This window comes from Paenibacillus sp. FSL R10-2734 (assembly GCF_037963865.1).
Taxonomy (GTDB): domain Bacteria; phylum Bacillota; class Bacilli; order Paenibacillales; family Paenibacillaceae; genus Paenibacillus_AQ.
In genome coordinates, this window is record NZ_CP150170.1 from 807,401 (window position 1) to 865,071 (window position 57,671).

Consider the following 57,671-nt stretch of genomic DNA (forward strand, 5'->3'; position numbering starts at 1 on the left):
CGGCAAAAGGGTTAGTACCCTTAGGTAGTATTGAACTGAAATTAAATGTGTACGTAGGAATTCCAGCTGCATAAGGAGCAAGTTCATATTGTTGGTAGAAGATTACAATACCGCTCTCAGAAACGAAGAAGTTTGGTTTTTCTGTTAGTCCACCAGGTGCATCCGGAAAAGCTAGCTCCTTGGTGCTTTCCTTCAACATTTTATCTAGTTTTTGTTTGTAGTTTGGTTCTGCCTTAAGCAGGTCTTTCAGTTCTATTTGCTTACCATCCTTCAGCGAGAAGGTATGTCCCTCGCGCACAGTGCCGCCGTGTGCTCCACCGGTATACTCGTATTGATCAGTCACAATACTAAGCACACCTTCTCGGTTAAAGGAGACAACATAAGTTTGAGAGAAGTCATATTTATTCTCTACAGTGCCATCTCTACGGCTAGCTTGCTCTTCGCTATTTGAGACGAACTGTTCAGCCTGTTTCTTGAAGGTAGCATTAATCTTAGTTTGAACTTCCTCTGTTAGCCCGCTAATTTTTGGATACTGTACTTTAATACTAGCATTCTTGTTGCTCTTGTCTAAGATTTCAGAGGTGATTTTGATGTCATTCATCACTTTTTTACTTAGATCAAGCGATTTCAGTGTAGGATTATATACGCCTTGCACTCCTAAATAATCAGATAACAGTTTAAACGGAACATACAAGCGGTTGTTAATCATCTTCACTTCATGATTTCCGGTCATGCTATAAATGTAATATCCGTTCAAATCTGTGCTGACGCCATAGTCAGAGACCTCCATGTTCAGTTTCATCGAGTCGCTGCCTACACTGTAAGTCTTTGTGGTTGAATTATAATTAATGGCAAGGCCTAAAGCGTCCCGTAGCACGGTTAAAGGAATCATGGTGTTGCCGTCTACTATTTTCGCTTGCTGCGTTAAGGTTTGACCTTTATATTTAAGCACCACAGAGGGTTGTTGTACGGCTTGTTTAACCGTTTTGGTTCCGGTAGTTGCGGCTTGAACAGAATTTGCTCCGATGAGGCCCGAACCTCCAAGTAATACTCCAGTAGCTAATATAGCAGATGTCCATTTCATAGTTTTATTCATGATTATATTTCTCCTTCCCAATAATGGGCTTGTATGTAGTTTGATGTGTTTTTTTTCTCTATCACTCTTACGATTATACATAAGCTACTAATAGATTTGGTTACATCTGGGGTTACAGTGTTGTTGCATTAAGTGGGAAAAAACATAAAGTTTTTAACGATTTTTTAACCTGCGGGTGTATTCTTCTTAACCGTTATCAAATGCTGTGAATCAATAGTTGGTTCTCAAAGTAATTACGGTAAGCTCGGGACGACAATTAAACCGTATAGGCATACGGGTCACTCCAATCCCACGTGTAGTATAGACCTGAAGCCGACTATTCGGGAGCTGGTATAATCCATTTGAATATTTACTGCCGTGAGGCGGGGTATACAAAGCACCTACAAGTGGGAGTCGCACTTGCCCTCCGTGACTATGGCCTGACAATTGCAGATCTATGGGGAGCTCACGATATTCATCGGCAAAATCAGGCTCATGAGCAAGAAGTATGGTACACGCCTCATCAGGGATATGAAGCAGAGCCTGATTAATATCTGCTTTGCCGACCCATGGATCATCTACTCCAGCTAGATAAAGCTCCTCCGCCTCTTTTTTTAAGACAACATGCTCATTATGAAGTACGTGAAAGCCAGATTTCGCTAACCCCTTCGTTACAGCCTTTCGAGTGCCAAAAGCGTCATGGTTACCTAACACAGCGTATTGTCCAAAGGGTGCCCGCAGCTGTGAAAACAAGGCTATAGCGTCAGAAATATACTCGGCAGAATGATCTAATAGATCCCCGGTGAAGCAAATCAGATCTGGATTAACATGTTGAATTTGCTGCACTAACTCCGTCAAGGCTTCAGACCTCGAATACACTCCTAAATGTAAATCACTGAAATGAACGATACGAAATCTATCGAATGTCGGAGGGAGTAGAGGCAGTGTTATATCTATATGTTTAATTTCAAGCCAGTAGGGCTCAACCCAGTGTGAATAGATGCCGGAAGCACCAGCTGTTCCAAGCAGCCCCAGCGTCACTTGAGCACTTTTTTTCAGAAATTGGCGTCTGCTAATAGGTTTAGTATTCATGAACCAATCCTACAGTAGGATTGTTACTCTAATATGACAATATTCATTATGTAACCCTTTGTGTCGATAAACTTACATATACATTTTATTTATGGGAGATGAAACGATGAGTATTATCGATGCCTTAGTCCTCGCAGCACCTTACTTCAAAAAAATTCACTCGCAAGATATTATGATCGGTATTACGGACAGGGAAATCTTCCAGTATTATTCTCCAAGTGATGCCATTGATTTTGGACTGGTCAAAGGAAGTCCGATCCCACCTGAAGACCTAACGCTTTCAAATGGGTTGAAAGGCGAGGTTAGTTTTAACCGGATTCCAGCAGAAATTTATGGATCTCCTGTGATTTCAACATGTGTGCCTATATATGGAATAGACAACGAAGTGGTAGGGGTATTTGCAATTGCCTACACACTGGAGAACGAGAATAAGCTTGAGGTCTTCACCGACGAGATTAATGGGATAAGCAGCCACTTAATGGACATGGTTCAGAGTGTAGCTGCACAATCTGAAGAATTATCGGCCACCTCTCAGCAAATATTAGATAATACACGTAGAGCGGTAACGGAGTCTCAAGAAGTGAATAAGGTTACTGGCTTCATTCGTGAGATTTCTGAGCAGACGAACCTGCTTGGACTAAATGCGGCCATCGAAGCTGCACGTGTAGGTGAACAGGGGGCGGGTTTTGGCGTTGTGGCTAAAGAAGTGCGTAAACTCTCTGTCAACACCAAAGAAGCGACCCATCATATTGAAAAATCGCTGAGCGATGTTCAAAAGTCCATTAAACAGATGGAGCTAGAAATTGAAGCGATCTCCGCTTCTTCACACGCACAAGCAGAACTGGTCACCGAATTCAGCGGGGTGATTGAACGCTTGAATAAAGCCAGCAAAGAAATGACTACTTTTATGCAATCCATTATTCAATAAGATGTAATGCATAAAGTTACTTAACCTAAACCATGCTAGAAGGGAACAGGCGCATTTCAGAAGGGAGCGAATTTCATTTATGAAACAGCCCGATTCCAGTCTGCAAGCGAATGACAATGTAACTCAAGCCAAAAATTCTTTGGGTAAGCTTCATTTCTCTGTCTCACAGGCACTTAGTCATCCAACAGAACAGACTTTGGCACAGGCTGAGAACCGTCTGGCGCATACCGAACAGGCGATTCTGCAAGCTCGGGATTCATTAGGCCCCCAAGGTGTGGAGTTGGCTGAAGAACTGCTGGCTGAGGATAAGAGTAGACTTGCCTCATTGAATCAGCAAGGGAAACGTTCTGAACGCTAAATGTTCCTGCTACAACCCGTGAAGCTTAGTCGCTTCACGGGTTGTTCTCGTGTGCTATTCCCTTAAGGATGTGGCTTAGGAGTGTGGATGGTATACTGGATTGAAGGCTCTAGCAAGAGCTTGGATGGGAGATAAACGATATGAATGGTAAGGACATCGAAGAGTTAACCCGGCAGGCGGAAGCTTTTATTCGACAGTGTTACGCTGAACTAGATAAGACTGAAGCTGAGATGGATCATCGCATCCAAGCCGTACATGAAGAAATCAATCAATCAGGGAGTTACACACATACAACGGAAGAACTGGCTCATGGGGCAAGAATGGCTTGGCGTCACAATAGCCGCTGCATTGGCCGTCTTTTTTGGCAGTCCATTGAGCTTATTGATGAACGCCAAGCAGAGACTGAGGAGCAAGTCGCTGAAGCTTTGCTGCGACACCTGGAGAAGGCGAACAACGGAGGCCGTATTCGTCCACTCATCACCGTCTTTCGCAGCGGGGAAGAGCCATCTCGGAGGATTCGGATTTGGAATCATCAATTGATCCGTTACGCTGGATACCCTGGCGATGCTGAACGCGAACGCGCTGGTGATCCGGCATCGGATGAATTTACGAAAGTGTGCCTGCAACTAGGCTGGCAGGGAACAGGGGGTAATTATGATGTGTTGCCACTGGTGATCAGTATTGGCAGCGGGCAGCCTCACCTATTTCCTATTCCCCATCACCTCATTCAGGAGGTGCCATTAACGCATCCTGAGATTGAAACCTTTGCTGAGCTTCAGCTCCGTTGGTATTCGGTGCCGATCATTTCAGATATGCAGCTGGAAATCGGGGGGATATTATACACGGCGGCTCCTTTTAATGGTTGGTATATGGAGACTGAGATTGGCTCGCGTAACTTTGGGGATACCGGACGATACAACGCTCTGCCAGCTGTAGCTGATCTGATGGGGCTTGATCGCTCCAGCAACACAACCCTATGGAAAGATCGGGCGCTTCTTGAGCTGAACCGTGCAGTGCTGCATTCCTTTAAGCAAGCAGGAGTCAGTATTGTTGATCATCATACGGCAGCCGATCAATTTGTGCGATTCCAGGAGCAGGAGCAAGGACATGGGCGTCAGGTTTCGGGACGCTGGTCATGGCTAATCCCCCCTATGTCGCCCTCGTCTACACCTATTTGGCATGACCATACGTTGAAAGAATATGATTACAGCCCTCGTTTCCTTTATCAACGATCACCTGCTGCCACCTGTCCTTTTCACTAGCAACCGAAGGCAATATAGGATCGCCAAGAATGATATACCGATGTGCTGCAGATTCAATTCTGGAGCCGTATTGCGAACGATTCAGCTTAAAAAGCGCCAAGTTTCCCTACTAAGGAAACTGGCGCTTTTTAGGCTTTTAAATGATCTAGAAAAATCTGTTTTAGAAGCTCAAGCTGATCGTCGGAGTCTAAATCCGATTCCAGCAGGAGAATATTCTTCTTCATCGTTAGTTTTCTGGAAAAGAGAGCAAAGCTGTTCATGAGCGTGATTAAGGTCTCTTTCACGGGAAGACCTGCACGAATAGAGCCGTCTTCTATCCCATTTTGAATGATTCTGGAGTATTCATGCCAAATCTTACGGTTGAGTGCATTGAAATTCAGAACATCCTCAACAGGCTCACTTGAGTGTGAGGCGTAGCTTTCGAAATTCACCATAAAGATAATGCTTAAATTATTCTGATCCTGAATAAAGAAATCAAATAATTTCTCAATCTTTTCAATACAGGTAAGCGGCAAGTCAGCTACGTATTTGAAATAATCGAGCATCGGTTCGAGCATTCGGGTGGCCACGGCCACGATAAGCTTTTCTTTTCTAGGAAAATATCGAAATAGCGTCGCAATCCCGATATTTGCTTCAGTTGCGACATCTTGCATCGTCGACTTCTCAATACCTTTTTGCGAAAATATTCGTTCTGCTGATTCGAGAATCGTACATAATCGTTGCTGTTTACCATCGGATCGTTCTTTTTCATAGCGTGCTTTAGGATTCATGAGGGATAGACCCTTCCATTTTTTGATTAGGTTCTTTAATTATTAGTATTATATCCACCGTTTATTGGATTAAGCAAGGAGTGGTTGTAGTTATTTCGTAAAAATGATATGATAAATATCACGGTGATAGTGTGACTATCATCACTCGATTTATTATATCACAATACGATTATAGAGGAGACTTAAATATGAATCGTCTAACTAATAAAGTAGCAATTATTACAGGTGCAGGCAGTGGCATGGGACGTGAAGAAGCCCTTTTGTTGTCCAAAGAGGGCGCTACAGTTGTAGCAACGGATATTAACGAAGCTGCAGTACAAGCGGTTGTGAAGGAAATCGAAGCCAATGGTGGACAAGCAGCAGCTTATGCACATAATGTAGCTTCCGAAGAAGACTGGATCAAGGTCGTAGAAGATGTAATTAGCAAGTTTGGGAAAATCGACATTCTGGTAAATAATGCAGGGATCTCGTTCCCAGTTCAATTGCTCGAATCTACTGTTGATCAATGGAACAAAGTAATGAACATTAACGTGAGCAGCGTATTCCTCGGCATGAAGCATGTTGTTCCTCAAATGAAGAACAATAAAGGTGGTTCCATCGTTAATATTTCATCCATCGCAGGCTTGACTGGCAGCAGCGGTGCGGGTGCTTATACAGCTTCTAAAGGTGCAGTTCGTATGCTAAGTAAAGCGGCTGCTGTAGACTTTGGTAAAGATAACATTCGCGTGAACTCTGTTCACCCAGGATTTATCGAAACACCAATGAGCGCTGAATTCGTAAATGACGAAAGAATGCACAGCTTCTTTATGTCTCAGACTGCCTTGCCACGTGTTGGACGTGCTGCTGAAGTAGCGGAAGCTGTTCTGTTCTTGGCTTCTGACGAAGCTTCTTACATTACAGGTGTTGAGCTACCTGTTGATGGCGGAGTCGTAGCTAAATAATCAATTTCTAAATAGGCAACACTAAGAAAGCCGTCTCATGCGTAGATTCTATCTACACGTGGGGCGGCTTTTTTGCGTTCTAGGCGTCTCGTTAAGCACTCAAGTAACGCTTGATATACAAAATTAATAGTAATAGATACACTGAAATCATCATAAACGAGGAGGAGATTTCAGTGTTCGATATGTTAAAGGTAGGCAAGAATATCGCTGATTTAAGAAAGCAGACAGGGATGACTCAGATGGGGCTTGCCGATCAACTAGGCATTAGTTATCAGGCGGTTAGTAATTGGGAACGAGGAGAGTCTATGCCGGATGTTTCTAAGCTTCCCCAGCTGGCCGAAATTTTTAATGTGAGCATTGATGCAATCCTTGAAAAGAGCAAATCGACACAGATAGTAGTAAACGTACTCGAAAATACGACAGAACAATTTTTAAAGCAAAATAAGCTTTCAGTAGCCGAAATTTCCGAGGTTGCGCCCATTCTTCTTACGGAACATGTGGACGGGGTATTTGAACATGTGAAGCATCCAGTATCGATACAAGAGCTGCTATCCATCGCTCCATTTATCAGTGAAGAAGTACTGGATGAGTGCGCAAAAGTTGCCTTTGAGCGAGAAGGAATTAATGCGCTGTTGTCTATTGCTCCGTTTATAAGCGATGAGATGCTGGATGAGTGTGCAAGAAGTATCTTTGAACGAGAAGGCATTAATGCATTATTGTCTATCGCTCCATTTATCAGTGAAGAAGTACTGGATGAGTGCGCTAGAAGAGCTTTTGAACAAGAAGGGATAAAAGCTCTCGTGTCTATCGCTCCGTTTATAAGTGACGAGGTACTAGATGAGTGCGCTAGAAGAGCTTTTGAACAAGAAGGGATAAAAGCTCTCGTGTCTATCGCACCATTTATAAGCGACGAGGTGATGGATACATTAGCGAAAGCGTCGCTTTCCATTTAAATCATAAATATTTAAGAGCCCATCTCTACCGAACATTAGCCTATACCCCTGCATAACATATAGCACTTGTAAGCAGGAGAAGGGTGTGGTTCAGAGATGGGCATCCAATTAACAGCGCTCCATTATGTATATCTGGCATTCATCGTGTTCATTATGGCACTTCTGATTAAGCGACGGGATACAACGATGATCTGTATTGCAGGCATCTTTGTACTAGGCTGGCTCGCGACAGAAACGATTAGTGGCTCGGTCACAGGTATATTCAACTCTTTTGTATATGCTACCAAGGAGCTAATGGGTACGATCATGATTATTTCGATCATTGTAGCCATGAGCCGAGTATTAACGCGTACTGGGATTAACGAGACGATGGTTGCACCGCTGACTCGCTTTTTGCGTACACCGTTCATAGCCTTTTGGGGGATTGGTCTGATTATGATGGTGACGTCATGGTTCTTCTGGCCTTCACCGGCCGTTGCGTTGATCGGTGTTGTGTTGCTGCCCGTTGCCATTCGTGTAGGATTGCCTGCGCTTGGAGCAGCGATGGCAATGAATCTATTCGGTCATGGCATTGCGCTGTCAGGTGATTATATTATTCAAGGGGCACCCAAGCTAACGGCAGATGCTGCAGGACTTCCAGTGAGCAGTGTCATGGAAGCAAGTATCCCACTTGTCATAGTGATGGGCGTAGTTACTACGGTAACAGCTTATTGGATGATGCGAAGAGATCAGAAGAAGGGGACTTGGCGAGACGGACTTATATCTGGAAAAAATATTGCGAGTGTGTTATCTGCAGAGAACAACGCGGCAGAAGATCAAGCAGTGATCCATCCAGTAGTAAAGAAATGGTTGGCTATCGTCATTCCACTCCTATTTCTAGCCGATGTAGCAGGCATGTTCTTGCTGGATTTACAGGGAGGAGACGCGACTGCCCTAGTTGGTGGGACTGCTGTACTCATTTTGGTCGTAGTAACATTGCTCGCACATCGTAATAGAGGACTGGAGCGAGTCACCTCGTATATGATCGATGGACTTATGTTTGGTTTCAAAGTATTCGGTCCAGTGATTCCGATTGCTGCATTTTTCTACCTGGGGGATTCGGCCTTTACTGAATTGTTTGGCACAGTCCTACCGGATACTTCACAGGGGATTGTAAATGATCTCGGGGTTGCTCTAGCTCATAATGTTCCTCTGAATAGTGCTGTAGGTGCTGTGACTGCCACCATAACAGGAGCCATTACGGGGCTTGATGGTTCAGGGTTCTCTGGAATCTCACTTGCGGGGTCCATCGGGAAATTGTTTGCTATTGCTACACATTCCGACGCAGCTACTTTAACTGCACTCGGTCAGGTATCTGCCATTTGGGTTGGCGGAGGTACATTGATCCCATGGGCATTGATTCCAGCAGCAGCGATCTGCGGCGTAAGTCCGTTTGAGCTCGCTAGACGAAACGTTAAACCAGTATTGATTGGGCTGATAGTTACTACGATAGTCGCTATGTTTCTGGTTTAGGCAGCTGTATAACTCTATGAATGCAAAAAAAAGGCTGCCGAGAGAATCTCGGGCAGCCTTTTGAGTGTTCTTAACGTATACCCTTCATGAAACTCTGAATCTTAGAAGAGAACAGGAAGAGAATTACCGCGAGTACAATGGCAACTCCACCAATAACTCCGAAGTACAGCATTTCGGTATCTGGGGTATAGAACTTCACAATCTGAGCATTAATAGCTTGGGCAGCGGCATTGGACAAGAACCACATGCTCATCATCTGAGCAGTAAAAGCAGCTGGTGCCAGTTTAGTTGTTGCCGAAAGGCCAACCGGTGACAAGCATAGCTCCCCAATTACGACGATAAAATAGCTGAGAACCAGCCATAATGGATTCACAAGTGAATTAGCTCCACCGAAGTAAGCCGGCACCAGGATCACTAGGAAGGACAGACCGGCAAATAATAAACCAAGCGAGAACTTTTTAGGAATCGATGGTTGCCGATTACCAAGCTTTAACCAAAGCCATGCAAATGCAGGTGCAAGGGCGATAATAAACAGCGGGTTAAGCGACTGGAACCAAGCAGGGGAAATGGTTATGCCTGCAAAATTCAATTGGGTGCGCTTATCAGCAAAACTTGCTAGAACGGTTGAAGTTTGTTCCTGAATCGCCCAGAACATAATTGACGCGATAAATAAAGGGATGTACGCGAGAATTCGTGATCGCTCGACAGCTGTTGTTTTGGGACTGCGGTACATCACAATAAAGTACATCGTAGGAATAAGTAGTCCTAACACCCCAACTATCTTAATAAATGTTGAAAAGGTGAGCGCACCAGTGAGAATACCGATCGTAATTAAACCTGCAAGCACAATTAAACCAATGACGATCCAAGTAAATAATTTCTTCTTCTGTTCAGCTGGAATCGGATTGTGTACAATCGTACCTGCCAGACCCAGGTTTTTGGTGCGAGTGACTACGTAAACAACTAATCCAATAAACATTCCGACTGCGGCAATCGAGAAGCCGAGATGGAAATTATTCATACCTACAGCGCCTACAACAAGTGGAGAGAGGAATCCGCCGAGGTTAATACCCATATAAAAAATGCTGAATGCAGCGTCGCGGCGATTATCATTTTCGCTATAAATTTCGCCTACAATACTTGATACATTGGGCTTAAGAAGTCCGGTTCCGAGTACGATCAAAATCATCGAAGCAAAAAATAGTGTGGCATTCCCGGGTATAGCCAGTAAAATATGTCCGAACATAATTAGAACGCCGCCGTAGAAGACGGCCTTCGAAGTCCCGAAAATTCGATCCGCAAGCCATCCACCTATAATTCCAGACATATATACGAGTGATCCGTAGATAGACATAATTGAAAGTGCCATGTCTTCAGGAAATCCGAGACCACCTTTGCTTACTTCATAATACATGTAGTAAACGAGGATTGCTCTCATCCCATAATAGGAGAAACGTTCCCAAAATTCAGTGAAGAAGAGTGTGAAGAGTCCCTTTGGATGTCCGAAAAATCCTGTTGGTGGGACACTATCTACAATTTTTTGCCTTTCTGTTGCTGACATGAATCAAATCCCCCTAAATGCTAATTGCTCTTATGATGAAACTAACATTACCTTAATAGTTATAATACCCTCATGATGAAAATCACAACCCTTTTCAGAGAAGGTTCTGAATAATGTCATATTTTTTTAGTAATATTTCCATGAAAATGACTAATTAGCTTTTATTGATGGGTAGAATTGGAATATGGGTTCATTGCGAAAGATAGAATAAAAGGCTAACTTATGATACTATTTACTCCTATATAGAAAGAGGACGTGAGCTAAAATGATCAACATAACCATTCCCAATGTGGATGTTAGAATTACTAAACAAATCAACCCGCAGTTAAGCAATATTTACGGATTCACTGATTTTCACCTGATTCCAAGAGATTACGGCGGTATCTTTATGTTCTACAATGATCAAGATGAGCTGTTGTTTGTAGGTAAAGCGAGAAAGCTAAGACCAAGAATCAAAAAACATTTCGAAGACACCGTATCTGATATCAAGCTGCATCGGGACGAGGTCACCAGAATTGATGTATGTTTAATTGAAAGTCCCGTTCATAGAGAGATCTATGAAACGTATATCATTAATGAATTGAAGTCTAAATACAATGTAGATAAAGTGATGTTTAGATAAATATAAAGAAAAGGCGCCGTCTAATGACGGTGCTTTTTTTTGCTTAAAAGTAGTTATGAATGAAATGGGCGCATCGGTACACAATATACAAGATGTTCAATTGATGCTCAAAAGGAGATTGGTCATATTGAAGCCTAAGTTTTTGATTGCGAAGTTAACCTTGTTGTGTATGTTTCTTGTTGTTAGTGTGGTGCCCGTAACTACCGTCGATGCTGCAGCCAAAGAGAAAAAGAGCTCACATAAGCAATGCTTAACACCTTCCGTGATAGAGCTTAAAGATAACCTTAGGAAGCTATGGAGCGATCATGTGATATGGACGAAAAACTACATAGTGAGCGCCTTTACGAATTCCGAGGACAAAGATAAGGTACTGGCAAGGTTGCTACAGAATCAGCAAGACATAGGGAATGTCTTTAAACCGTATTACGGTGAGGCTGTAGGTGACAAGCTGGCTCAGTTATTGCGGGAACATATTGTTATTGCCGGGAAAGTAGTTGGCGCAGTAATAGCTGGAAATCAGGCGGATGTGGAAAAATACAATAAAGAGTGGTATAAGAACGCTGACGACATCGCCAAGTTCCTGAGTGCACAGAATCCCAAATATTCGTATGAACAATTGAAAGAAATGCTTCATGAACATTTGGAGTTGATTACGGATGATGTGACAGCTAGGGCAAAAAAGGATTGGGATGCTGAAATCGTCGCTTTCGATAAAGGGCTGGAGCATATGATTATGTTTGCAGATATACTAACGGAGGGTATTGTTAAACAATTCCCTGATAAATTCAATTGAAATCAGAGCACCCGCAAGGGTGCTTTTTTTTGTTGCAGGAAGAATTTAGGACTTTTGATCCAATTCAAAAAGTTAGATATAAAGGCTCACTTACAGACAAGATAAGTAAATTATAATAGACTCGTGGGCACTCGACATTTTTTGACATTTTTTTATAATTGAGGTGATAAGATCAATGATTTCTCCCTTTTTTAAAAAGAAAGATGCAGTGGATAAGCAGGTTAAGCCGGGTATGGTTCAAAAGGTACAATTATCAGAAGAGCTGGGCGAGGAGAATGAAGATCATGTCGCAGGCGAGACTTTAGCAGGAGTGGTTACTACGGGTAAAGCTCAGCTTGATAAAAAATCACTCGATTTGATCTTCTCTGTGGAGCAGATTATTCAGGCCAGACAGCATGCGGAGACGAATATTAATGAACTTCAGGATCGGTTAACTCATTCCAGCAGCCATGTTGAACGTCTGAATCGGGACATGAAGAACCTCAATAAAGTGATTGAGGAAAGAGAGAAGAACGTCCGAGAGCTCGAGCATAAATTGATTGAGAAGAATTTGAAAGTCGATCAAGTGCTTGAAGATTATCGGGAGCTTCAGACTACCCTCACCGCAGAGATTGAAGAATTAAAAAGTACGATTGATCTGGAGCATCAAAAGTATGTAAGTCTGATCCAAAAGCATAACGAAGCTCATGCGGAAAAACTCAAGAAGATGAATGATCTAGAAGAGAAGCTCGGTCGAGTTGAAATTGAAAACGCTCATTTAAGACAGAAGTACGATACGATCCGTCAAGAAAAAGCATATCTCTCCGGTATGATCAGCGATTTCACCAATCGCATGACCGTCCCTTTTGGGAGTGGCAGCACGCAAACAGGTCGAAATGATGGAAACGGAGATACATAGGATTCATGCTATCTATTGAACCGAGTACCATTCTAATGATTGAGTTACTGTCGCTTGAGCATAAGCAGGCCGGTTATCAGATTGAGGTAGGGCTAACCCGTAATGTCGGGTATGAAAGATGCATGCTTACCATCGATGAATTTACATATGAACAATTAAACGCGCTAGGTCCCTTTTCCGGGGAAAGAATGAGATTGTCACTGTATCCGAAGTGGGATCCCTATCGTAACAGTTATTACAGTACGCTGATCATAATGAACAAAGCCTTCAGCGAAACGCTGTATTTTGCCTGCTCTGAATATTATGTGTCGCAACTTCTTAAGTTAAAGCAGCAGGACTATCCTCAAGTAGAAGCTGAAGCTGAAGCTGAGAGAGTAGTTCAAACGAGGCGTTCCTCTAAAAATTCAGAACGAAGGCTAAGGAGAAAGAAGAGCAGACGGATCGGGCGAGTTGCACTGCAATGTATCATTTTCGTTTGTTTGGTACTTGTATTACCTCTTCGAATGGATGGACAACTCATAGACAGCGCAGATGCGTTGAAAGATCCCGAACAGGTCGCCAGTTCTGAGCAGATTGAGCCCATTCTCTCTCTGCCGCTCGTACCCAGCGCTCAGATGTTATTAAGCCATAGCCAGCAAGATGAACCTACGCCAGAACCCTCGGAGCCTCCTCAGGAACAGACAACACAGTATGAAGAGATTGCATTAACCGGAAACAAATACGAATATAGCTTGCCGAAGGGTTACGTGGCCTTATCATTTGATGATGGTCCGTCGAAGTATACGAAAGAAATCGTAGATATTTTAGTAGAACATGAGGTGGCGGCCACCTTTTTATTTGTTGGGAATAAGGTCGCTCATAATGTGGAAGCGGTTAAGTATGCCAATGAGCATCAGATGTCGATTGGAAGTCATTCGTGGGATCATAGCAAGATGACCGACAATGGGGATGAGGAGAATCGCAATAATTTGATCAAGGCTAACCAGGCGTTGGAACAAGTCATTCAATCGCCGATTACTGTTTTTCGGCCTCCTTATGGTGCTATAAATAATAAATTAGCCGCCAAGGTGACGGAGCAGCAGATGAATGTACTGTTGTGGAATCGAGATTCTGAGGACTGGAAAGTTAAGAGTCCAGAAGATATCCTTCAATATGTTCATCATAGTGATCCGTCTGGCGGCGTGTATCTATTTCACGAAAAGAAGATTACCGTAGAGGCGTTGCCCGCTATCATTAAGTATTTTCAAGAGAAAAACATGAAATTCGTCATTTTTAAATAACATCAATAATCCATGATTGGATCTTATTTCAGAATAAGAGTGGCTGTTACAGGGTTGTGATCGCTGTGTGTAAAGGATAAGTCATGGCCCTGTACTCCACTTATTGTGATATTTGGTGAAACTAGAAAGCCATCAATTACAGCCCGGAAATTCACCCCTTCTGAATAGGCTATATCGAGTGTCCGGACGGACGGTACTTTAGCATCGACAGCCCACTGAAAGCCCTCAGGTTTAAAATCTTCAGGGAACTGCTGTAACCACTCCGGCCAAGCTTGGGTAGTCTTAAAGGCTTCAGGGGTTGTACCCGGTAGGGAGTGGTTCCAATCTCCGCCCAAAATGAGGTAGTTACCTTTATCGCTCTCTTTCTGGATATAAGTAGCCAGATATTCTAATTGTTGCTTGCGAATCGTTCCACCTTGGTCAAAGGCAGATAGATGCAGATTGATTAGGATCAATTCTTTCCCGTTATCGACGGGGAATCTGCTCTCCATGAAGGCACGGTCGAGTTCAAACAGTTGACGAGGCCAGCTTTCTTTTCCTGGGAGATCATATCTAACACTACTTGTGCTGCCAAATTTAGATAAGGTTAATAAACCGCTATACACCGAGCCCATCGGATCAAGAACTGGAATCGGCACCCAAGGTACCTTGTAGTTCGTCGCGAATACGTTGCTGTAACCAGGGAAGGTATTCGATAAGAAGGAAACCTCATCTATACCGTTGCTACGGGAAGAATCGATGTCCACCTCCTGCAACATGAATAGATCCGAGCCTGAAGTGGTCATTAGAGAAGCTATTGCCTCAAGATTTGTCTTCGTTTGTTCCTCGCTGCTTGAACGTGATTTGGTCCCGCCATCCATAAAGAAATCCTGATCCTTATCCAGCCCAGCATAGCCAATATTAAAGGTGGTTATTGCAAAAGGCTCTCCCTGCTTCATTATTTGATCCTGATTACGGTTTATCGTTAGTGGAGTTGTCTCCTTCGGCTTATAATCTTTAATGGTAATATACAGTAAAAAACCGCCAAGGATTAGAACGGCAGCTAGAAGGGTAAAACCGATGATTTTTATTGTGGTTGAGCTCATTTGATTCGATCTCTCCTCAGATGTAATTTCATAGAACGGACTTCTAATGGTGTAAACTTCGACGCTGCGCTACAACTCCCCTTGTTTAAATAAAAAAAATTTGAGACAATGAGTAGTGATGGACTGAACTTTAACGTTTTGAAAAGAGGTAACCAATGAATATGGAATCCATTTATGGATTAACTTTTGATCAACTGGCGGCATGGCTGTTAGAACGAGGACATAAAAAATTTCGAGCTACGCAGGTCTGGGATTGGCTTTATCGGAAGCGGATTACAGAATTCTCAGAAATGCTCGATGTAAATAAAGATTGTGTAGAATTATTGGAGCAGCACTATGTGATTCATACGCTGGAAGAACATGTGAAGCAGGAGTCTGCGGATGGGACGATTAAGTTTCTGTTCCGTTTGAAGGATGGCAACCTGATTGAGACGGTGCTCATGAGACAGAAATACGGTTTGTCCGTTTGTGTCACTACTCAGGTTGGATGTAATATCGGCTGCAGCTTTTGCGCTAGCGGACTGTTAGCGAAGAGCCGTGATCTTTCCAGCGGTGAGATTGTGGAGCAGATTATGAAGGTCCAACAGCATTTGGATGCAGCAAATCTCGAACAAAAGGTTAGTCACGTTGTAGTTATGGGTATTGGCGAGCCGTTCGACAACTTTAAGAACTTGCTCGATTTCTTATCGATTATCAAGGACCATAAGGGACTAGCGATCGCAGGAAGAGGGATTACTGTATCGACGAGTGGGCTTGCTAACAAAATCGTTGAATTCGCCGATGCGAATACACAGGTGAACTTGGCAGTGTCTCTGCATGCACCTAATAATGAGCTGCGGACGCGGATTATGAAGATTAACAAGGCCATTCCGATCGAGAAATTAATGGAGTCTATAGATTATTATTTGGAAAAAACAAATCGGAGAATTACGTTAGAATACATTCTGATGAAGGATGTAAATGACGGTAAGGAGCATGCGCTTGAGCTAACTGAGCTAATCGGCGATCGGCGCCAGCTCGTCAACGTGAACTTGATTCCTTATAATCCAGTCGATGAGCACAGTCAATATCAGAGAAGCGAGCGGGAGACCGTACGAGCCTTTTTTGATACCTTGAAGAAGCAGGGTGTTAGTGTAAGCACTCGTCTGGAGCATGGTGTGGATATTGATGCGGCATGCGGACAACTGCGGAGCAAACAGATCAAGAAGTCGAAAGCAATGGCTTGATTAAGTCTGCTGACAACCTCATGTTACTTTTTATGATACAATGACGTGGCAGGTATTAGGAAAAGAGGCTGATGGAACAATGTTGACATTTAAGGGCTACAACGTGGAGAATGTAAAGGATCCTTTTGGCATACTAACCGGTAAGCGGTATGAATTTATGGTTCAACTGGACGTTCCTGAAGATGATGAGCTCTATATAGAGAATGGCGTATCGGCTAGAGCGATCATTAAAGTGGATGAAGATCAGGTCAGCATCGTGAGCTATGATCTACAAGAGACAACTACAGGCAATTTGCTTGATTTCGATATGGAAGAGGACGAGGAAGCAGCACTGCTCCTGTTCTGTAAAGAGCATTTACCAGAATAATGATGCAGCATTGACATCCTTGCCCAATGTTCAATTGTGGCAGGGATTTTTATTTAAATATAAGAAAGTATAGGTTTTGCACCTATACTTTAATTTTTATATTTCTCGCTTAAACGCTTGCCGTCCTTACAAGGACGCCGAAGGCGTTTATGCTTGTCGCAAGAATGTGAAATATAGGTTAAAATATTTATAAAGCATCCAAAATAGGAGTTGTATACATGTCTAATGAAGAAGTGTTCTTGACCAAAGAAGGATTGGCTCAATTAGAGGAAGAACTGAAGGAATTGAAGGGCCCAGGGCGCAAGGAATTGGCAGCACGGCTCAAATTGGCGATCAGCTATGGAGACTTGAAGGAAAATAGCGAGTACCATTCGGCCAAGGACGACCAATCGTTCATGGAGACTCGTATTATGATTTTGGAGAAAATGCTGACCAAAGCCAAGATCGTAGATGAGAGTCAGATGGATCTGTCGAAGGTTAGTATGGGTTGTATCGTTACCCTGAACGATATTGAATACTCCGAGAAGATTGAATATAGAATTGTAGGGGCTGCTGAAGCGGATGTCCTAAACAACAAGATTTCCTATGAAAGTCCACTGGGCAAGGAATTGCTTGGTAAAAAAGTCGGGGATATCGTTAGTGTAAATGCACCAATGGGTATCATCAAATATGAATTGCTTGAAATCAAAATGATGTAACACATGATGAAAAGATCTCAACTCCGTTATAGAGGGGCTGGGATCTTTTTTATATTATAGGTAATGGCTATTGTGTATATTGATTTCAAATCTTAGACGTCTTGCTCTGTTGCGCTTATAGTTTAGAGTAACTTAGAGCTGAGGAGTACTGTTTATGATCCAGAGTGTATTATCAACGTTGTATCAAGTCATCGTGCCATTATCCATTCCGGTGATCGTCGGTGCGCTGCTTGGAAGGTTTAAGAATCTGGACACCAAGCCGTTATTGACGCTCTATCTATACTTTTTAACGCCGGCTATTATTCTTAATACATTGGCTACGGCTGAGATTTCTATGGATGATATATATAAGACGCTCGCCTTTTCACTTCTGAATCTGTGCTTCCTATGGGCGATTGCAAATATCATCGGGAAGTTATTGAAGCTCGGACCCTCTGGAATATCAGGATTGACCCTGATCTCGACGTTTACGAATAGTGTGAATTATGGACTTCCTTTGGTGTTACTTGCTTTCGGACAGCTTGGGCTCGATAAGGCTTCTGTGTATGTGATTGGGCAGATGATTATCGTGAATACAGTGGGCGTTTATTTTGCGGCTAGGTCGCAGTTCTCGGTGAAAAATGCGGTAAAGTCCGTGTTCTCTCTCCCTGCCATCTATGCGGCTATACTAGCACTTTTTCTTAGAATATTTGACCTGCATTTACCTTCTGAGCTTGCTACAGGGGTCTCTATGGTTGCCGGAGGTTATTCACCAGTCGTACTGGCGATTCTGGGCGCACAGATGGTCAAAGTAAGAACCATGCCATCTGAACACAAGGGCCAGTCTACTTTTTGGACAGGGATGCTCATTCGATTAATATTAGCTCCACTAGTGGCATACCTCGGATTATCTATTCTGCAAATTGACGGTATTTTATTCTCTGTACTGCTGATTCTGGCCTCTATGCCAGTTGCCGTCAACGCGGTGGTATTAGCGGAGCGATTTAACGCTTCTCCAGAGCTAGTATCCAAATGTATTTTATGGACGACGCTAGCTTCGTTTCTCGTGTTGCCGATCCTTATTGTGCTAGTGCAAGGTGCGTAAAGACAAAAAGACCCCTCTTTCATTTCTGAAAGATAGGGTCTTTTTTACTGTTACTTAACCTAGTGATTGCTTAATTAGAAGTCGAAATGATCAGGGTCTGGACCTACCCGTTGATCTTGATTCAAGGCGTTAATTAGAGTCATATCCTCTTCCGTTAACTGAAAATCAAACACGTCTACGTTTTCGATGATCCGGTGCTTTTTCGTGGACTTTGGAATGGTAATAATTCCTCGTTGCAGGTCCCAACGGATAATCACTTGGGCTACAGATTTGCCGTGTTTAGCTGCAATTTGTTTCAGGATAGGCTGAACGAACAATTGACCTTGCATTAATGGAGACCAAGCCTCCAATTGGATTTCATGTTTTTTGCAGAAGCTAAGCAGCTCTTGCTGACTCAAATAAGGGTGGAGCTCTACTTGGTTTACCATCGGCTTAATTTCCGCATCCTTCATCACATCTTCAAGATGATGGATCTGGAAATTGCTGACTCCGATCGCTTTTACGCGCCCCTCTTTATACAGCGTTTCAAGCGCTCTCCAAGTCTCTTTATATTTTCCCTGTACTGGCCAGTGGATAAGATATAGATCAAGATACTCAAGTCCAAGCTTAGCTAGGCTAGTCTCGTAGGCGGCAATGGTTTCTTCGTATCCCATATCTGCAGTCCAGACCTTAGAGGTTACGAAGAGCTCTTCTCTGGATAGGTTGTTCTCCTGCAAAGCTTCTTTGATCGCTTGACCCACGCCAGCCTCATTCTCATAGATCGCTGCTGTGTCGATGCTGCGGTAGCCATGTGCAATGGCAGATTTGATCGCTTGTATCAGCTCTGCCCCTTCTTCGACCTGAAATACACCGAGTCCAAGCCAAGGCATGTTTACCCCGTTGTGTAATGTAGTTGTATCCTGTAGATGTTGAGCCATAATCATAAAACCTCCTAAGATATTTATAAGTTTATTTGGGTTGTTTATGGAAAGCTAATTAAGCAGCTTCAGACTGGAGAAGAGTCTCATCTTTCCTCTCCAGCGCACGACTCCAGGCGGTTAGGATTACCGCGGATAGAACCATTATAGCGCCCACCCAAGTGGTATGAATCAGTCCCATATGATCCGTCACAATGCCGCCAAGATAAGCACCGATGGCAATACCAGCGTTAAAAGCAGAAATATTCATCGCAGATGCTACGTCTCTCGCACTCGGCGCATATCGATCTGCAAGTGTGACTACGTGTACCTGTAGACCGGGTACGTTCATGAAGGCTAACAAGCCCATAAAGAAGATCGTGAGTAGTGCAGCCACTTTATAAGGAGCGGTAAAGGTTAAGACGAATAATACAATAGCTTGTACAGCAAACATGTAGAACAGGGCATTCAAAGGCTTACGGTTGGCTGCTTTACCTCCAATGACGTTGCCGATGGCAATCGCTATACCATACACAAGAAGGATGACGGCAACGGTGCTCTCTTTGAAACCGCTGATTTCATGAAGAAGTGGAGATAAATAAGTAAAGACTACAAATGTGCCTCCATACCCTAAAGCAGTGATTGCCAAGGCCAGCAGTAATCGTCCGTTCGTTACGAGTTTCACTTGTTCACGAAGCGGTGTTGGGGTTCCTTTGCGCAGCCCTTTAGCAGGGACCAAGAGCAGATTACCGATGAGCGCTATAAGCCCGATGGCAACAATGGCGATGAATGCAGCTCGCCAGCCTAACTGTTGCCCTAGAAAGGTACCCAGTGGAACACCAGTAACAGTAGCTACGGTTAGCCCTGTAAACATGATTGCAATAGCACTGGCTTTACGATTGTCGGGTACGAGGTCGGCTGCGATGGTTGAGGCAATCGACATGAACAGGCCATGTGATAGGGCAGAAATAACTCTGGCAATTAGCAGAACTGTAATTCCGCCCGCAGCAGCCGCAAGACTATTGCCGATAATAAACACAATCATAATGATTAGCAATAACGTTTTCCGCGATATCGCTGTGGTCAGGGACGTTAAGATAGGGGCGCCAAAGGTTACCCCTAAAGCGTATAAAGTAACGGTTAATCCTGCTGTGGTCAGCGGTATATGCAGGTCATCGGCGATTAGTGGCAGCAGCCCTACGCTGATAAACTCGGTGGTTCCGATCGCAAAGGCGCTAATGGCTAAAGCCAAGAGTGCCATGGTACTTCTTTTTTGGTCTAACAACATGTCTCTCACTCCTACACTCTGTTAATCACCGGTCCGGTAAGTGCAATTATGAAGCCATGTATCCTTTAAGTATAGTACGTACTTTAAAGTGCTATAGGTACTAAAAAGTACCTATAAGATATCGCCTAAGGATTTTGTTATCCATTTCTAGAATATAATCCGCAACAAAAAAAGCGTTGGACCTCCTTGGTTTGAAGGCGTTGCCAACGCTTTTAATGATGCTTGACCTATAGTATTCAGTTTATTTTATTCGAAGCTGTATTTAATGCCCCATTGCTCCCTAACATTGCTCATAATTTCCATGACATCTAAGGAGAGGTGAAGGGTTTCCCGGTTGCCTTTTTCCTCGATATAGCGCTGCATATCTTCAATTTCGTATTGTAGCGCTTTAGAAGTATCGCCGGCTTCAATCGTTTCTAGGGTACCATCTAAATATTGAATTGTAGCTTGGGAGGCCCGCGGAAAATTATCTACGGTAATAAAGCCAAGTTCTCCAGCAACGACACCGCGTTTAGGCATTTTGGAGCGCATCGTAAGGGAGATGACCCCCATTTCATCCGCATCGTTGTTCAGAATAATTCCGGATTGTTCATCAACGCCTGTCTCGAAACGTTTCACCGTAGTCAGGATCTCATGCGGCTGTTTGGACAGGAAGAATCTCGTGAAGGATAAGGCATAGGTACCGATATCCAGCAGTGCTCCTCCCGCCAGATCTTTGCTGAAGAAACGATTGTTCACATCGTATTCCTTATGGCTGCCGAAGGAGACCTGCACCATTTTGAGGCGTCCGAGCTTGCCCTCATCAACGATTTGCCGTAGCTTTTTGTACAGTGGCATATGGTAGATGGTCATAGCTTCGGCGACGACTAAGTTTTTTCGCTTAGCAAGCTCGGAGATTTCCTGTAGCTGTCTGCTATTTACGGTGATCGCTTTTTCACAGAGGACATGTTTGTTATTCTGCAAGCTTTCTATGATGTATTCATAGTGATTGCTATGTGGTGTGGAGATGTAGACAACATCAATTTCTGGATCTTGCAACATTTCGCTGTAATTGCCATAAGCCTTTTCTGCACCATATTGGCTCGCGAACGCTTGGGCTTTCTCTAAGGTCCGTGATCCTACCGCATATAAAGTTCCACCGATGTCATTTAGAGCAGCCGCAAATTCAGTAGCGATACTTCCCGGGCCGATGATAGCCCATTTTAGATTGTTCATTGCTAGCACCTCGCATGTTTTAGATTATTTGATCATTATATTGTACAGGAATATCGGACCGAACGTTGAGCATTGAAACTGCGCAGAAGATATTGGAGCAGTAACTACTAAATGTAAACAATTGAATTTCGTGAAAATAACCTGAAAATGGTATGCAAAATACTAAAAATTTTGCTTGTAAGCACCAGACAGAGCGTGTAAGATATACAAGGTATTCATACCGAACATTTATAAACTCGTATAATCTTGGGGATATGGCCCATAAGTTTCTACCGGATAACCATCGTAATTATCCGACTATGAGTGAAATAGCGCATCTAGGGTTCCGCTTCCTTCTTTGAAGGAAAGGTCTGGACCGAGCGACGCGGACACTACGTAGTGTTACACCACTAAGGGACAAAAGCCCAGAAGGACAGATTCACTTGAGAGAAACGACTCAAGGGATTTGTCCTTTTTTTGTTTTTATAATGAAGAAGGAGAGATCAGTTCACGATGAAAGTACTTCAAGAGCGCATTAGACAAGAGGGTCTTATTTTATCAGATACGGTACTGAAGGTAGATTCATTTCTGAATCATCAGGTCGATACGGAGCTAGCGCTGCAAATCGGTCAGGAGTTCAAGAAGTTGTTCGGACATCAACCGATCACAAAAGTGATTACTATTGAAGCTAGTGGTATTCAGTTTGCAATGGCTACTGCGATTGCATTAGGTGTACCGTTTATTTATGCGAAGAAAAAGAAAGCTGTAACCCTCTCGGAGGCAGTTTATTCAGCGCCTGTACATTCCTTTACACGCCAAGAGGATTATCTGGTTAGCGTCTCTCAGAAATATCTTGGACCCGATGACAAAGTGCTTATTGTAGATGATTTCCTCGCTACTGGTGCTGCTCTTGTGGGGCTGGTTGATATTGTGAAAGAGGCTGGAGCAGAGCTCCTTGGCGTCGGCTGTGTCATTGAAAAGAGCTTCCAAGAAGGTCGGAGCCTTCTGGAGAAAAGAGGCATAGAAGTACATGCCTTGGCCCGTATTGCATCTATGTCACCGGGTGAAATTCACTTCATTGATAATGAAAGCTCATTAGAGGAAGTCAAGGAGAGTGCGGGATGTTAAGCAAGCAAAAGGTATTTACGTTAGGTCTTCAGCATGTACTAGCCATGTATGCAGGAGCAGTAATCGTACCGCTGATTGTTGGGGGCGCTTTGAAGCTGAATGGGACTCAAATGGCCTACCTCATCGCAGCCGATTTGTTCACTTGCGGATTGGCTACGCTGCTGCAAATTATGGGCACCAAGTATTTTGGTAGCAGGCTCCCAGTTATTCTTGGATGTACCTTTACAGCGGTTGGTCCGATTATCGCGATTGCCTCGACACATAATTTGGCGACTGCGTACGGTGCGATCATTATTTCCGGTTTATTCGTTGTACTTGCGGCCCCGCTTTATGGGAAGTTGTTGAAGTTCTTCCCGACGATTGTAACAGGTTCTGTCGTGACCATTATCGGGCTATCTCTTATTCCAGTGGCAATGAATAATGTTGCTGGCGGAGAAGGCAGCGCTGATTTTGGACAACCCCGCAATTTGCTGCTTGCACTGATTACATTGCTTGTTATTTTAATGGTTAATCGTTTCGCGACTGGATTCCTGCGCTCGATCTCCGTTCTGGTAGGTCTTGTGGTGGGTACTGTGATTGCTTATGGAATGGGTATCGTTAACTTTTCTACGGTTGGTGACGCTTCTTGGGTTAGTATCGCACAGCCGTTCTACTTCGGATGGCCTGAGTTCAGTCTTACCGCAATCTTCACTATGATCATCGTTAACATTGTTAGTATGGTGGAGTCTACAGGGGTTTATTTTGCAGTAGGTAAAGTAATTGATCAGAAAGTTGAACAGAAGCAGATCGTAAACGGACTGCGTTCCGAGGGCGTAGCGATTATGCTGGGCGGAATTTTTAATGCCTTCCCATACACTGCTTTTTCTCAAAACGTGGGTTTGATTTCGCTGTCTCGTATTAAGACTCGTAATGTTATTTTTGCCGCTGGCGGGATCATGATTGTACTAGGACTCCTGCCTAAGCTGGCTGCCTTGACGACGATTGTACCGAATGCCGTACTTGGTGGAGCGATGATTGTCATGTTCGGATCGGTCGCCGTTTCCGGAATTTCAATTCTGTCCGATGTAGATCTGCGTAAGGACGGTAATCTACTGATTGCTGCTTGTAGTATCGCGGTTGGCTTAGGTTCAGCAACACTTCCTGCGATGTTCGCAGAGCTGCCTGAGTTTGCACGGATGCTGCTGCAGAATGGTATTGTATCCGGTTCGATTACTGCGATTGTGCTGAACATCTTCCTTTCTAAGACAAAGGATGAAGTGCAGGAAGAGGATAACACCGTACCCGTTCTCACTAAGGAGACTCAAGTCTCCTAATATCATTTGAGATTACCTGTAAAAACGAATAAAGGATCTGACTCAGCTTCATGGCATGGGTCAGATCCTTTTTTTAGGATTTGTTATACGTCATTGTTGTTTTTGCTCATTGAGTTAACGAGCGGGATAGTTCAATAAGAAATGGACTATTGAATAATTGTATTATATAATCGCACTAAAAGGAACGTATGTTCCTTTTAGTGGTGTGAATATATTAAAAAGGTGGCTGAAATAGATGATAACTTATCAAGTCATTGATTTAGAAAGTTTTCCAAGAAGAAACTATTATGAGTATTTTATGGCGACAGACACAACGTTTGAAATGACAGTAAAAATTGATGTTACTCGGGCAGTTGAAAAATGCAAAGAAGAATCTATAAATTTTTATGCGTATTCCATTTTTAATTTGACTAAATCGGTTAACGAGATTCCGAATTTGAGGTATGCCCACATAGATGAGCAATTAGTAGAATGGCAAGAATTAGTGCCAACGTTTACGAACTTTAATCAAGAAACAGAGTTATTTTATAGCTTATGGTTGGAAGAATTAACAGATTATAAATCAGTTGACCGTGAGTACAAAAAGCTTATAAAAGACTATGCAAACACAACAGATATCGCACCAATGGGAGATGTCCCCCCCAATGTGGTGAATATTTCATCAATTCCTTGGATGCATTTTGAACATTTTTCATCTCACAAAGGAGCTATCAAAAATAATTTAACACCAATGATTACCACTGGGAAGTACGAAAAAGTTGGTTCACAGTTGCTAATGCCGGTAAATATTAAGGTTCATCATGCAACAGTAGATGGCTATCATGTGTCGTTATTTTTTGAAATACTGCAACGTGAAATGAACCGTTGATTTAAAAACCGCCCCCAACGCAGGGCGGTTTTCTTTAGGTTGAAAATCAACATTAAGATTTAGAATAGCCTTTTTAAAAATATAATAGATTAAATGCTCCACGCGACGCCGAAGGCGTTTACGCTTATGATTAACGCTTACTATGTTTGATTAATGTACCTACATTGCGCGCGGTGCGCTCCATGTTGAAGGAAGCATTGGTGAGCGCTTTATCTAGCGTACATACCCCAGGCACGATGGAGAAGAACATATCGATACCATGTTCGTACACGGCTTCTACGCCAGTACCTAGGGAACCTGCTAAGGCAATCACAGGTACACCAGCGGCTTGTGCTACTTTGGCAACACCAATCGGTGTTTTGCCATAGACGGTTTGGCTATCCATACCACCTTCGCCTGTGATGACATAATCCGCATCCTTCACTTTATCCGCAAGATTCATAGCATCGACGACGATGTTGACGCCTCGCTTCAACTGGGCTCCTAGGAAGGCCATCACGCCAGCACCTAGTCCACCTGCTGCACCCGCACCTGCTGTATCACACACTTCTTTACCGAGATCGCGCTGAATGATGTTTGCGAAATGTGCAAGATTTGCATCCAATTGGTTCACCATCTCGGGTGTTGCACCCTTTTGTGGGCCGAAGATGGCGGATGCTCCGCGCTCCCCAGTTAACGGATTGTCCACGTCACATGCGGCTACCACTTGGAGACCTTGAAGTCTTGGATCTACATGAGCACTATCAATACGAGTAACTTCACTAAGTGATCCTCCACCGTATCCAATCTCCGTTCCATCTTCTCGCAAGAAGCGGAATCCAAGCGCTTGCGCCATGCCTACACCGCCATCATTCGTCGCACTGCCACCAAGACCCATAATAATGGAACGTACGCCTGCATTCAGCGCATGAACGATGAGTTCTCCTGTACCCTTTGTCGTGGTGATCAACGGATTACGCTCTTCCTTCGGTACAAGTCCAAGTCCAGAAGCAGCTGCCATTTCGATAATCGCGGTCTCGCCGTCTCCCATAATGCCATAGAATGCATTCACAGGGTGACCAAGCGGACCTGTTACGTCACATTGTATAATTCGTCCGCCTGTCGCATCGACGAGCGATTGAACCGTACCTTCGCCGCCATCTGCCATCGGAACTTTAATATATTCTGCATCGGGAAAAGAGGAACGAAGTCCTCGTTCTATGGCCTCACAGGCTTCCATTGCTGTCATACTTTCTTTAAATGAATCTGGCGCCAATACAAACTTCATGCTCTTCACTTCCTTTTGAGTTGTTCGTGCTTCGATATTTGTTATACGAACCATTGGAATACACCGAATACTAATGTCGAAACGATTGCTAGTGTTAGACCAACTGCAGTTTCATAAGGAATCAATTTCAGACGTTCTTTCATCTGCATGTTCACACTACCACCTGTTGCGTGGAAGAAGCTGCCGTGAGGCATGTGGTCTAATACAGTCGCACCAGAATGAATCATTGCCCCCGCTCCTAGCGAAGCTACGCCAAGTCCCATAATGGTGGAGCCGAACACAGAGCTTGCTACGGCTGTACCTGCAGTTGTCGATGCTGTTGCAAGAGACATTAACGCACCACTGATTGGAGCAAGCAAGTATGCCGGTAGGCCAGATGCCGTAAGGCCATCGATAATAACATCCTTCAATTGTGAGTTTGCAATGATACCAGCTAATGTACCTGTCCCGATTAACATGACGGCTACACCAGTCATTTTACCAAGACCAAATACAGCGAACTCATTTAACTTCTTAAATCTTCCCATTGCAATGGCACCTACGATACCTCCAACTGGAAGCGCGATAACTGGATCCACTACGATGCCTGCAATTGGACGAAGGGATAACAAGATAATTGCTACAAGCGGAGCTAGAATGGCTGTAAAGAAGCTTGGAAGCTGCTCATTCGGATTATTCGTTACCTCAGAAGCTTCTACTTTACTACCTTTATTGTTTAAACGCTTTGCGATGAAGTACGTTACGATAATTCCGAACACGGCTGGGATTATACCTGCTGCCATCAACGAAGTTAATGGAATGTGAAATGCATCTGATGCTGCAATCGCATTCGGGTTTGGTGACATGATGTTACCGGCTTTACCGCCACCGATCATAGCGATTAGGATTGCCAATTTCGATAGATTCGCACGTTGTGCAATAGCTAATGCAATGGGTGCTACAGTAATAACAGCTACATCCACGAATACGCCGACTGCTGTAAGAACCATTGTTGCTAATGCTAATGCGAGTAATGCTCGTGTCTCGCCGGCCTTCTGAACCAGCGTCTCTGCAATCTTTTTCGCTGCGCCTGATTCAATCAATACACCTGCTAACACACCTGCTGCCAAGATACGAAGCACGGCAGGAATCATTCCTTTGGCACCATCCATCATCAGCGTAATGGTATCCACCATACTCACGCCGCCGATTAAACCACCTACTAACGCACCAATCATCATGCCGTAGGCTGGCGGTACTTTTTTCAATATTAGAACGATTGCCACAACCAATGCAGCTAAAGCACCTAAAACGCTTACACTCACTGTCATGAGTTATTCCTCCTCGGGTTTACACAGAGTTGTATATTTCGATATGTGATTTGAGCTCATACCTATACTTTAGCGATATTTTGTAAGCGTTTCATTAGGCGAAGAAATAAACATTTTGCACCGATAGACGTCTTTTTTTGTGCATTTGCACATAATGCTCCTATTTTCCACGATGAGTACCAGAATGTTCCAACAAATATAACCAACGCGCACTCATGAGTAGGAACAGCTCCTGATAATTTCTTGGATCCTTCCCTGTGAGCTCGGTTATACGCTGGAGTCGGTAACGTAACGTATTCCGATGAATACACAGTCGTTCAGCTATATGCTGCTGCTCCCCATTTTCGATGTAAAATAGATCTAATGTCTGCTGAAGCTCGCCACTACGATCCTCCTCCATAAAATGCGCCCAGAGCTGCAGCAACTCCTCCGACATCCAATTATGTACACTTGGAACGACCATCGTCTCCAGTTGCAGATCCGTTGCATAATAAACTGGCTCATCCGGATATATTGCATAGCCTGCACGCATCGTATCTTCTGCGGATTGAATGGACTTCATCATCCCTTGAATCCCTGTAAAAGCTTTACCTACCGCGATACGTAGTGGAGAAATCTCCTTTACATCTAACCAACGTCTAATCTGGTGAATTCCTTCACATATATCCGTATGTGGCTTCCGCTCGTGGAGATGCTCCTTGATCAGAACAACTTGTCTGGCATTACGAATGGTAATCAATTGAACAGCCGGGCGTCCTTCCAATACATCAGCTACCCGCTTCATTGTCGTCATTAGCTCAGCTTCATTACGATCAATTAATTCGATGATGCATGCGATATGAGGTTTGTCCACCTGAAAATGAATCTGCTGTGCTTGATGTTGCAATGTCTGCACGTTCCCCTCATCGCCATTCATTACCGCGAGCAGGAAATTCTCCTTCATTCGTTTGTCCCATTGTGCCTGCTCTAACAGGTTCATATGCTCCAGATACATCTCCGCTGTCATCTTCACCAATTCACCATACTTCGTCACTTCCTTAGGATCACCTGTAATCCCAATAACACCAACAACCTCATTCTCAAACTCAATAACAAGGTTCGTCCCAGGCAATACCCCCTGCAATCTAGCGGCGCTCTCCTGATCAATCTCAAATCTGCCACGACGCTCGATCGCGAGTAATGCACCCTCATGTGATTGCCCTAATCGCTTACCATCGCCAGATCCAATAATTCGTCCTCGTTTGTCCATAACATTGACGTTGTACCCAATCACATGCATCGTACGTCGAACAATTTCCATCGCAATTTCTTTTGTTATACCTCTCATGGCTACTACCCCTTATTTAAAAGTCTCTATGCGAACCCTTGTAAACTTCATGCTAAAGCAAACACAAATGCTTATATAATATACCTTTACTTTCCCATGTGCATATCAAAGATACATCTCATTTCGAAATCGTAAAGCGTTCCCCTAAGACCTTATCATTAGCACAAGACGGGGATGATTGAAACACTGCAAGTATTTATTGCGGAGAATGGAGATCATAACCACATATTGACGGGTAAAAATCCACGCAACTATATGGGGCTGTTCGAACTGCTGTGTCGATTGATGTGGCGCAAGTAATCCACCTGTTCCAATTGCCATCCTGATATTATAGGCATAAAATTAGCTAGGAAAGTATAGATAAATTAGGACAGGGATGGAATAGGAATGAATGAAAAAGTAGTAATGAATGATAAAATAGTCATGCCATTATGGACGATGTGCCTCTTTATTGTAGTAATGAATACAACGATGTTTAATGTATCGCTGCCAACCATTATTCAGGATCTCCAAATTTCTGCTGACCTAGGCTCATGGGTAATTTCCAGCTATTCGATTGGATATGCATTATCGACGGTTATTTATAGCCGGTTATCCGACTTGGTGCCGATTCGCAAGCTCTTGACCATTGGCTTAATTACACTTGGGACGGCATCAGTGTTTGGCTTGTTCGCACATGACTTTAATATGCTATTAATCACGAGAATCGTACAATCTGCGGGCGCCGGATCTATGGCTGGATTGGGTCTTGTTCTCGCCAGTCGCTACGTTCCGATTGAAAGACGCGGCGCTGCAATTGCGATGATCTCGGCGGGTAGTGCAATGGCCTTTGGTTTGGGTCCTATTGTCGGAGGCGTCATTAGCGAGTACTTTGGCTGGAACGGCTTGTTCGGAATTACTTGCCTGGTGCTTGTCGTGCTGCCAGTGCTGCTGCGGTTATTGCCTAAGGAACAGCCGAAGCCTGCAAGCTTTGACATCATAGGAGCGGCTCTAACCGTTGTAAATGCGGCAAGTCTGCTCGTAGCTATAACCACCCAGTCTCTTGTGTGGCTGGCAGTGGGCGTGGTGTCTATTATCGTGCATGCCTTACATCTGAAAAAGGCAAAGGAATCATTCATTAATCCGCAGCTGCTGTCCATGCCGGGCTATTTGAAGCTGGTTGCCATAGGCTTTTGTATTCTGGTGCTGAACTTAGGGAACTTGTTCCTAATGCCGCTTGCGCTCGCTAATCTGTTCGATAAATCTGCACTAATGATCGGTTTATTTATCGCTCCGGGGGCGCTATTATCCGCATTTCTGACCCGTTATGTGGGACGTTTTATTGATCGGTACGGTAATATACGCTTCTTAGTGATTGGTCATTGTATACTTGCTGCTGTTATGGCTGTATTTGCCCTGAATCTTTCTGTATCTCCTGTAGTTCTACTGATCGGTTATCTGTGCTTTTCTCCCGCCTTCTCAGCTACGATGGCATCCTTAAACAATGAAGCTTCTATAGTACTTCCTAGGACTTGGATCGGCTCTGGCATGGGGCTTTTACAACTGGTTCAGTTCTTCGGAGGTTCTGTATCTGTTGCAGTATGCGGACTTCTGCTACATGCTCAGCGTAATATTGCCCCGGCAAAAGCATATCAGCATGTATACGGCGTATTGCTCTTAGTCAGCTTATGCTCGTTAGGAATTCTGCTCTTATATAGACGTTCTCATTCTAAGAGTAATGCTGGGCAATCTATTCCTGCCTAGAAACGAAACGAAAAGGTGATAAAGACGTATCAGATGCTATAGCAGAACTAAGGAAGGAATGGTAATAATGGACAATGGGATGAAAGTAATCTTATTTGAGAAAATGCCGGAAGGCGGGCTGCGAGTCATTGAGGAACGCACGTGGAGTATGAATATGATTGCAGCACTTGAGCATGTCAATTATATTGTGGTTGGCAGTGTTGAATATGAAACGGTTGAAGGAAGACTGAATGTAGACGAAGGCAAGCTAGAGCTTCTGCTTGTTCCGATGCACACTGAATGATTGAGATAAGGGAAGGAGAACCTTACGATGGCTAAAGAAGAAAGGGATAAGGAATTACCTGTATCCAAATTATTCACCTCCGATGGAAAGCCCATTCGAGTATTGTCTACTTCGTTAGGCATAGCTTTGTTGGCGAATGCTATGTTTATTCCTGGCGGCGCAGGGGCTAGCGCAAATACTTCTGGAGATGAACCACAGCTAGTATCCTGGTCTACCGAAGAGGTTAAAGCCTATTTTGACAAAAATGTGGATTGGAATATTCCATATCCGGAAGGTGCGCAAGAGGTAGAACAGGAAGGCCAAGGTGTTGTAACCAATAATGGAACGACTGTAGTGAATAACTATGGTGGATATCATTCAGGCTTTGGTTGGGATGATTTGCTTCTGTATCACATGTTGTTTAACAGTGGTGCCAATTACTCTTCGAGAGGATGGTCCAAGGACCGTCCAACTTATTATGGAGGCACGAGAACCACTTATAAACCGCCTACTTATAACAGTGAGAAGTTTCAGAATAAGAAGGTCCCCGGTTCAGTGGTGAAGCCTAAAACTTCGACCTCCTCTACCGGCTCTATTACGAGAAGAGGCTCATCTTCAAAGAGTGGAATCGGTGGTACCTCCAGCGGCTTAAATTCTTCAAAGAACTCTAAATCTAGCTCAGGTTCGAAATCCTCCTCGAGATCAGGTTCTAGCAAGAGTGGTTTCGGCGGATGAGTGATCAGCAGAGCGTATTTGAAATTCTAGATCAGTCTAATCTTGAACGAGGTCCACGAGTCAAAGCGCTGTATGAGCTTGGGTTCACTTGGGCTGATCTTGAAGATGAAGAGTACTGGATGGATGCAATAGCTGTAATGCGAAGGGACACTTATAAGGAGCTTGAAGAAGCCTCTTCAAAACTCTGGGCCATTCTCGATAAAACGGTTCGCTATGTACACCTAAAGCGCGATTTGTATGAACTGCTTGGAATTCCCCCTGTACTTTGGGAGATGCTTGACGAGTGTCCTATTCCAGAAGAAGGACTCATCAGCCGGTATGCAAGATTCGACTTTGCTATAGACCATGATGGGACTATTAAGCTGCTCGAACTGAATGCGGATACTCCGACAGGTTATGTGGAAGCATCGATAGCTACACCATGGATCTGTGAGCAAGCTGGCTTGCAGAGTCCAAATCAAGGGATGGGGGAACAAGTTGCGGCAGCTTGGCAGGTAGAACGTCCAGATACCGCAGCTTGTGTGGCATATGGATCTCATCTTGAAGATTCAGGTACGATTGAAGCATTAGTAAAACACAGCGGACTCGATATTCAGTGTGTGGATTGCCTTGATCTGTGGGTCGATAACGGAATTCTGAAGGATGGGGAGGACCGTGTGATTGAGCGGATGTTTGCCCTATATCCTAAAGAGTGGATGGCTGTTGATGAAGGTGGAGATGCTCTCGCCTATGCTGTAGAGCAAGGAAATCTTCAGCTTTTTAACGGCCCTCACAGTATATTGCTCCAGTCCAAGGGGTTGATTGCAGCGGTGTGGGGAATGTATGAGCTAGGCATTTTGTTCGACAAGGAAGAGAGAGAGACGATCTCGCGCTATATTTTGCCTACTTATAATAAGCCTGTATTCTCAGGAAACTTTGTGTCCAAATCTGTTTTTGGTCGTGAAGGCGGTTCGGTGCGCATGTTTGATGATAGTGGTGCACTAGAGCTTGAAGACGAAGACGGTTATGACAGTAGTCAGCTCTTCCCCTCTGTGTATCAAAAAAGAGCCGATTTAGCACGGATAACGACTTCAGAAGGTGAGTTTCATCTACTGATAGGCATGTTCGTGATTAACGGGAAGCCTTGTGGCTTGCTCGGCCGAGCGGGCGGATTGATTACAGGCAATGCCAGTCATTTTATTGCGTTAGGAGTGAGATAATTGGATAAGAGCAAGAAAGCCCGAATCGGAGCCTTATGTATGATGCTTCTGACGGTACTGTTGCTCAGCGCATGTTCCAGTAATCAGGATAGTGTATTTGATACAGGAACAGCTGAAACTTCAGATAGTGTATCACGGGTACCGTGGGACTACCGGGTGGTAGAGGGTACAGTAGGGGATCTAATTGGTAGTGACATGACGGTTTTGCCGGATAATGAGCTGCTCCCGAATGATGGGAATTATGCTACTGGCGATAAAATTTGGACGCTTCAGTTCATGGACGCCGAGCTAATTACGGATGCTGATCAGAAGAACGAAGTCCGCCTGTCCTCATGGAGCACTATTAAGTCTTATGCAGATGAAAAAACGGCAGCGGAGGATCTTACCAATCTTAAAGTATCGGTAACCACTGATGTTGATCTTGTAGGAGTATACAAGACTAAGTATAAGGATAAGACAAGAAATTTCGCGGTGCTTGAGCTTCCTTCAGGCAATCGGATTAAGCAGCCGATTGATGATGAACGCTATACAGCGCTAGAAAAACAGAAAACTGCTTCCGTAGTCCTTGAGGAAGTACATGATTTTGCCGACTATGATTCGGCGTATGCGAAATTTCGGGGGTGGGCGAAGTGACAATTGTTGTTAATTTGGTAGTGAGTGTATTTGTGATTATTCTTCTGCAAGTGTTAGGTATGGTTATCTTCGGTTTGATGACTCCGTTCAAAGATATGGAAGAGCTAAAGAAGGGCAATGTGGCTGTAGCTTTGGCGTTAGGCGGCAAGTTTCTGGCAACGGCTATTATTATTGGGGTAGCAGCGTATACGAATACTTCCATTCTGCACATGATCATTTGGTTTGCGGTGGGTTATGTGTGCCTGATCGCAGCATACTGGATATTTGAATTGGCGACCCCAACCTTTAAGATTTCAGAGCATCTGGAGAAGGGGAATGTGGCTGTAGGCACTATGCTTTGCTTGGTGTTTATTGGAACTGCATTTGCGATTAGCAGTCTGATTGTTTAGTACGAATTTGCAATAGGACAAAACAAAGGTTGCCCCGATCCATCCATCGAGCGGCAGCCTTATTGAAAATATTAAAGGACGCCGAAGGCGTTTTAGCTTGATGTGAAGAAGGGGTGGCAGATGCATCTGTTTCTGAGAATTTCCACCAAGATGATGCGGTTACGCAAACGGACGATAGGGCTAATTATTCTAATCTTTATAGTGCTTAGTGCGTCGATAGCTTACCTGCTTGAGCCGGGTACATTTCATAGCTGGTTTAATGCTTTTTACTGGGTTATGACAACGATGGCGACAGTAGGGTATGGAGATTATTTTGCAGAAACCGTAGTTGGAAAGCTGTTTACCATGTTTCTATACATCTTTGGTATCGGCCTCCTCAGCTTGGTCATTGGTAAGGTCATCGACTCCATTGCGGAGGTGCAGAGAAGGAGAGGAGCGGGAACGTTGAGCTTTCGGGGGAAGGATCATGTGATTCTAATTAATTGGAGTAAGAAAGCACAAGCTGCCGTAGATGAGGTTCTATGCTATTCGCCAAAATGCCATATTGTCATTATTGATGAGACAGGAAGTCATCCTTTGGAGCATATGGATCAAGTCCACTTCATAAGCGGTGATGCCTCCAGTGATGAGATTCTACTTAAGGCGAACATTCATGAAGCAAGAGCAGCCATTGTGTTCGGGGATACACGGATTGATGAAGCGTCGCTGATCGACGGCAAATCTTTATTAATTGCCTCTAGCATTGAGCGCATTGCGTCACAAGTACATACGACTGTAGAAATTATGCAAGAGAAGAATATACAGAATTTCAGGCATGTCCGGGTAAATGAGTTCGTTCTCTCGCATGATGCCATCTCTAGGCTAGCTGTTCGTTCCGCTCTGCAAGAGGGCAACTCTGAGGTGATAACGCAGCTGCTGAGCCGTAAATATGGTGATGATATTTATGAGATTCCAGTGAATACCACGTGGAAGACCTATGGAGATGCGTTTCAGAGCTTGCTCTTGCAAGGCGCAACCTTGCTAGCGGATCGTAGCGATCTTAGCATCAATCGAAAGCTGGATCAGGCTATTCCTAAGGATGCTAGATTGTATGTTGTTTCCGATGAAGAGACGTATCGTAGGATTAAGGGGTAAGCCAGAAATAGCTGGATTAGGCGGATTTTCGGGAGCTGAGGCTTCACGGCAATCCGCTTCTTTTTGTTTGCCAATCTTTCCTTAGGGGTAAGAGATACATGATAATATTTACTTTACCTTCGGAAGGAGCCATTGTTAATGAGTGAACATCAAAAAGTGAACGGAAACAGCAAGAATGAGCAACTGGAACAGTTTCGCAGTAAGGATGAAGGTCACACCTTAACAACGAACCAGGGTTTAAAATTATCAGAGGACGAGTTCTCCTTAAAAGCGGGTGAACGGGGTCCGACCTTAATGGAAGACTTTCATTTCCGGGAAAAAATGACGCATTTCGATCATGAGCGAATCCCTGAGCGAATCGTGCATGCACGTGGATTTGCTGCTCACGGTGAGTTTGAGGTATATAAATCACTGAAAGAATATACGAAGGCGAAATTCCTTCAAGATCCCTCCGTGAAGACACCGGTGTTTGTCCGATTCTCGACAGTAGCCGGATCACGAGGATCAGCCGAGACAGTGCGGGATGCCCGCGGATTCTCTACCAAGTTCTATACTGAGGAAGGGAATTACGATTTGGTCGGTAACAATATGCCCGTCTTTTTTATTCAGGATGCGATCAAGTTTCCTGATTTGGTACATGCCCTTAAGCCAGAACCACATAATGAAATGCCTCAGGCTGCATCGGCTCACGATACCTTTTGGGATTTCATAGCCAATAACCAAGAATCGGCTCATATGGCAATGTGGCTGATGTCCGACCGTGCCATTCCACGTAGCTTCAGAATGATGGAAGGGTTTGGGGTGCATACTTTCAGGATGATTAATAAGCAAGGAAAAGCATGTTTTGTTAAATTCCACTGGAAACCTGTGCTCGGAGTACATTCCTTAGTGTGGGATGAAGCGCAGAAAATATCAGGAGCAGATCCGGACTTCCATCGCCGTGATTTATGGGAAGCGATTGAGGCCGGCAACTTTCCGGAATACGAGCTAGGCATTCAGCTTCTAAGTGAAGAAGATGAATTTAAGTTTGATTTCGACGTGCTGGATCCTACAAAGCTATGGCCAGAGGAAGATGTACCTGTACAACTTGTTGGGAAAATGACCTTGAACCGCAACGTGGATAATGTCTTCGCCGAAACAGAGCAGGTAGCTTTCCACCCTGGACATGTGGTTCCAGGCATCGATTTCACCAATGATCCACTGCTTCAGGGCAGATTGTTCTCTTATACGGATACTCAGCTCATTCGGCTTGGGGGTCCTAACTTCCATGAGCTGCCGATCAATAGACCAGTATGTCCTTTCCATAACAACCAGCGTGACGGGTATGGGCGTCAGACGATTAATCAGGGTCCAGTGAGCTATCATAATAATTCGCTTGCTAACAATACGCCTGCACCTGCCACAGAGGCTGAAGGTGGTTATGTACATTACCAGGAGAAGGTTGAGGGCCGTAAGGTACGTAGCCGGAGCAAGAGCTTTGAGGATCATTTCTCACAGGCTAAGCTCTTCTGGAACAGTATGAGCGCTCCAGAAAAAACGCATATTATTGAAGCCTATTCATTTGAACTTGGGAAGGTAAAGAGTAAGTCAGTCCGGCAGCAGGTTGTAGACATGCTCGCGAGCGTTACGTTGGAGCTTGCTGTGCCTGTAGCAGAAGCTATTGGGGCGAGACCTCCGCAAACAGGCGGTTCCGAGGTGACTCAGGTCTCTCCGGCACTAAGTCAGGCTAATACGAAGAAGCACCCAAACACTCGTAAAGTAGGTGTGATTATTGGCGATGGATTTGATGAAGCCTTGGTGATGCCTGTTCTGGATACGCTTATGGGAGCCGGAATCCAGCCGGAGATAATCAGTGATAAGCTTGGATTTATTAAAGGCTCGCAAGGGACAGAGCTTGAAGTCATTCATACCCTATCCACAACAGATTCGGCGCTCTTTGATGCCATTTATGCAGCTGGTGGAAATTCGGAACATAAGAAATTCCATAAAGATACGGCGCAATTCCTGAACCAAGCCTATTCTCACTTTAAGCCCATCGCGGTAACTACTGAAAATGCTAAACTACTTGAAACTGCCGAACATAGAAGTAGTCTAGGTGTAATAATAGGAGATGGCGGAGAGGTATTCGCTGCCAGCCTTGTCGCGGCAATTACTGCCCATCGTTTTTGGGAACGTATGGAATGAAATAAATGAATAACTGATTCGGAGGGGATATCCCACTAGCCAGAAGGCGTAAGGATATCCCCTTTTTTTGTCCAAGGATAGATACATAATGCTCTCAGTCTGATTTAACTTTTTGTTGTTTATTACCGTTATAGATAATACTAGGCAGTAAGCAGTGTAGGGGAATATTAAAAGGAGGTGATCACTTGAGGAAAATAATCATTGCTGCACTAGCAATATTTGCAGGCATTGTAGGGTTAACGGCATGCGAAAAAACGGCAGCACCGAATCCGCCTAATAGTGCTCATACTAATTCTCCAGCTCCAGTAGATTCAGATCACGATATTACAGGAACCCAAACGCAGGAAGTAGACGACTTAGAGCAATTCATTACCTCGAAACTCACAGGTGAGTACGGAGTATATACGAATTTAATTGAAACAGATCAATCCGCGGAAGCAGCAAGTGGACATGAGGTTCTTAGTGAATCAGCTTCTCTCATGATGCTGGCAGCTGTGCGTAGCGGCCAACAAGAGCGATTTGCAGAACAATGGAATCTAGCTAAGCAAACCTTTGATATGAACAGCGGTTTCAGCTACCGTTATAGTCCTAAACAGCAGAAGTTATATCCTTTGAATGCTGCCGTTGATGATTTGCGTATGATTCGGGCTCTTTATGAGGCGGGGGACAAGTTTGGAAATGAACGTTTTATCGCTGAAGCGGATAAGTATGGCGAAAGATTTTATAAATATAATGTAAAAGATGGAAATGTATATGATTTCTACGATTGGAAATATAGTACAACTAACAAATTCATTACTTTGTGTTATATTGATTTGAGCACTTTGCGAAAATTGTCGATTTCTAGCCAATATAGTGTTAATTTATCGAATCATATGAACGATATACTTGAAGATGGGTATTTATCGGATGAATTTCCTTTTTATGAGACGCGGTTTAATTATGAGACCGGAAAATATAGTTCTGAAAATATCAATACAGTAGAGTCGCTTCTATCTATTCTAGCCTTAGCAGAGGTAGATCAGCAGAAATCCACCAGCATTGATTTTATTAAACGACAGGTCGAAGCTGGAACATTATATGGGCAATATTCGAGAGAAGGCAAGCCGCTGAACGATATCCGGTCCACAGCCATCTATGCTATTACGGCCATGATCGGTGCAGAAATCGGGGATGAATCTCTCTACCATAAAAGCATCGAAAGAATGAACGAGTTCAGAGTGACAGATTTGGGTAATCTACTGTACGGAGGGTTCGGCGATGTGGCAAGCGGCCAAGCCTATTCCTTTGACAACTTGATGGCATTACTGGCCTATGTCTATTAACTTAAACTTTACGTAATGAAGGTGAACCAGCATGATGAACAACACGGTGAAAACACCTCTAAGGCAGGGGATAACACTAGCTAACTTATCGTTGTCCCCAGCTTTTATTACTGCATTTGGAGTGCTGCTTATTACCGTCATCGCCCTGTTCACTGCCCCGTATGTCGGAATGGCGAATAATGGTGATTTTTTTCGAAGTATCTATAGTAATGGACTCTATTTCAATCTGCCGGATTATGATAGTCAGTACTTTGGTTATTTTGTGAAGCAATATGGAATCTTTCAGTATTTTAATGAGAATGGTGCAACTATATCTTCCTCTCAGTCTTTATTTATCAAGCTGGCTATAGGCCTTAATAAGTTGTTCTTTAGCAGCGAGGTATTCGATATCCGTTTTCAAGCGGTGATTTATACGGTTCTTTATGTAATTGCAATTTACTTATTAGTAGAGGTTATTACTTGGGGGATGACCCGAAAGCAGGGGCTCATCATTGCAGGTATTGCTATTTTTATTTTTGGAGATACAGGGTACACAGCTTATTTCAATTCGTTTTACGGCGAGAGTGTTGTGATGATTATGATGATCTTCATGTTCGCTTCGTGGGTGTCGTTATATCGAAAAAGATACAATGACTACGCTATGCTGGCCTTGTTCGTCATTAGCTGTATACTCCTGACTACTGCTAAGCAGCAAAATGCCCCGGTTGGTATGATTGTTGCAGTTCTTGGAATTTCGCTCATTTGGATTCGCAGAGATTATATTTTTCGAATCCTGACAGGGTGCGCGCTTGTTCTTCTAATGTCGGTAGGTATATTAACCTATCTGAATATCTCTGAAGAGTTTGTGAACATTAACCAATATCATGCGATGACACGTGGAGTGCTGAAAGATTCTTCCGATCCGGAAGCTTCGCTGAAATCATTCAACATTGATGAACAATACGCCATTCTGAAGAACAGCATCTATTACGAGAAATATGGAACGATAGATGTGAATTCACCGATTCTTGAAGAGAACTTTTACAATCGTTACGGATTTGTATCGATTCTTAAATATTATATAACGAATCCTGATCAGCTAAACTCCATTCTTAATGTAGCTGCTCAGAGTGCTTTCTCGATCAAGCCAGCGGCTATGGGGAATTATGAGAAATCAGTAGGTAAGGAATTTCGCGCGCAGAGTCACTTTTTTACCGGATACAGTACGCTTAAGCAAACACTGGCACCGCGAACATTTGGCTTTATCCTCCTTTGGTCGGTTCTTGTAATCGGACTGTATATGCCCTCCTTTGTGGCTGCAATCAAGTCACGGAATTTCAGGGGGATGCAGAGAATGGTACTGATCGTTGCAACGATCGGCATCGGGCTTTCCGGGATTTTTGTTTCAATTATCGGTGCAGGGGATGCCGACATTTCCAAGCATGAGTTCTTATTTACATTATCTTTTGATTTGGTGATTTTTCTGGTCGTATCCAGTGTAATTGGGCGCAGAATGTCTAAAAACCGAAATCAGGTTAAGCAGGTTGGCGAGAGCACCCCTTCTAGACCGTATACAAAGCCTCCAAAGGATGTGAGTGTTTGAACATCAGAGGAATCTTAAACGGTGTATTGCTGGTGGCGTTGACCCTAACAGCCCTTCTGTTCCCCGTCACCCCTGTTCAATCTGAGGCTTCGCCACAGAAGGTGCTGCTGCTCTATGACAGCCTCGCTAAGGGGACGGCTAGGGAAGGGAATGTGACAGAGCTCCAACGTCTATTGGCAGCTTATTCCGCCAAAGTTACGCTTAAGAGCTTGGACCAATATGAGCAAGGGATGCTGGCGAATTACTCCAGAGTGATTATGGTTCGTAACGCAGCAGATATTTTGATTACTAATAAATTCTATGCAGAGGATTGGGAGCATTATCAGGGACAGTATTTGCATATTGGATACAGCCCACCGGATTCTCTTAGAAAGAAACTACAGCTAACCACCGATGTGATGTATAGCGGTAATGCTGATCTTCAAATCGGGCAGTTTTCGGACATTCAGCTTCAAGTGCAGGATATGCCCTATATTGCAGCAAGTGAGGGTGCACGCTCTTACGGAAAGCTGACATTTCAGGAGCGGGGCCTGCAAGTGCCGTACGCTGTGAGTGGAGATAGTGAAACATATGTGCCTTATTTTGAACAAGATAACGCCAGTGTTCTGGCGATGGGGTACGTTCTGAAGGACTGGCTTCATATCACCGTTAACCCGAAAATGTATCTCGCAATTAAAGAGATATATCCATTCTCTGACCTGAGTCTGCTGGCAGAAACGGCGGAGCGGTTATATCAAGTTGGGATTCCGTTCCTTGCGAGTGTGCGGCCTGTGTTCAGCAATACCGATTATCCGGCGATGCAACGTTATTTAGTGGCAATGAAAAATGTGCAATCGCGCAATGGAAGCATCTTGGTGAATGCACCAGTGGTGATGCCATCGATAGGTTCTAGTGATCATACGCTTCATGGAAAAATGAATGACTTTATTAATTTATTGGCTAGTAACGGGATTGGGCCGCTCGGAGTCGGGGCGCAAACCCACTGGACTTATGATAAGGAGTACTCAGAGGCAGGAATGAGCTTCTTTGATTCTGCGGTACTTTATCCAGATGAACATATCGATTATATGGAGCAGACTGACACTTCAAAGTCCTTCTTATCCTCCTTATATAGTGTGCCGATTGAATTTATCCAGGATCTCCATTCGACCAACAAGATGTTCCCGGAACTACCGATGGATACTGTGATTACAGTTGATATGCCTAAGAATGAGCAAGAGCTTGAGGAAATGCTACAAACTTTGGAACGATACTGGGTTTCTTTTGCAGACTATAAGCAAGAAAGGCATAAGGTTGTTACGGACGTGAACACGATTCTCTCATCAGGTGGAGTCATCTCTATCAACGGACAACTCCTCAGTCTGGACTATAAGCCAGAAGCGGTGGATAGCAACTATCAATACAAAGAGGAACATAAGAAGAGTTTCACTAGGCTTTTTGATTTAGAGAACCAATTCTTTATTGTCGTCATTATGATCTCTCTGCTGCTATTTGGCGGATTACTGATAATCGGATACCGATTATATAGAAAAAAGTATTTGAAATGAGACAACTAATCGTGATGTGGAGGATCTTATGACGATTTCAGACATACTGATGGTGATTGCAGTGATCTGTATCTGGTCTTTGCTGCTGGTGAATGTGACCCTCATTATCGCAGGCTATCTTTATTACATTAAATCAGAAAATGAGGACATACCAGAGATAGTTGGTGAATATCCTTTGGTTTCAATTATGGTTCCTGCTCACAATGAGGGGGTAGTAATCTGTAAGACGGTGGAATCTCTGCTAGCGCTTGATTATCCGGAAGATCGATACGAGATTATTGTGATTAATGATAATTCCTCTGATAACAGCGCTGAACTGCTGGCCGGTATTCAAAGTCGAAATCCGGAGCGCCAACTGATAGTCATTAATACAGATGCTATTACTGGAGGTAAAGGGAAATCAAATGCGCTTAATATAGGCTTCACCCACTGCAAAGGGGAGCTAATTGCGATTTATGATGCAGATAACACTCCGGAAAAAACGGCTTTGCGCTATCTGGTTGCTGAGATCATGAATGATTCTAGCCTCGGAGCGGTAATCGGCAAATTTAGAACCCGTAACCGTGATGCAAGTCTGCTTACCCGGTTTATTAATATTGAGACGTTGTCTTTTCAATGGATGGCTCAAGCGGGACGCTGGAAGCTGTTCAAATTATGTACCATTCCCGGCACTAATTTCATTATGCGTAGGTCTATTGTAGAAAGTATCGGTGGCTGGGATGTTAAAGCGATAGCCGAGGATACAGAGATCAGCTTCAGAATTTATATGATGGGTTATCGGATCAAATTCCAGCCGAAATCCGTCACATGGGAGCAGGAGCCACAGACCTTAAAAGTCTGGTTCAAGCAGCGAACGCGCTGGGCTAAGGGCAACATCTATGTCATTGTCAAAAACATCCCACTGCTTTTCGATAAATCCGCCGCAAAAGTCCGATTCGATATTCTTTATTTTCTAGCCATTTACTTCTTATTGTTGTTGTCGTTGATCACTTCGGATGTGCTGCTCATCCTGCATGCTTTGGGCTATGTGCATACTACCATTGCTGGGCTTAGCAATTTTCTATGGCTACTCGCTGTTATTCTGTTCGTGGTCGGTACCTTCATAACGTTGACGACAGAGAAGGGCGAGATGAGCTTGTCCAATTTATGGATCGTAATATTAATGTACATCTCTTATTGCCAGCTGTGGATGCTTGTCGCCGCTTATGGATTATATTTATACATCAAAGACCTCATCTTCAAAAGAGAAGCAAAGTGGTATAAGACTGAGCGCTATTAACAATGAACAAAGAAGTAATGTGAGAAATATGCGATCACAGGAGAAACAGAACATGATGATGAAAAAACAAATACTTATACTGTTGACCTGCCTCTCTCTTTTTCTAATTCAAATGAATGTTGCAGCCGCTGGGGCTCTGCCTGAGGATAATAGATTAACTTACACAACCTCGTTCACAGGATCAGATAATACCTTAAAGGGGAAGAGTGCCCAACAACAATATTTTGAGGTTATGGATTATTGGAATGTGGATGAGCTCAGAATTAAGCTGGACTTTCAAATTTCGCAAATTACCGAGGAGCAGATCTCTAGCGTTACCTTAACGCTAAACGGTAGCCCATTCTATACATTCCGCCCCTCTCTAAAAGACAATGGTAAACAGCAACTGATCCTTCAAGCACCTAAAGGGTTTCTGAAAAAAGGGACTAATACGCTTGGCATTCAGGGCTATTTGCAGTCGAACAATACTGATGATCAAGCTTGTTCTGTCAATTATGATTTTGATAATTGGCTGCATCTGTTCAATACATCCAGTATTAACGTGATGTATACCCCAAAGGCCTTGACTGGAGGGATTAGTGACTTTAGCGAGCGATTCTCTGGAATAGACACCTTAACGAAGAAGAAAAGCATTTTGACTGTACCGAACAACAGCACAGGGGCAGAACTAGAGGCGGCGACCTATGCGCTCTCTGGGTATGCGAAAGGCAATTCGCTAGATAATAAAACGATCCCAATGCTTCCTTACCGGTCAGACACTGTGAAGGGTAAGGAAGCGGTTGTGCTGGTAGGCATGTATGACCGATTACCAAGTGAACTAAAGTCTCAACTGAGTTCCTCTGAAGATTTAGGTACGCACGCACTGTTGCAGCTAGTGAATAAGGATACTGTGCCCCTACTTGTCGTAACCTCGAAGGATGAGAGCTTACTGATTAAAGCAGGCCGTTTTATGGCTAATGAAGAGTTAATGGGACAAGTCACCAGTGATCTAAAGGTGGTGGACGATGCTACAGAAGTGTCTGCCCCTCCCCTTTCGATTAGTTCCAACATTACGTTCACAGAAACGGGTGATAAACTGACGGGGGCACATCATCAGGAGCAGACATACTTTGTTACGTTGCCCTCCAACCGCTCGATTGCGGATTCCGGCAAAATTAGTCTGGATTTCCGTTATGCACAGAATTTAGATTTCAATCGTTCATTAGTCACCGTCAGTATCAACAACACTCCAATTGGCAGCAAGAAGCTGACCAAAGAGCTGGCGAATGGGGATAATCTGAATCTTCCGGTTCCTCAAAACTTGAATATTTCCGGTAATTTCTCGGTAACTGTAGCATTTGATTTGGAGCTAGTAGGGGCCAATTGTATTATTGATAGGGAACAAATGCCGTGGGCTTATATCAGTAAAGATTCTATAATGCGCCTTAATACTAAGGATCGTACGGATCTCTTGTTTAATAACTACCCGTATCCATTCATACGTGACGGTATTTATAATCAAGTAGCGGTCGTTCTGCCAGAAAAAATGGATGACTACGCATATTTAAGTTTATCTAATGTGTTTAATCTACTGGGCAAATATGCTAGCGGTAATGTAGGGAACATTCAGTTCTATACCGATAGCGTTAGCGCCGATCATTTGAAGAATAATAATGTCATCGCCATAGGCGCGTATAAGAATAATAAGATTATCCGTGACCATAATGATAAGCTTTATTTTCAATATAACGGAAATGGGACAGCGATTCGTTCCAATGAGAAGATGAGTATTGAAGAACAATACGGGGCGCAAATCGGAACGCTGCAGCTCATTGATTCGCCATTCTCGGCTGGACGCGGATTGCTTGCTGTAACGGGTGTCGGTTCTGAAGAATATTTCTTGGCTTCGAAGCTGGTCGCCACAGAGCAGAGCAAATGGAAGGTATACGGCGATGGAGTAATTACGGATAAGGATGGAAATGTCAGTGCGTACCGATTTAAGACGATAACCGGAGCAAAAGAGGATTCCGTGGTGAAAAAAATAACGGAACGGACGGATGTACTCAGTTTTGTCATTGCAATTGTGCTAGTGCTGACACTGGTGATTCTATCGCTGATCCTGCTGCTTCGTAAACATATGAAGAAACGTGGTGATAAGCGTGAGACGTAATCGCAGCAGTTTAGTTTCAGATATTGCGCTCTTATCGTTTCTGGTGCTTCTTTATATATGTATTGTCTTCATTGCTGGAGCGCCTGATGATTACATCCAGAATATTATCATTTTAAATGTGGCTTTTATCCTGGCGATCGTTACGTATTTTACAACGGTGACTGCAGGGCTGGTCTTGAATTTGGTGTTTATATTTGTCTACGGATTCTACACGGTATATCAGACGATATCCATGGGAGATACGATTGGACTGAATACTTATTTCTGGCTTATTATGACCCCATTGTTAACGGTCGTTCTATGGATATTTACATTAAGTAACCGTGAGCTGCAGAACGAGAATCAGCGTTTGGAGAAAAAGACTGCCAATATGGCTATCGTCGACGAGAACACAGATCTGCGTAACAGCATTTCTTTTCAGAAGGATGCCTCATTATTCACGGGCATTTCGACTCGCTATCAGATTCCACTCACACTGCTTGTAGTGAAGGTGAAATACTGGAATGAGATCAGACGGATTATACCTGAAGATCAGCTGGCAGAGGCCATTCACGACGTGTCTCAGCTTAGTCAGGCCAGTATCCGTACCAATGATGCACTGTATTTACTGGACAAAGATGACGCGACATGGGGCCTGCTACTGTTCACCGACAGCGATGGAGCAAAAATCGTGATCGAGCGGATTAAATTGAAGCTTCAAGAGCTTAATGACACTGAATTTGTCAAAAAGTATAAAGTCAGCCTCGGTCTCAAAATTGGTGCTGTAGAATATCAATCGGGTACTATTGAGAATCCATTGGACTTCATTGTTCAGGCTAAAAAACAGCTGGAGTATGATGTATAAGCAGTTTAAACGTAAGGCAATATAAGGAATATCGGATATTAGTTGACTTTATATGTCGATTTCACGTATGATGGAGTGGTGGTCTAAATCGTAAGATTTACGAATTTTCCTACGTTTATTAGGTTATACTATTTATAAACCTACAGATCATTTGGTTAATTTACCATAAAGGCTCCACTAATTTGTTCAGAAGGAGGACGATCAGAATGAGAGAAGGCATACATCCAAAGTACAACAAGGTTATTTTCATGGATGCAAGCGTAGGCTTCAAATTCCTGAGTGCATCTACAAAATCATCCAATGAAACAATGGAATGGGAAGATGGTAACACTTATCCTGTTATCCGCGTGGACGCAAGTTCCGCATCCCACCCATTTTACACTGGTAAACAAAGAGATACAGAACAGGGCGGCCGTGTTGACAAGTTCAAACAACGTCTTGCACAAAAGAAATAAGAATCCGTACGGATTAAAAAGGGACAACCCATTTAGAAGCAGACGCTTCAGGGATGTCCCTTTTTTGTGTTCAGGGTGATAGAATGAAAGGGAATAGATAAAATAGTATAGTGTCAAGGGAGCGAACAGTAATGGAAAATGAAATAAAAGTTGATACGGTCCTTAAGAGTGAGGACGTTCAGGAGTTTAACCTATGGTTCAGCTTGAATAGCCGAATTATACTTAACTCTTTTAGTGTGGTTGCTTATTTTATGATTTTGCTGTTAATTACTAAGGATTACAGTACTAAAAGTATCTCAATCCTAGCTGTGACTGCTATAATTCTTGCCGCTGTCTTATGGTATATGACCAAATCAAGCTTGATCAAAAAATCTAAAAAAGCTTTCGCTACAGACAGCTTATCCCAGCAGCCTCAGAGCTATTCCATATCAGATGAGGGCATAAAGTACGAATCCGAGGCAGGTTCCGGGCAAGTGAAATGGGAAGAGATTCATAAAATTGGTGAAACGATGAACTTGTTCGTGTTTTTTGTGTCTTCTAATAGAGCGCTGATTATCCCTAAGCGGTACTTTCAGTCGGTACAAGATAAAACGGCATTTAAGGATTTGGCCAGAAAGTATATGTTCTCTAATCGAGTGAAGTTCAAATCATAAACTCTACTGTTATTTCTCGATACATTTGTAGATAGGATTAGGATATAATGATAGGAGCGACTTGAAAAATAGGAGAAATATGGCATGCCGTGGATTCAAGGATATCCGTATTACTTATTAATGGGCAGTGTTCTAAGCTTTTACATGGGCGTCAGCTCCTATCGACATCGTAAGTCAGCAGGAAGACGCTATCTATGGATCTTAATGCTGCTAGTCAGCCTCATATTTGTTGCAACGGCGGGGGAGATATTGTCATCCTCTTTTCAGGCTAAGCTGTGGTGGAAGAATGTGCAGCAGGCCCCGCTTTTTTTAAGCGCGCTGTTTACTTATGCTGTGGTTAAAGAATATGTGTCACCTTCCACGGAACGCTTGCCTATAAAGCTTGCTATTTTCGCGATTCCTATTGCTTTGGATGTACTGCTTATTTTTACGGATACCTATCATCATCTAATGCGTAGTGAAGTGGGCATCGCCACTGTTGCGGGTGTTAGTGGAATTACTGTAAAGCCTACGCTCCTTAGTATGGCTTTTATTGCGTATGATCAGCTTTTTGGTCTATATGCGGTCTTTTTGCTGGCTTTTTCCTTATTCAATAGACCGAGAGCTTTTTTGCGGCGTACTTTTCTGCTGCTGGCTGGTCTGCTAGTTCCGGTTCTTTCCGTTTTTTTACTCCCTCTTTTGAAGATCACTCTTACAGGATTTACGGCCATTACTTATTTACCCGCAATTATAGCGGCTTATTTGTGCTTGTTCGTCGACTCTAAGTCTACCATCTATCCTTTAACTAAAATTAAAATCCTAGAGCATATGAAAGACGGCGTAGTTCTGACAGATCAGAATGATAGAATTGTTGGTATAAATGAGGCTGCGACCTCTATTTTATTTGATATTACCGGGATTACGAACGATACCTGGATGGGGAAGAGCATTGATCTTTTTATGAGGCACCACAAGGACATCGGCGCTCATTACAGTCAAAGGACCGAAGGGCAATTTGAGATTGTACATGCTGGAATAAGTGAGGTTTGTTATGGGGTCTCTCTGATCGCTACCGAACATAGAGCAGCAGAGAGCAAGGGAATGCTTATCGTTTTTAGTGACCATAGTGAAAAGAAGCGGTATGAGCGTGAACTGGTCTATCAAGCAACGGTAGATGATTTGACTGGACTTTATAATCGCAGGCATTTTATGCAAATGGTGCTAAATCAAACGATTCCGGACGGACTAGGACTGGCACTGCTGTTATTTGATATCGATGATTTTAAGTTAATTAATGATACCTATGGTCATTTAGCAGGAGATCAGGCATTAGTTGATTTTTCGAATAAAATACTTCAGGTGTACCAAAATAAAGGCATTGCCGGAAGAGTTGGGGGCGAGGAATTTGCTGTATGTTTTTTTGCTGAGGATAAACATGCAGCCCTGATGGAAGCAGAGGATTTCCGCACTACAATGAGTGATTATAGGATAATATTGAACCAGCACGATAGCGTTCAGCTTACCGCAAGCATCGGAGTTTCTTTTACAGAGCGTAGAGAGGTCACCTTCGAAGATTTATATCGGGAAGCCGATGAAGCGTTATACCGTTCTAAGAATTCGGGCAAGAATAGAGTGACGATGGGGCGTGAGCCTGTCTTAAGAGAAGCGATGAAGGGCTAAGGAGCGTGCAGAAGCTAGATCTTGCGCTTATAGCATCGAATATAAAGGAGTGTCTTCATGAATCTGACTATTAATGAAGTGATGAGTAAGCTTGAGGAGATGGGTACAGAGCAGACGAAGCGTACCTTCATACGACATGGTTCTAAGGAGCCTTTATTCGGAGTGAGAATAGGGGACATGAAGAAGCTGGTTAAGGATATCAAGAAAGACCAGAGCCTAGCTCGTGCTTTGTATCAGACGGGTAATTATGATGCGATGTATTTGGCAGGACTTACGGTTGATCCTAAGAGTCTTACAAAGGAAGAGCTTCAAGACTGGGTGTCGGCGGCTTACTGTAGTGGATTAGCGGAATATACGGTAGCGTCTGTCGCCGCAGAGAGTCCATACGCATTGGAGCTTGCGAGAGAGTGGATTTCTTCATCGGATGAAATGGTGGCCACCTGTGGCTGGAGTACTTATGGAAATTACATTTCAGTAACGCCGGATGAACTGCTGGACATCACTGAGATCAGAAAGCTGCTACAGCAGATTGAAGCTACCATTCATCAGGAACGGAATCGAGTTCGTTACACGATGAATATGTTTGTAATTATTGCCGGCAGCAGCGTAGCAGAGCTGCATGATGAGGCGACACGCATTGCTGAAAGCATTGGAAAGGTCCAGGTACATATGGGACAAACCGCATGTAAAGTGCCGCTGGCTGTAGACTATATTGCTAAGGTTGAGCAGGCTGGAAAGCTTGGTGTGAAGAAGAAGACCTGTATTTGTTAAAAATAATCAAACAAAAGGCCAGTTCTCGTAATCCGAGAACTGGCCTTTTTAATTTATAGTCTTATCTACGAAGACTGCTGATTACACTCTTATTGTTGTACGGAATCTACTACGACTTTTACAGCTGTGCCGATTGGTGGCAGACTCTTAGTGAGCATCGGGCTGTAGAATCCAATAACCTTCGCGTCTTTTACAAGCTCGCTGCTTTTAACAGCTTCGCCATCTTTGTTCATTAGCACGGTATCTTTACTAATACGCAGCACTACTTCTTTTTGTGACTGTTCGCTCAGGCCACTGCCTTTAACAGTGATGCTGATGTTTCCTTCATCGTCCTTTTGAACCTCTTCAATGGTACCTGCTGTGCCCAGAAGATCATTTTGTTTCTGCTCATCTAGCACAGTGATCTTGTAAGTTGGAGTTTGCGGTGGCAGGCTCATGGTCATGATCATGGAATGCTCAGCTTTTACGGTCATACCAATCTGAAGATCTTTCAGTGCAAGCTTAGTACCGTCTGCCATTTCGATCGTGGTATCTTCACCTACATTCAGTACGATGCCATCTGTGCCTACACCCTGAATCTGAACGGATTGGTATTTGCCTTCATTATTGACAGCTGTAATCACACCAGTCTTGGTCATGTGCTCCTCTTGATTAGCATCAGTGATCACGATGGAATCTCCCTTCACTGTCATGTTGTGGTGGATGATTTCACTTACAAAGGAAGCTGGTACATACAAAGTGGATCCAACCAATTGAGGTGCAGTTCCAAGCGTAGTATTCATTTTGTTGATACTATAGCGATCTTCTCCTGCTTTCACTGAAGTGAACACCGCACCATTGATAAGTTCAACGGATTTAGTCTTTCCATTCCAAGTTAATTCGAAGCCGAGTGCTTCAGTAACCGAACGAAGTGGCACCATAGGTTCTTTACCATTAGCAGTTTGGAAACCTTTTTCTTTAAGAGCGGACCCATTGATTTCAATCGCAAATGTTTTTTGATTAGCGCTAACGGAGGTTTGAGTAGCGTCATTTTTTGCAGAAGTTGTGGTTGGTGCAGCGTAAGCTGCTCCTGTTGAAAGTGCTAGGGACAAGGTTAATAGAACCATACTTGTTTTTAAGGTGTTGTTCATAGTTGTTAGCTCCTTTTATAAAGTCATTTGTTAGTGTTGTTATTATCTAGACGGGACATCCCTCCAATATGTTGCAGGTTATCTGGAATTATTCCGTAATATTCATGTATCCAAATCATAAAAAAGAGTAAGAGACCGTTTCCGTTTGTAGTAAAATGGAAATATTAACAATCGCTCACATTAGGAGGCGCTATGGAGTCATTCAAAGATCGACTTAGATTCATGAAGGTCCAGCAGGACGGGCTTGTTAAGGAATATGAAGCTCTGATCGCGGAATATGAAAGTCACGATCTGGTCAACGAGAATGAACACTTGAAGAAGGAATATGAGAAGCATAAGCTTGCTTTAGTTGAGCTGAAGACTCAGGTAGGGAAGCTTCAAGAAGAGAATATTGAGCTAAAAGTTACGCTAACGGAACAAATCTTAGATGAGAAGCTCGGCATTCTTCACGTGTCTAGACAGAAGCTACAGACTTATTTTGCCTCTAAAAGCCTTGCTCATACGGATCGACTGACGGCTTTTGAGGTAGAGACGAAGCGTCATATTCAGCAGCTGTACCAAACAGCCGCAAGGCAGCTCGGCGAGGATAAGGAAGAGTTATCCGGTCGGCTCGGTGCGTTGTCGGCGGAATTAAATGAGCGTGTGCAAGCGCAGCGGCAAAGGCAGAGGGAATCCGAAGTGGGGCTGAACTCCAGAATAGATAACGGATTACATGATTTTGCCTCGGAAGAGATCAGTGAAGAGGTACTGGAGCGTCGAAGAAAACAAAATCATATCGAAATGAAGATTGGGCTAGGCTGGATTAACAAGCTGGGAATATTGCTGCTGATTTTGGCCGTGGGCGCGGCATTCAGATATACCTACTCCAACTGGTTCACAGGATATATGAAGGGAAGCGCCTTTTTTCTACTGGGACTACTGATGTTAGGGGGCGGGGAGTGGCTGTATCGCAGAGGAAAAGGGACATTCGCATTAGGGCTACTTGGCGGCGGAATATCAGTGCTGTATGGCTCTATTTTCTATAGCTATTTTTTATTGGATATCATCAGTATTTATGTAGGGCTGTCCTTATCCGTGCTCGTCACTTTGACTGCTGTGCTCCTGTCTTTAAGGTATGAATCACGAAGTATTTGTGCTTTGGGCTTAATCGGAGGGTACCTGCCACTGTACTCTTATCTGGGGGCATTTGGTCTTTCGGGCAACGCGGTTTACGTGGCAATGGGTTACTTGTTTCTACTGAATTTGTTCATTCTATTGATCTCCTTCCGCAAACGTTGGAACGTTGTCAATTATATCAGCTACTTATTTAATACACCTTCCATGCTGATATTAATAGCGTTATCGGATAGCGATGGAATAAATATGATTTATGCGGTACTAACTTTTGTTATGTATTTGGGCATTACGTTATGGTATCCGTTCAAGTATCGCTCCAAGTTGTCTTGGTGGGATTTCTCTCTACTAGGATGCAACACGTTTATTAGCTGTCTCACCTTGTATCTTCTATTCCTGGATGCAGGACTGAAGGATTACAATGGTGCGCTGGCGCTGGTCTTCTGTCTGCTGTATTTGGCGCTTGGACGAGGGCTTGAAAAGCTGATGCCACAGGAAAAAGAAAGCATGCTACTATTCTACGCTACTTCGTTGACCTTCGGTATTCTGATGATTCCGTTCCAATTCGGAGCGGCTTGGTGGTCCATAGGTTGGTTGATCGAGGGTGTGGTACTTACCTTGTTTGGTAATCTAAATCGGTTCAAGGGAATGGAAAGGGCAGGCTGGGGTATTTTGACGCTATGCCTTGTGGTATTCTTCGGTCTAAATGTACCGTTGCAATTGGAAATAGCCAATGAATGGATGAATTCCGCAGACGCCTATTTTCCGCTAAAATATGTCTTCATTACTGTAGGCATGCTTATTATCACCGTATTGTATGCCGTTCAGCATAACCGAAAGGATGCACATCAGCGTAGTGAGCCGTACGAAATCACATTGGCCCTATGGTTTAAATACGCGACGTTATTGAATTTCTGGATCTATGGTTTGTATGAATCGAGAAGATTATATCGTCTAGCTGTACCGGAGGATTTCTCGCATAGAACCTTCTATAATTTGCTGATGTCTGCTCTATTAACTATTGTTCTGGCTTATGTACTGCCAAAGGTAAAGGTGCTGTACGACACGATTGTTAAGTATTTTGTGAGATTCCTCTTTGGGATCGGATACGCTATTTGTTTGTTAATCACAGTAGGCTTACCAAGTCTGGAGAATGATCTTGCACGTAATACTGGAGCTGATTATATCGCGCTGAGTGTACTTATCATCTTTAATATCTTCGTTTGGTTTAGTGGACGAGATTTACTGGTCACCATGCTTAAACGTGAGTATAAAAGTATGGAGATATACCCTGTCTTCATGGGGGTGTATCTGCTCGGGATCATTACCGCTTTTTTAGGGGTACAGCTGCAATTAAATGACGCGGGATTAATATTTAGTCTCGTTTATCTGTTGATAGCAGTTCTGTTCATCATGTACGGCTTCCGCAAAAGATATGTGTACATTCGGCGCTTCGGCCTTGGATTAACGTTATTGGCAACAGGTAAGCTACTGCTATACGATCTGGGACTACTGAATACCGGAAGCAAAATCATCGCCTATGCCAGCTTTGGGATTTGCCTGCTCGGGATCTCCTATCTCTATCAAAAGGTATCCAATAAAATGCAGGAGGGTCAGGTGGAGACGGAGAATGAGACTAAGGGATAGACTACAATGTGAACCATAGGAAGGAAGACGAGGATGTATCAGACTTATATTTTTGATCTGTACGGGACACTAATTGATATTAAGACAGATGAGGAGAACCCTGAGATCTGGGAAAGGTTAGCTCTCCACTTCGGATATCAGGGGTTGTCCGTATCAGGTGAAGAATTGCAGGAACGTTTTCTACAGGAAAGGGATCTGCAACTAGAGGAAGCCGCACGGAGCTGTGAGTATCCGGATTTCGTAATGGAGGAAGTGTTTCGGTCTGTGGCCCGTCAATTGGGTGGAGAACCGGATCAGGCATGGTTATATGAAACCGTGAGGTGGCTGCGGACGTTATCGATGATCCAGATCTCTCTATATGACGGTGTGACGGACATTCTACAAACGTTAAGAGAACGTGGCAAAAAAGTATTCCTGCTCTCCAACGGGCAGAAAACCTTTATTGAGGCAGAATTAACTATGCTCGGAATCATACATTTATTTGATGGTATTGCGATCTCTTCGGAAGCAGGGGTGAGCAAGCCAGATCCGCTATTTTATCAGTATTTAGTCGAAAAATATGGAGCGGATTTGAGCTCAGCCATCATGATTGGAAATGATCCTCGTACGGATATTGAGGGAGCTCTGAAGGTAGGTATAGACTCCTGTTACATTCGTACAGAATCCTCACCGTCTGGTATAGAAGTGAGGAGCAATTATAGTATATTAGATGCGGATTTGCGGAAAATTCCTGGTTGGAACTCGTAACTGAACCCAAAAAGTCCCCGTCCCCGGCTTCTTACTCACCGGTTACGGGGACTTCGTATGTCGGACGTTTAGGATCACAACGCCGTTTGCTTGATTAGATTACACCTTCAGCCAGCATAGCATCGGCTACTTTTTTGAATCCAGCGATGTTCGCTCCTGCAACAAGGTTGCCGGACTGTCCATACTGCTCGGATGCATCTACAGATTGCTCATAGATGGAAACCATGATCTCATGCAGCTTCGTGTCTACTTCTTCAAAGCTCCAAGACATACGCATGCTGTTTTGTGCCATTTCAAGCGCGGATACAGCTACGCCCCCAGCATTAGCAGCTTTGGCAGGTGCGAATAGCACGCCAGCCTGTTGGAACTGGTGAATAGCTTCAAGGGTAGATGGCATGTTGGCACCTTCACCTACTGCTTTAACACCATTCTCAATCAGTTTTAATGCCATGGTCTCATCAATCTCATTCTGAGTAGCACTCGGAAGGGCGATATCACAAGGAATAGTCCAAATTTGCGTGGAATCTTCGGTATACACAGCGTTAGGATGTTCATTCACATACTCACTAATCCGTTTTCTTTCGACTTCTTTCAGGCGGCGGACAGTTTCGAGGTTAATGCCGTTTTCGTCATAGATATATCCAGCGGAGTCACTACAAGCTACGACTGTTGCGCCTAGCTGTACAGCTTTTTCAATCGCATAGATCGCTACGTTACCAGAACCGGAAACAACAACGCGGCTTCCTTCAAAGGAAAGGCCTTTTGCTTTCAGCATCTCATTTACGAAATAAACTGTACCGTAACCAGTAGCCTCTGTCCGAGCCTGACTTCCGCCGTAACCAATACCTTTACCAGTCAATACGCCAGCCGGATATCCTCCGCGGATCCGCTTGTATTGTCCATACATATAACCAATCTCACGAGCGCCTACGCCGATATCCCCCGCAGGTACGTCTTGGTCAGGACCGATATAATTCTGCAATTCAGTCATGAAGCTTTGAGCAAATCGCATAATCTCGCCTTCAGATTTTCCTTTAGGATCAAAGTCGGATCCGCCTTTACCTCCGCCGATGTGTTGGCCGGTAAGCGCGTTCTTGAAAATTTGTTCGAAGCCGAGGAATTTAATGATACTAGCATTAACGGATGGGTGAAAACGAAGTCCGCCTTTGTAAGGCCCGATTGCACTACTGAACTGTACGCGATATCCACGGTTCACTCTTACCTTGCCTTGGTCGTCGGTCCAAGGTACACGGAACATAATCAAACGTTCTGGTTCGACCAATCTTTCAAGAATGGCATTTTCCTGATACTTAGGTTCAGCAGCGAGGATCGGAAGCAAAGATTCGAGGATTTCCTTTACAGCCTGATGAAATTCGGGCTCAAAAGGATTACGTGCAACAACCTGTGCGTATACGTCTTCGATATAACGATGTGCCTTGTTGCTGTTTGTGTCTAATTGCTGGGTAGATACTGAGCTCATGAATTCAACCGCCTTTTCTAGTATTCAATTTGGTCCAACACTTTTTTTATATTTTGGCACAAGTCATACTTCCTCACAACTGTTTTTATTAAATAACTTACTTGAAGTGGAATGTTATTTAGACTATGGTGATATGAAATATGTTAAAAAAGCTGGGCATACTTCGTGTAATGACGCGTTAAAGCGCGAAATATGCTACAATGGGTGTGTAATAATTGTAAGGAGATGAATTTGAAAATGAGTGACAAAGTAAATGAACAGGAGTTAGTAACGGTCTTATCTGCCAAAACTAAAGTGGACCCTAATTTGATCCGGTTAGTACTGAAGCATGAACAGACCTTTATCAATAAGGCCAAAGCCAATGCCAAAGGCGAGGTAGACATCGACAATGATGATCTGGTTGACTATGTTGTTGCCCAGCGTGATGTGAAGCTGGATGAAATTACAGTTGAGACGATTCTTGATGCGGAGATGGATTACTTAATGGATAAAGGGTTGGCTGGATACATCGATTAACCCGTTCATATTTCCGGCTCTAGAGCCAGTTGTTCAAGAGGATATAGAGCCGGAATAAAAAAAAGTAGGCATTGTCATTGCATTCAGCAATTTAGTGTGGTACAATGAAGTTAATCATAAATTTAACCCTTAATTCACATATTGTAAAAGGTTATCATTTGTGCGTATGAGTCCTTTTCCAATGTGTGAATTTTTATTTGTTCGTACACCACGTAGGAATAAAAGGACATGTGTTAAATAAAATATTGGAGGTAATATTATGCAAACAGGTACAGTGAAATGGTTTAACGCAGACAAAGGATTCGGTTTTATCGAGGTTGAAGGTGGAAGCGACGTATTCGTACACTTCTCCGCAATCACAGGCGACGGTTTCAAATCTTTGGACGAAGGCCAACGCGTTGAGTTCAACGTAACTCAAGGCGCTCGTGGACCACAAGCAGAAAACGTTGTAAAACTGTAGTTCGAAAATTAAGCTGCCCTTAACACAAGTTGAGGGCAGCTTTTTTATTTTTATCTTATGAATCAGCCCCTAATAGGGTGGCAAAATCGTCTCGATTCGATCCAAGGAGGGTACTTAATGTATTTTCGTAAAAAAGCACTGGAGGATCTTCCGCAGGAAGACACAGCCATTTGGTCCTGTACCAAGGAAGATTGCACCGGTTGGATGCGCGATAATTTCGCATTTCAACATGTACCTACCTGTTGGCAATGCAACTCTCCCATGACTAAAAGTATGAAGATACTGCCAACGCTTGTGAACACGAATTCAGACATGAAGGCTATGAAGAAGGGCACTTCGATTAAGTAAGAGCCTAAACTAAGATCATTTTTGAAATGATTAAATAGAAGCAGCTAACATACTCAAACAGCTGGACCCTTGTTCTGGGCAGCTGTTTTTTGTTTGAGTATTTTATTTGTGATCGAGCAATTTCTCCCACTCTGTTATGGTGATATTCTCTGAGATATGCTTCAAATGTTCAGGAACTTCCACATGGCACATGAATTCTAAGCTGTTGCCGTCAGGATCATTGAAGTACACAGAGGCATTCCCTTGATATGCGCGGATAAAGGGCTCTTTAGAAGCTCGATTGCGGAACGGGACAGCCTCCACACCAATAGATTTCAGCCATTGCAGAGACTGCTTCAAATCCTCATACGTTACGCGGAATGCGAGATGCCGTAATGATGGATGGTAAGGAGTTTCTACTTCTTCGCCTTCCCAGAGTCCGATCCAGCTCTGACCTTCTTCGATCCAGAAGAATACTGTATCCTCATCCCGCCAAGCCATTTTTAATCCCAATTTCTTATAAAATTCGATAGATACCTCAAGATTTCTCACTGGTAAATGTGCTTCAAATAGTCCTTTTATCATATTCTCGTCTCCTCTTACAGGCTTAGC

Annotated in this window: 55 protein-coding genes and 1 riboswitch (1 of these 56 cut by a window edge); of the genes, 41 read left to right on the forward strand and 14 right to left on the reverse strand. The window is 43.6% G+C overall.

Annotated features, from left to right (window positions below; genetic code table 11):
• On the reverse strand, positions 1–1,096 hold the 5' portion of the coding sequence (locus tag NSS67_RS03695; protein WP_339318362.1) for a DUF4163 domain-containing protein. It extends 11 nt beyond the left edge of the window; 1,096 of the gene's 1,107 nt are visible here — the first part of the coding sequence; it begins with the start codon at positions 1,094–1,096; its stop codon lies off the left edge, out of view.
• Positions 1,097–1,306: 210 nt separating this feature from the next.
• Complete coding sequence (locus NSS67_RS03700; protein ID WP_339318363.1) at positions 1,307–2,167, reverse strand: metallophosphoesterase; 861 nt, start codon at positions 2,165–2,167, stop codon at positions 1,307–1,309.
• Between the two features lie 106 nt (positions 2,168–2,273).
• On the opposite strand from NSS67_RS03700, the gene NSS67_RS03705 reads away from it, so the two are divergent.
• The 3 genes from NSS67_RS03705 (at position 2,274) to NSS67_RS03715 (ending at position 4,715) form a co-directional block, all read left to right on the forward strand.
• Positions 2,274–3,095, forward strand: a complete 822-nt coding sequence (locus NSS67_RS03705) for a methyl-accepting chemotaxis protein (protein WP_339318364.1) — start codon at positions 2,274–2,276, stop codon at positions 3,093–3,095.
• Positions 3,096–3,174: 79 nt separating this feature from the next.
• Entirely contained in the window at positions 3,175–3,453 is a 279-nt protein-coding gene (locus NSS67_RS03710) for a hypothetical protein (RefSeq protein ID WP_339318365.1), read from the forward strand.
• A gap of 140 nt (positions 3,454–3,593) precedes the next feature.
• Positions 3,594–4,715 carry a nitric oxide synthase oxygenase gene (locus tag NSS67_RS03715; protein ID WP_339318366.1) on the forward strand — a complete coding sequence of 374 codons (1,122 nt, stop codon included), beginning with the start codon at positions 3,594–3,596 and terminating at the stop codon, positions 4,713–4,715.
• 128 nt (positions 4,716–4,843) lie between these two features.
• Here the strand turns inward: NSS67_RS03715 and NSS67_RS03720 are convergent, their stop codons facing one another.
• A complete protein-coding gene (locus tag NSS67_RS03720) occupies positions 4,844–5,485 on the reverse strand; it encodes a helix-turn-helix domain-containing protein (RefSeq protein ID WP_339318367.1) in 642 nt (213 codons plus the stop codon).
• Between the two features lie 188 nt (positions 5,486–5,673).
• Here NSS67_RS03720 and NSS67_RS03725 point away from each other — a divergent pair, with 188 nt between their 5' ends.
• From NSS67_RS03725 to NSS67_RS03735, 3 genes are all read left to right on the forward strand, one after another.
• The gene (locus tag NSS67_RS03725) at positions 5,674–6,426 is read left to right on the forward strand and encodes an SDR family NAD(P)-dependent oxidoreductase (RefSeq protein ID WP_339318368.1); all 753 of its coding nucleotides are present in this window, start codon (positions 5,674–5,676) and stop codon (positions 6,424–6,426) included.
• Between the two features lie 182 nt (positions 6,427–6,608).
• A complete protein-coding gene (locus tag NSS67_RS03730) occupies positions 6,609–7,379 on the forward strand; it encodes a helix-turn-helix domain-containing protein (RefSeq protein WP_339320494.1) in 771 nt (256 codons plus the stop codon).
• 96 nt (positions 7,380–7,475) lie between these two features.
• On the forward strand, positions 7,476–8,891 hold the full coding sequence (locus NSS67_RS03735) for a hypothetical protein (protein ID WP_339318369.1): 1,416 nt from the start codon (positions 7,476–7,478) through the stop codon (positions 8,889–8,891).
• Between the two features lie 70 nt (positions 8,892–8,961).
• On the opposite strand, the gene NSS67_RS03740 is transcribed toward NSS67_RS03735, so the two are convergent.
• The gene (locus tag NSS67_RS03740) at positions 8,962–10,452 is read right to left on the reverse strand and encodes a peptide MFS transporter (RefSeq protein ID WP_339318370.1); all 1,491 of its coding nucleotides are present in this window, start codon (positions 10,450–10,452) and stop codon (positions 8,962–8,964) included.
• A gap of 265 nt (positions 10,453–10,717) precedes the next feature.
• Between NSS67_RS03740 and NSS67_RS03745 the strand changes: the two genes are divergently transcribed.
• From NSS67_RS03745 to NSS67_RS03760, 4 genes are all read left to right on the forward strand, one after another.
• Positions 10,718–11,074: a nucleotide excision repair endonuclease gene (locus NSS67_RS03745; RefSeq protein ID WP_339318371.1), complete on the forward strand. Its 357-nt coding sequence runs from the start codon at positions 10,718–10,720 to the stop codon at positions 11,072–11,074.
• 127 nt (positions 11,075–11,201) lie between these two features.
• The gene (locus NSS67_RS03750) at positions 11,202–11,867 is read left to right on the forward strand and encodes a glycosyltransferase (RefSeq protein WP_339318372.1); all 666 of its coding nucleotides are present in this window, start codon (positions 11,202–11,204) and stop codon (positions 11,865–11,867) included.
• 175 nt (positions 11,868–12,042) lie between these two features.
• A complete protein-coding gene (locus NSS67_RS03755; protein ID WP_339318373.1) occupies positions 12,043–12,765 on the forward strand; it encodes a hypothetical protein in 723 nt (240 codons plus the stop codon).
• A 5-nt stretch (positions 12,766–12,770) separates the two neighbouring features.
• Entirely contained in the window at positions 12,771–14,045 is a 1,275-nt protein-coding gene (locus NSS67_RS03760) for a polysaccharide deacetylase family protein (RefSeq protein WP_339318374.1), read from the forward strand.
• Between the two features lie 23 nt (positions 14,046–14,068).
• Here the strand turns inward: NSS67_RS03760 and NSS67_RS03765 are convergent, their stop codons facing one another.
• Entirely contained in the window at positions 14,069–15,130 is a 1,062-nt protein-coding gene (locus tag NSS67_RS03765; protein WP_339318375.1) for an endonuclease/exonuclease/phosphatase family protein, read from the reverse strand.
• Between the two features lie 155 nt (positions 15,131–15,285).
• Between NSS67_RS03765 and rlmN the strand changes: the two genes are divergently transcribed.
• From rlmN to NSS67_RS03785, 4 genes are all read left to right on the forward strand, one after another.
• Entirely contained in the window at positions 15,286–16,356 is a 1,071-nt protein-coding gene (gene rlmN, locus NSS67_RS03770) for a 23S rRNA (adenine(2503)-C(2))-methyltransferase RlmN (RefSeq protein ID WP_339318376.1), read from the forward strand.
• Between the two features lie 79 nt (positions 16,357–16,435).
• Positions 16,436–16,723 (forward strand): DUF6509 family protein, encoded by a 288-nt coding sequence (locus NSS67_RS03775; protein WP_339318377.1) that lies wholly within the window; start codon positions 16,436–16,438, stop codon positions 16,721–16,723.
• 218 nt (positions 16,724–16,941) lie between these two features.
• Positions 16,942–17,421, forward strand: coding sequence for a transcription elongation factor GreA (greA, locus tag NSS67_RS03780; RefSeq protein ID WP_042131553.1), 480 nt, complete (start codon positions 16,942–16,944; stop codon positions 17,419–17,421).
• Between the two features lie 154 nt (positions 17,422–17,575).
• Positions 17,576–18,505 carry an AEC family transporter gene (locus NSS67_RS03785; RefSeq protein ID WP_339318378.1) on the forward strand — a complete coding sequence of 310 codons (930 nt, stop codon included), beginning with the start codon at positions 17,576–17,578 and terminating at the stop codon, positions 18,503–18,505.
• Between the two features lie 74 nt (positions 18,506–18,579).
• Here NSS67_RS03785 and NSS67_RS03790 read toward each other — a convergent pair whose 3' ends face one another.
• The 3 genes from NSS67_RS03790 to NSS67_RS03800 all read right to left on the reverse strand — a co-directional run bounded on the left by NSS67_RS03790 (position 18,580) and on the right by NSS67_RS03800 (position 21,904).
• Positions 18,580–19,422 carry an aldo/keto reductase gene (locus NSS67_RS03790; protein ID WP_339318379.1) on the reverse strand — a complete coding sequence of 281 codons (843 nt, stop codon included), beginning with the start codon at positions 19,420–19,422 and terminating at the stop codon, positions 18,580–18,582.
• Positions 19,423–19,480: 58 nt separating this feature from the next.
• A complete protein-coding gene (locus NSS67_RS03795) occupies positions 19,481–20,689 on the reverse strand; it encodes an MFS transporter (protein WP_339318380.1) in 1,209 nt (402 codons plus the stop codon).
• Between the two features lie 246 nt (positions 20,690–20,935).
• The gene (locus tag NSS67_RS03800) at positions 20,936–21,904 is read right to left on the reverse strand and encodes a Gfo/Idh/MocA family oxidoreductase (protein WP_339318381.1); all 969 of its coding nucleotides are present in this window, start codon (positions 21,902–21,904) and stop codon (positions 20,936–20,938) included.
• 216 nt (positions 21,905–22,120) lie between these two features.
• Positions 22,121–22,224: riboswitch (purine riboswitch) on the forward strand.
• Between the two features lie 172 nt (positions 22,225–22,396).
• On the opposite strand from NSS67_RS03800, the gene NSS67_RS03805 reads away from it, so the two are divergent.
• From NSS67_RS03805 to NSS67_RS03815, 3 genes are all read left to right on the forward strand, one after another.
• Entirely contained in the window at positions 22,397–23,011 is a 615-nt protein-coding gene (locus NSS67_RS03805; RefSeq protein WP_339318382.1) for a xanthine phosphoribosyltransferase, read from the forward strand.
• Positions 23,005–24,324 (forward strand): nucleobase:cation symporter-2 family protein, encoded by a 1,320-nt coding sequence (locus NSS67_RS03810; protein WP_339318383.1) that lies wholly within the window; start codon positions 23,005–23,007, stop codon positions 24,322–24,324. Before NSS67_RS03805 ends, NSS67_RS03810 begins: the two co-directional genes overlap by 7 nt.
• 235 nt (positions 24,325–24,559) lie before the next feature.
• Positions 24,560–25,192, forward strand: a complete 633-nt coding sequence (locus NSS67_RS03815; protein ID WP_339318384.1) for a CatA-like O-acetyltransferase — start codon at positions 24,560–24,562, stop codon at positions 25,190–25,192.
• A gap of 130 nt (positions 25,193–25,322) precedes the next feature.
• On the opposite strand, the gene NSS67_RS03820 is transcribed toward NSS67_RS03815, so the two are convergent.
• From NSS67_RS03820 to NSS67_RS03830, 3 genes are all read right to left on the reverse strand, one after another.
• On the reverse strand, positions 25,323–26,459 hold the full coding sequence (locus NSS67_RS03820; protein WP_339318385.1) for a glycerate kinase: 1,137 nt from the start codon (positions 26,457–26,459) through the stop codon (positions 25,323–25,325).
• Between the two features lie 41 nt (positions 26,460–26,500).
• A complete protein-coding gene (locus NSS67_RS03825; protein ID WP_339318386.1) occupies positions 26,501–27,769 on the reverse strand; it encodes a GntP family permease in 1,269 nt (422 codons plus the stop codon).
• 160 nt (positions 27,770–27,929) lie between these two features.
• Positions 27,930–29,096, reverse strand: a complete 1,167-nt coding sequence (locus NSS67_RS03830) for a sugar diacid recognition domain-containing protein (protein ID WP_339318387.1) — start codon at positions 29,094–29,096, stop codon at positions 27,930–27,932.
• 174 nt (positions 29,097–29,270) lie between these two features.
• On the opposite strand from NSS67_RS03830, the gene NSS67_RS03835 reads away from it, so the two are divergent.
• The 19 genes from NSS67_RS03835 (at position 29,271) to NSS67_RS03925 (ending at position 49,639) form a co-directional block, all read left to right on the forward strand.
• Positions 29,271–29,396 carry a hypothetical protein gene (locus NSS67_RS03835; RefSeq protein ID WP_339318388.1) on the forward strand — a complete coding sequence of 42 codons (126 nt, stop codon included), beginning with the start codon at positions 29,271–29,273 and terminating at the stop codon, positions 29,394–29,396.
• An 87-nt stretch (positions 29,397–29,483) separates the two neighbouring features.
• Positions 29,484–30,839 (forward strand): MFS transporter, encoded by a 1,356-nt coding sequence (locus NSS67_RS03840; protein ID WP_339318389.1) that lies wholly within the window; start codon positions 29,484–29,486, stop codon positions 30,837–30,839.
• A 67-nt stretch (positions 30,840–30,906) separates the two neighbouring features.
• The gene (locus NSS67_RS03845) at positions 30,907–31,122 is read left to right on the forward strand and encodes a hypothetical protein (protein ID WP_339318390.1); all 216 of its coding nucleotides are present in this window, start codon (positions 30,907–30,909) and stop codon (positions 31,120–31,122) included.
• A gap of 27 nt (positions 31,123–31,149) precedes the next feature.
• Positions 31,150–31,836, forward strand: a complete 687-nt coding sequence (locus tag NSS67_RS03850; RefSeq protein ID WP_339318391.1) for a hypothetical protein — start codon at positions 31,150–31,152, stop codon at positions 31,834–31,836.
• On the forward strand, positions 31,833–33,035 hold the full coding sequence (locus NSS67_RS03855; RefSeq protein WP_339318392.1) for a glutathionylspermidine synthase family protein: 1,203 nt from the start codon (positions 31,833–31,835) through the stop codon (positions 33,033–33,035). The genes NSS67_RS03850 and NSS67_RS03855 overlap by 4 nt, the downstream gene beginning before the upstream one ends.
• 39 nt (positions 33,036–33,074) lie before the next feature.
• Positions 33,075–33,668: a signal peptide protein gene (locus tag NSS67_RS03860; protein WP_339320495.1), complete on the forward strand. Its 594-nt coding sequence runs from the start codon at positions 33,075–33,077 to the stop codon at positions 33,666–33,668.
• Positions 33,665–34,057 carry a DUF350 domain-containing protein gene (locus tag NSS67_RS03865; protein WP_339318393.1) on the forward strand — a complete coding sequence of 131 codons (393 nt, stop codon included), beginning with the start codon at positions 33,665–33,667 and terminating at the stop codon, positions 34,055–34,057. Before NSS67_RS03860 ends, NSS67_RS03865 begins: the two co-directional genes overlap by 4 nt.
• Positions 34,058–34,207: 150 nt before the next feature.
• Complete coding sequence (locus NSS67_RS03870) at positions 34,208–35,191, forward strand: ion channel (protein WP_339318394.1); 984 nt, start codon at positions 34,208–34,210, stop codon at positions 35,189–35,191.
• Positions 35,192–35,329: 138 nt separating this feature from the next.
• On the forward strand, positions 35,330–37,375 hold the full coding sequence (locus NSS67_RS03875; protein ID WP_339318395.1) for a catalase: 2,046 nt from the start codon (positions 35,330–35,332) through the stop codon (positions 37,373–37,375).
• A gap of 185 nt (positions 37,376–37,560) precedes the next feature.
• Positions 37,561–38,700, forward strand: a complete 1,140-nt coding sequence (locus NSS67_RS03880) for a glycosyl hydrolase family 8 (RefSeq protein ID WP_339318396.1) — start codon at positions 37,561–37,563, stop codon at positions 38,698–38,700.
• Positions 38,701–38,731: 31 nt separating this feature from the next.
• Positions 38,732–40,282: a hypothetical protein gene (locus NSS67_RS03885; RefSeq protein ID WP_339318397.1), complete on the forward strand. Its 1,551-nt coding sequence runs from the start codon at positions 38,732–38,734 to the stop codon at positions 40,280–40,282.
• Complete coding sequence (locus tag NSS67_RS03890) at positions 40,279–41,829, forward strand: hypothetical protein (RefSeq protein ID WP_339318398.1); 1,551 nt, start codon at positions 40,279–40,281, stop codon at positions 41,827–41,829. The genes NSS67_RS03885 and NSS67_RS03890 overlap by 4 nt, the downstream gene beginning before the upstream one ends.
• 28 nt (positions 41,830–41,857) lie before the next feature.
• Positions 41,858–43,108 carry a glycosyltransferase gene (locus NSS67_RS03895; RefSeq protein ID WP_339318399.1) on the forward strand — a complete coding sequence of 417 codons (1,251 nt, stop codon included), beginning with the start codon at positions 41,858–41,860 and terminating at the stop codon, positions 43,106–43,108.
• A 52-nt stretch (positions 43,109–43,160) separates the two neighbouring features.
• Positions 43,161–45,257, forward strand: a complete 2,097-nt coding sequence (locus NSS67_RS03900; RefSeq protein WP_339318400.1) for a cellulose biosynthesis cyclic di-GMP-binding regulatory protein BcsB — start codon at positions 43,161–43,163, stop codon at positions 45,255–45,257.
• Positions 45,247–46,101: a diguanylate cyclase gene (locus NSS67_RS03905; protein ID WP_339318401.1), complete on the forward strand. Its 855-nt coding sequence runs from the start codon at positions 45,247–45,249 to the stop codon at positions 46,099–46,101. Before NSS67_RS03900 ends, NSS67_RS03905 begins: the two co-directional genes overlap by 11 nt.
• Before the next feature lie 206 nt (positions 46,102–46,307).
• Positions 46,308–46,556 (forward strand): type B 50S ribosomal protein L31, encoded by a 249-nt coding sequence (locus NSS67_RS03910; RefSeq protein ID WP_042131530.1) that lies wholly within the window; start codon positions 46,308–46,310, stop codon positions 46,554–46,556.
• A 131-nt stretch (positions 46,557–46,687) separates the two neighbouring features.
• The gene (locus NSS67_RS03915) at positions 46,688–47,209 is read left to right on the forward strand and encodes a YcxB family protein (RefSeq protein ID WP_339318402.1); all 522 of its coding nucleotides are present in this window, start codon (positions 46,688–46,690) and stop codon (positions 47,207–47,209) included.
• A gap of 84 nt (positions 47,210–47,293) precedes the next feature.
• Entirely contained in the window at positions 47,294–48,868 is a 1,575-nt protein-coding gene (locus NSS67_RS03920; protein ID WP_339318403.1) for a diguanylate cyclase, read from the forward strand.
• Between the two features lie 63 nt (positions 48,869–48,931).
• Positions 48,932–49,639, forward strand: a complete 708-nt coding sequence (locus NSS67_RS03925; protein WP_339320496.1) for a DNA alkylation repair protein — start codon at positions 48,932–48,934, stop codon at positions 49,637–49,639.
• An 89-nt stretch (positions 49,640–49,728) separates the two neighbouring features.
• Here the strand turns inward: NSS67_RS03925 and NSS67_RS03930 are convergent, their stop codons facing one another.
• Positions 49,729–50,769: a copper amine oxidase N-terminal domain-containing protein gene (locus tag NSS67_RS03930; protein ID WP_339318404.1), complete on the reverse strand. Its 1,041-nt coding sequence runs from the start codon at positions 50,767–50,769 to the stop codon at positions 49,729–49,731.
• A 192-nt stretch (positions 50,770–50,961) separates the two neighbouring features.
• Here NSS67_RS03930 and NSS67_RS03935 point away from each other — a divergent pair, with 192 nt between their 5' ends.
• Both NSS67_RS03935 and NSS67_RS03940 read left to right on the forward strand, forming a co-directional pair.
• Complete coding sequence (locus tag NSS67_RS03935; protein ID WP_339318405.1) at positions 50,962–53,529, forward strand: DUF2339 domain-containing protein; 2,568 nt, start codon at positions 50,962–50,964, stop codon at positions 53,527–53,529.
• Positions 53,530–53,562: 33 nt separating this feature from the next.
• A complete protein-coding gene (locus NSS67_RS03940; RefSeq protein ID WP_339318406.1) occupies positions 53,563–54,276 on the forward strand; it encodes an HAD family hydrolase in 714 nt (237 codons plus the stop codon).
• 94 nt (positions 54,277–54,370) lie between these two features.
• Here NSS67_RS03940 and gdhA read toward each other — a convergent pair whose 3' ends face one another.
• Positions 54,371–55,756: an NADP-specific glutamate dehydrogenase gene (gene gdhA, locus NSS67_RS03945; RefSeq protein WP_339318407.1), complete on the reverse strand. Its 1,386-nt coding sequence runs from the start codon at positions 55,754–55,756 to the stop codon at positions 54,371–54,373.
• Positions 55,757–55,993: 237 nt separating this feature from the next.
• Here gdhA and NSS67_RS03950 point away from each other — a divergent pair, with 237 nt between their 5' ends.
• From NSS67_RS03950 to NSS67_RS03960, 3 genes are all read left to right on the forward strand, one after another.
• Positions 55,994–56,272 (forward strand): hypothetical protein, encoded by a 279-nt coding sequence (locus tag NSS67_RS03950; RefSeq protein WP_339318408.1) that lies wholly within the window; start codon positions 55,994–55,996, stop codon positions 56,270–56,272.
• A 259-nt stretch (positions 56,273–56,531) separates the two neighbouring features.
• Positions 56,532–56,732 (forward strand): cold-shock protein, encoded by a 201-nt coding sequence (locus NSS67_RS03955; RefSeq protein WP_019914790.1) that lies wholly within the window; start codon positions 56,532–56,534, stop codon positions 56,730–56,732.
• 117 nt (positions 56,733–56,849) lie between these two features.
• Positions 56,850–57,080, forward strand: coding sequence for a cold-shock protein (locus NSS67_RS03960; RefSeq protein WP_339318409.1), 231 nt, complete (start codon positions 56,850–56,852; stop codon positions 57,078–57,080).
• A 102-nt stretch (positions 57,081–57,182) separates the two neighbouring features.
• Here the strand turns inward: NSS67_RS03960 and NSS67_RS03965 are convergent, their stop codons facing one another.
• The gene (locus NSS67_RS03965) at positions 57,183–57,644 is read right to left on the reverse strand and encodes a VOC family protein (protein WP_339318410.1); all 462 of its coding nucleotides are present in this window, start codon (positions 57,642–57,644) and stop codon (positions 57,183–57,185) included.
• Positions 57,645–57,671 lie beyond the last annotated feature (27 nt).

Coding starts and splice junctions, on each gene's coding strand:
- NSS67_RS03855 (WP_339318392.1), top strand. CDS start 31,833: ATGAGTGATCAGCAGAGCGTATTTGAAATTCTAGATCAGTCTAATCTT.
- NSS67_RS03915 (WP_339318402.1), top strand. CDS start 46,688: ATGGAAAATGAAATAAAAGTTGATACGGTCCTTAAGAGTGAGGACGTT.
- NSS67_RS03840 (WP_339318389.1), top strand. CDS start 29,484: ATGAATGAAAAAGTAGTAATGAATGATAAAATAGTCATGCCATTATGG.
- NSS67_RS03700 (WP_339318363.1), bottom strand. CDS start 2,167: ATGAATACTAAACCTATTAGCAGACGCCAATTTCTGAAAAAAAGTGCT.
- NSS67_RS03805 (WP_339318382.1), top strand. CDS start 22,397: ATGAAAGTACTTCAAGAGCGCATTAGACAAGAGGGTCTTATTTTATCA.
- NSS67_RS03735 (WP_339318369.1), top strand. CDS start 7,476: ATGGGCATCCAATTAACAGCGCTCCATTATGTATATCTGGCATTCATC.
- NSS67_RS03960 (WP_339318409.1), top strand. CDS start 56,850: ATGTATTTTCGTAAAAAAGCACTGGAGGATCTTCCGCAGGAAGACACA.
- NSS67_RS03850 (WP_339318391.1), top strand. CDS start 31,150: ATGGCTAAAGAAGAAAGGGATAAGGAATTACCTGTATCCAAATTATTC.
- NSS67_RS03820 (WP_339318385.1), bottom strand. CDS start 26,459: ATGAAGTTTGTATTGGCGCCAGATTCATTTAAAGAAAGTATGACAGCA.
- NSS67_RS03955 (WP_019914790.1), top strand. CDS start 56,532: ATGCAAACAGGTACAGTGAAATGGTTTAACGCAGACAAAGGATTCGGT.
- NSS67_RS03785 (WP_339318378.1), top strand. CDS start 17,576: ATGATCCAGAGTGTATTATCAACGTTGTATCAAGTCATCGTGCCATTA.
- NSS67_RS03965 (WP_339318410.1), bottom strand. CDS start 57,644: ATGATAAAAGGACTATTTGAAGCACATTTACCAGTGAGAAATCTTGAG.
- NSS67_RS03720 (WP_339318367.1), bottom strand. CDS start 5,485: ATGAATCCTAAAGCACGCTATGAAAAAGAACGATCCGATGGTAAACAG.
- NSS67_RS03810 (WP_339318383.1), top strand. CDS start 23,005: ATGTTAAGCAAGCAAAAGGTATTTACGTTAGGTCTTCAGCATGTACTA.
- NSS67_RS03795 (WP_339318380.1), bottom strand. CDS start 20,689: ATGTTGTTAGACCAAAAAAGAAGTACCATGGCACTCTTGGCTTTAGCC.
- NSS67_RS03740 (WP_339318370.1), bottom strand. CDS start 10,452: ATGTCAGCAACAGAAAGGCAAAAAATTGTAGATAGTGTCCCACCAACA.
- NSS67_RS03895 (WP_339318399.1), top strand. CDS start 41,858: ATGACGATTTCAGACATACTGATGGTGATTGCAGTGATCTGTATCTGG.
- NSS67_RS03930 (WP_339318404.1), bottom strand. CDS start 50,769: ATGAACAACACCTTAAAAACAAGTATGGTTCTATTAACCTTGTCCCTA.
- NSS67_RS03885 (WP_339318397.1), top strand. CDS start 38,732: ATGATGAACAACACGGTGAAAACACCTCTAAGGCAGGGGATAACACTA.
- NSS67_RS03870 (WP_339318394.1), top strand. CDS start 34,208: ATGATGCGGTTACGCAAACGGACGATAGGGCTAATTATTCTAATCTTT.
- NSS67_RS03940 (WP_339318406.1), top strand. CDS start 53,563: ATGTATCAGACTTATATTTTTGATCTGTACGGGACACTAATTGATATT.
- greA (WP_042131553.1), top strand. CDS start 16,942: ATGTCTAATGAAGAAGTGTTCTTGACCAAAGAAGGATTGGCTCAATTA.
- NSS67_RS03875 (WP_339318395.1), top strand. CDS start 35,330: ATGAGTGAACATCAAAAAGTGAACGGAAACAGCAAGAATGAGCAACTG.
- NSS67_RS03710 (WP_339318365.1), top strand. CDS start 3,175: ATGAAACAGCCCGATTCCAGTCTGCAAGCGAATGACAATGTAACTCAA.
- NSS67_RS03900 (WP_339318400.1), top strand. CDS start 43,161: ATGATGATGAAAAAACAAATACTTATACTGTTGACCTGCCTCTCTCTT.
- NSS67_RS03730 (WP_339320494.1), top strand. CDS start 6,609: ATGTTAAAGGTAGGCAAGAATATCGCTGATTTAAGAAAGCAGACAGGG.
- NSS67_RS03725 (WP_339318368.1), top strand. CDS start 5,674: ATGAATCGTCTAACTAATAAAGTAGCAATTATTACAGGTGCAGGCAGT.
- rlmN (WP_339318376.1), top strand. CDS start 15,286: ATGAATATGGAATCCATTTATGGATTAACTTTTGATCAACTGGCGGCA.
- NSS67_RS03935 (WP_339318405.1), top strand. CDS start 50,962: ATGGAGTCATTCAAAGATCGACTTAGATTCATGAAGGTCCAGCAGGAC.
- NSS67_RS03910 (WP_042131530.1), top strand. CDS start 46,308: ATGAGAGAAGGCATACATCCAAAGTACAACAAGGTTATTTTCATGGAT.
- NSS67_RS03790 (WP_339318379.1), bottom strand. CDS start 19,422: ATGGCTCAACATCTACAGGATACAACTACATTACACAACGGGGTAAAC.
- NSS67_RS03845 (WP_339318390.1), top strand. CDS start 30,907: ATGGACAATGGGATGAAAGTAATCTTATTTGAGAAAATGCCGGAAGGC.
- NSS67_RS03860 (WP_339320495.1), top strand. CDS start 33,075: ATGATGCTTCTGACGGTACTGTTGCTCAGCGCATGTTCCAGTAATCAG.
- NSS67_RS03800 (WP_339318381.1), bottom strand. CDS start 21,904: ATGAACAATCTAAAATGGGCTATCATCGGCCCGGGAAGTATCGCTACT.
- NSS67_RS03765 (WP_339318375.1), bottom strand. CDS start 15,130: ATGAGCTCAACCACAATAAAAATCATCGGTTTTACCCTTCTAGCTGCC.
- NSS67_RS03755 (WP_339318373.1), top strand. CDS start 12,043: ATGATTTCTCCCTTTTTTAAAAAGAAAGATGCAGTGGATAAGCAGGTT.
- NSS67_RS03815 (WP_339318384.1), top strand. CDS start 24,560: ATGATAACTTATCAAGTCATTGATTTAGAAAGTTTTCCAAGAAGAAAC.
- NSS67_RS03825 (WP_339318386.1), bottom strand. CDS start 27,769: ATGACAGTGAGTGTAAGCGTTTTAGGTGCTTTAGCTGCATTGGTTGTG.
- NSS67_RS03760 (WP_339318374.1), top strand. CDS start 12,771: ATGCTATCTATTGAACCGAGTACCATTCTAATGATTGAGTTACTGTCG.
- NSS67_RS03775 (WP_339318377.1), top strand. CDS start 16,436: ATGTTGACATTTAAGGGCTACAACGTGGAGAATGTAAAGGATCCTTTT.
- NSS67_RS03745 (WP_339318371.1), top strand. CDS start 10,718: ATGATCAACATAACCATTCCCAATGTGGATGTTAGAATTACTAAACAA.
- NSS67_RS03715 (WP_339318366.1), top strand. CDS start 3,594: ATGAATGGTAAGGACATCGAAGAGTTAACCCGGCAGGCGGAAGCTTTT.
- gdhA (WP_339318407.1), bottom strand. CDS start 55,756: ATGAGCTCAGTATCTACCCAGCAATTAGACACAAACAGCAACAAGGCA.
- NSS67_RS03705 (WP_339318364.1), top strand. CDS start 2,274: ATGAGTATTATCGATGCCTTAGTCCTCGCAGCACCTTACTTCAAAAAA.
- NSS67_RS03830 (WP_339318387.1), bottom strand. CDS start 29,096: ATGAGAGGTATAACAAAAGAAATTGCGATGGAAATTGTTCGACGTACG.
- NSS67_RS03950 (WP_339318408.1), top strand. CDS start 55,994: ATGAGTGACAAAGTAAATGAACAGGAGTTAGTAACGGTCTTATCTGCC.
- NSS67_RS03920 (WP_339318403.1), top strand. CDS start 47,294: ATGCCGTGGATTCAAGGATATCCGTATTACTTATTAATGGGCAGTGTT.
- NSS67_RS03835 (WP_339318388.1), top strand. CDS start 29,271: ATGATTGAAACACTGCAAGTATTTATTGCGGAGAATGGAGATCATAAC.